The organism is Pseudomonas sp. FW507-12TSA (genome assembly GCF_058781435.1).
Genome location: NZ_JBYSWT010000001.1, coordinates 74366 through 131196, shown reverse-complemented (window position 1 = coordinate 131196; position 56831 = coordinate 74366). Strand labels below are relative to the sequence as shown.

Here is a 56831-nt window from a genome sequence, read left to right as displayed (position 1 = left end):
GCCGCCGCTGCCGCCAGTGGCGGCCGTGGCCAGGGCCAGCTGCGCCTGCCTGGCGGCACCCAGCCTTGCGTGATCAAGGCCCTGAGCATCAAGGAAGCGCTGTTGGTGGTGAAGCGCACCGAGAACCTGCCGCAGGTGCTGGATAGCGCAGTACTGGACCTGGAGCAGGGCGAGAACGCCGAAGTGGCGCGGCTCAATGGCTACCTGCATGCGGTAGTGGCGCACGAACCGAAGCCCGACAGCGATTGGCTGCAGCTGACTTTCCGCTTCGTCGACCAGGATGCGCAGAAGCTGGACTACATCTCGCGCCTGATCGCTCGCGGCACCGCGCAGAAGCACTTCGTTCCAGGCGCGGGCTGATCCTCGCCGGCCGCTTCGCTGTAGGAACCGCCAAGCCCGCTCCTACAGCGAAGCGCAAATCTGCTGAAAACACTTTTCCCCGCCGATTTTCTGCCAGCCACCCAGGCCGGCGGCTGCGTTATTCCCCAATCCCGCCAACAATCCGCACCTTCGGCTGCAACCCCCAGGCCACCGGGGCTTGGCCATTCCTCCCGCCACCCTCCGCCGTACGTCTGATTAACTGTCCTGCACTTGATTTATATCTGTTTGGATATAAATTGCCGGAAGCGCTCTACCCGATTCACTCTTTGCAGCCATGCGTTGAAACAAACCCGTGCGGCCAGCCCTGGCAGTCTTGATTAGCCTTGTTCCTGGTCACTGACAGGAGAAGTTCGATGCCCAGGCACAAGGATGTGGTGTTTGTCGGGAGCGCGCTGCGGGATCTCAGGGCATTCCCTGAAGATGCCCGTCGGGCTGCCGGGTTTCAGCTGGATCTGCTGCAGCAGGGCGAACAGCCCTACGATTGCAGGCCGGTGAAAACCATCGGCCCGAGTGTCTTCGAAATCAGGATTCATGAAGATTCAGGGGCGTTTCGGGTGTTTTATGTGGTCAGGCGGCCTGCAGCCATCTATGTGCTGCACGCGGTGCGCAAGACCACCCGCAAGACCGAAGCGCGGGATATCGAACTGGCTCGTGCCAGATTTCAACAAGCAGGTTCACGCCATGACTGACCAACAGATCAACCAGCGCTTTGCCAGTGTCTGGGATGCCCTTGAAGCCACCCCTCAGGAGGCCGCCAACATGCGCCTGCGGGCCAAGCTGATGCTGGAGCTGGGCAAGACCGTGCAGGCCTGGGGGCTGTCGCAGAAGGAGGCGGCCAAGCGTCTCAACATCACCCAGCCCCGGCTCAACGATGTGCTTGGCGGCAGGATCAACAAGTTCTCCCTCGATGCGCTGGTCAACCTCTGCGAGGCCGCGCAACTGGGGGTGGAGATCCGCTTCGACGTGGGCGGCATTGGGCCCCTGGCACCCGCCTGATTCATACAAGCTCCATATCAGGCTGCTAGCATGGTTTTTCCCCTGCCAAGAAACTGCTCAATGTTCGTACGCCTGCTGTTCCTCTGCGGCTTGTCCATGGTCGCCAGCTCGCTGGCGGCGATGACGGTCTACAAGTCCGTCGACGCCGACGGCGTGGTGTCCTACAGCGACCGGCCTTCGCCGGGAGCGCAGGCGTTCGTGTTCCGCGATCGCATGGAGGAACACCTGGAGCGCCAGGTGCGGCTGGATATCCAGAAACACAGGGGCGTGGATGCGCTGTACGTGCGCAACGACCTGCATGGGCCGGTGGAGGTGGAGCTGGGGTTCGCCAGCCTGAGCAACGTCAGCGGCGCGCCGGCGCAGCCGATCCGCCGGGTGCTGCCAGCCCGCAGCAGGCAGCGCCTGGCGCTCTTGACGGCGACCCGGGCCGACCAGCCCTTGAGCTATGCCCCAAGGTTTCGTTACTCCCTGGGCGACCCGGGAGGAGCCGTGCAGGCCTACCGCTACCCCTTGCCCTGGCGGGGCGGGCCGTTTCGCCTGACCCAGGGCGCCAACGGCCAGTACAGCCATTCCAGCCCCAAGAGCCGTTATGCGATGGACATCGCCATGCCGGTGGGTACGCCGATCATCGCGGCCCGAGGTGGGATGGTGCTCAAGACCGAGAACGCCCAGAGCGGTCGGGGCGACAACCCGGCCGGCAATTTCGTCCGGGTGCTGCACGACGACGGCACCATGGGCGTGTACCTGCATCTCAAGCAAGGTTCGGTGAGCGTGCGCGAGGGCCAGCGGGTGGCGGTGGGCAGCCCGCTGGGGCTGTCGGGCAATACCGGCAACAGCAGCGGACCGCACCTGCACTTCGTGGTGCAGCGCAATACCGGGTTGGGGCTGGTGTCGATTCCCTATCAGTTCGACCAGCCCCTGGGGGACTTGCCGAACTTCGCCCTGGGCAATAAATAGGGCGGGGGTGGCCGGCCGGCTCGCACAGGAGCCGACCGGTGTGGGCTCGATCAGTCGAGCATCAGGACCTTGGCCAGGATGATCTTCGGCCCCTTCATCTTCTTGATGATGATGCGCAGGCCTTCGACTTCCAGCACTTCTTCCTCTTCAGGCACCCGTTTCAGGGTCTCGTACACCAGGCCCGCGAGGGTTTCGGCCTCGATATGGTCCAGGTCGATGCCCAGCAGGCGCTCGACCTTGAACAGCGGGGTGTCGCCGCGTACCAGCAGCTTGCCCGGCTGGTAGGCGAGGATGCCGCGCTCGGTCTTGCGGTGTTCGTCCTGGATGTCGCCCACCAGCACTTCCAGCACGTCTTCCATGGTCAGGTAGCCGATCACCTTGCCGTCGGCTTCCTCCACCAGGGCGAAGTGCGAGCCGCCCTTGCGGAACTGCTCCAGCAGCTGGGACAACGGCATGTGCCGCGATACTCGCTCGAGCGGGCGGGTCAGCTCGGCCAGGTTGAACGACGCCGGGATATGGTCCAGCGCCGCCAGCTCCAGCAGCAGGTCCTTGATGTGCAGCAGGCCGACGAACTCGTTGCGCTCGCTGTCGTAGACCGGGTAGCGGCTGAACTTGTGGCGGCGGAACAGCGCCAGGACTTCCTTGAGGGGCGCCGTGGACTCGACGCTGATCAAGTCTTCCCGGGAGTTGGCCCAGTCCACCACTTCCAGCTCGCCCATCTCCACCGCCGAGGCCAGTACCCGCATGCCTTGGTCGCTGGGGTCCTGGCCACGGCTGGAGTGCAGGATCAGCTTGAGCTCTTCACGGCTGTAGTGGTGCTCGTGGTGCGGGCCGGGCTCGCCCTGGCCGGCGATGCGCAGAATGGTGTTGGCGCTGGCGTTGAGCAGGTAGATGGCCGGGTACATCAGCCAGTAGAACAGGTACAGCGGTACCGCCGTCCATAGCGACAGCAGCTCTGGCTTGCGGATCGCCCAGGACTTGGGCGCCAGCTCGCCGACCACGATGTGCAGGTAGGAAATGATGAAGAACGCGGTGAAGAACGATACGCCGCGGATCACTTCCGCAGAGTTGACGCCCACGGCGCCCAGCAGCGGTTCCAGCAGGTGGGCGAAGGCCGGCTCGCCGACCCAGCCCAGGCCCAGGGAGGCCAGGGTGATGCCCAGCTGGCAGGCCGACAGGTAGGCGTCCAGCTGGCTGTGTACGGTGCGCAGGATCTGCCCGCGCCAGCCGTTCTTGTGGGCGATGGCCTCGACCCGGGTCGAGCGCAGCTTGACCATGGCGAACTCCGCCGCCACGAAGAAGCCGTTGAGCAGGACCAGGAGCAGAGCGAAGACAATCATGCCGAAGTCGGCGAACAGAGACGCGAGGGTAAAACCAGGGGAAGGGTCCATGATGGGGTTTTGCGGATTCCATGTATTCGAAAAGAGGGTGACACGGTGCCTGGAGGGCAGGCACAAGCTACGCAATGTAGCGGCTGACAGGGCGGTTGCCTAGGGGGCAGGCCGCTGTCAGCGCTGGTCGGTCAGGCTGGCGATGCGGTTTTTCTTCATCTGGGCCGGGGCGAAATGGCAGGTGAAGGTGCTGCCATGGCCCAGCACGCTGCTGATCTCCAGACGGGCGCGGTGGCGCAGCAGCACATGCTTGACGATGGCCAGGCCCAGACCGGTGCCACCGGTATTGGAGTTGCGGCTGGAGTCGACCCGGTAGAAGCGTTCGGTCAGGCGCGGCAGGTGCTTGCTGTCGATGCCGATCCCGGAATCCTGCACGCTCAGGTGCGCACCCTGTTCGTCGCCCCACCAGCGGATGCGGATATTGCCTTCGGCCGGGGTGTACTTCACAGCGTTGAACACCAGGTTGGAGAAAGCGCTGCGCAGTTCGGCCTCGCTGCCCTTGAGCAGTACCGAGGCATCGGCTTCCAGGGTGATGTGCTGGTTGCGTTCGCCGGACAACGCCTGGGCATCGCTCTTGATCGATTGCAGCAGCGTGTCGATGGGCACCGGATGGTTGTCCGAGGGGTAGTCGGTGGCCTCCAGCTTGGCCAGCAGCAGCAGGTCGTTGAGCAGGGTCTGCATGCGCCCGCCTTGCTGCTGCATCTGCTGCAGGGCGCGGCTCCAGCGCGGGTTCACCTCGTCGACGTTGTCCAGCAGGGTCTCCAGATAGCCGCAGATCACCGTCAGCGGCGTGCGCAGCTCGTGGGACACGTTGGCGATGAAGTCCTTGCGCATCTGCTCCAGCTGGTGGATGCGGGTGACGTCGCGCACCAGCATCAGGTGCTCGTTGTTGCCGTAGCGGGTGATGTACAGCTGGATGCGCACGCGGTCGTTGGCCGGGGAGGGGATCTCCAGCGGCTCGGCGTAGTTGTCCTGCTCGAAGTATTCCTTGAAGCGTGGATGACGCACCAGGTTGGTCACCGGCTGGCCGCTGTCCTGGGGCGTCTTGAGGCCCAGCAGGGTCTCGGCGGCACGGTTCCACCATTCCAGGTTGCCGTCGCTGTCGAGCATGATCACCGCATCCTTGAGCGCCGCGGTGGACTCCTGGACGCGGTCGATCACCGCTTGCAGGCGCCCACGGACCCGCTGGTCGCGGCGTTGCAGGTGGTAGATGCTGTCGAACACCTCGCCCCACAGGCCATAGCCGTCGGGTGGTGCTTCGTCGGGCTGGTGCAGGCGCAGCCATTCGTGCAGGCGCAACAGCTGCTTGAGGGTCCAGGCCAGGTAGATCCCCAGGCCGGCGGCCAGGCTCCAGCCGTAGTAGCCGCTGAGCAGCCCCACCAGCAGGCAGCCGGTGAGCAACAGCAACATGTGGCGAATCAGGGTGCCATGCCAGTTTTGATTCACAATCGGTCCTTCGGACGGTGAAAAGTTTCAAGCTGCAAGCTGCAAATCAAAGCAGACGGGTTCCTACTTGCCGCTTGTAGCTGGCAGCTTGCAACTGCTTTCAACCTTTGGTTGAAAACCGATACCCGGTGCCGCGCACGGTTTGTACCAGATTTTCGTAGGCATCCCCCAGTGCCTTGCGCAGCCGGCGGATATGCACGTCCACGGTGCGCTCCTCGACGTACACATTGCCGCCCCAGACCTGGTCCAGCAGTTGGCCACGGGTGTAGGCGCGCTCCTGATGGGTCATGAAGAACTGCAGCAGGCGGTATTCGGTGGGGCCCATTTCCGCCGGCTTGCCGTCGATGGTCACCCGGTGGCTGATGGGGTCCAGCAGCAAGCCGCCGACTTCGATGGGAGCCTCGCCGTCGGACGGGCCAGCGCGGCGCAGCACGGCCTTGAGCCGGGCCACCAGCTCGCGGGGGGAGAACGGCTTGGTGATGTAGTCGTCTGCGCCGACCTCCAGGCCCTGGATCTTGTTGTCCTCTTCGCCCTTGGCGGTGAGCATGATGATCGGGATGTCGCCGGTCAGCTCGTCACGCTTGAGGCGGCGCGCCAGCTCGATGCCCGAGGTTCCCGGGAGCATCCAGTCCAGCAGGATCAGGTCCGGCTTGCGGTCGACGATGATGGCATGCGCCTGCTGGGAGTTCTCTGCCTCCATGCAGTCATAGCCGGCCATTTCCAACGCAACGGCGATCATCTCGCGAATGGGCGCTTCGTCGTCAACGATCAGAATGCTTCTGCCAACCATGCTTGAACCTCTTGTCATTCAACTGTCTTGCGCCGCATTAGATAACGGAATTATTGCAGTCGTGTGACAGTATTTCAGGTCGCGGGGCGTGGCGCAGCTTCCTCGACTAAGCTTGGGGTCCGATTCCTGACAACCACAAAAGAAGGTTTCCATGACTCTGTTCAAGCAATCCCTGAAAGTCCTGCTGGTGGGTGCCGCCCTGGCCCTGCCGACCCTGGCCCTGGCCGCCGAGCCGGCGATGAGCAAGGACGGCATGCTGGTGGATCACAAGGGCATGACCCTCTACACCTTCGCCAAGGATGCCGATGGCAAGTCCATGTGCAACGACAAGTGCGCCGCCAACTGGCCGCCGCTGATGGCCGAGGCCGGCGACAAGGCCGAAGGCAAGTGGACGGTGATCAAGCGCGACGACGGCAAGATGCAGTGGGCCTATGACGGCAAGCCGCTGTATGGCTTCGTGATGGACAAGAAGGCCGGCGACATGACCGGCGAAGGCAAGATGGACGGCGCCTGGAAGGTCGCCAAGCAGTAATCCCACCTGTGGCGGCTACAGGTCCTGTAGCCGCTGCTGGACCCGCCAAGCTGCGCAAAAGGCCCGTGGGGCCTTGCCTGGCGCTCCCGGCGAACCTCTGGCGGCCTCTCAAGTGCGCTGTGTCCCTCCAGGCCCAGGCCCGAACGCGGCACGAGCCTTCGACAGCGGCTATACGGCCCTAGCGCAGGGCGTAGTCCAGGACCACGCCGATGAAGATCGCCATGCCCGCCCAGTGGTTGTGCAGGAAGGCCTTGAAGCATTTCATCCGGTCGCGATCCCGGGTGTACCAGAACTCCCAGGCGAAGCACGCCGCCGCCACTACCAGGCCCATGTGGAACCAGATCCCCAGGTCGAACCGCGCGCCCGCCAGCAGCAGGCAGGCCAGGGACAGGCCCTGCAGGGTAAGGATGATCACCCGATCGGCCTCGGCGAACAGGATCGCCGTGGATTTCACGCCGATCTTCAGGTCGTCGTCGCGGTCGGTCATGGCGTAGTAGGTGTCGTAGCCCACCGTCCACAGCAGGTTGGCGATGTACAGCAGCCACGCCGTAGCCGGCAGTTGGCCGTCCTGGGCGGTGAACGTCATCAGGATGCCCCAGGAGTAAGCCGCCCCCAGCACCACCTGCGGGTAATAGGTGTAGCGCTTCATGAAGGGGTAGCAGGCGGCCAGGGCCAGGGCGCCGAACGACAACCAGACGGTGGTGGCGTTGGTGCACAGCACCAGCAGGAAGGCCGTACCCATGAGCACCGCGAACAACACCAGGGCCTCCTTGGCGCTGACCTTGCCGGTGGCCAGCGGACGCTGGTCGGTGCGCTTGACCTGGCCGTCGACCTTGCGGTCGGCGAAGTCGTTGATCGCGCAACCGCCGGCCCGGGTCAGGACCACGCCGAGGCCGAAGATCAGTACATGGCCCAGGGATGGCGCGCCCTTGGCCGCGATCCACAGGGCGCTCAGGGTCGGCCACAGCAGCAGGTAGATGCCGATGGGCTTGTCCATGCGGGTCAGTTGCAGGAAATCCCAGGTCCGCGGGTGCAAGCGGTTCAGGGACTGGAGCAGGCGCAGGTACATCAGCAAGCCTCCGATTGGGTCTCTATGGCGTGCCACAGCCCGGGCAGGAAGACCTCGGCCACCAATAGGCTAAGAGGCCCGCGATCAAAGCGCGAGCGCCGGCCCCACAGGTCGCTGGCAGCGACCTGGGCGGGCAGCCACGGCTGGGGATAGCGGCAGACTTCGATGGGCTGGCGAGTGAAGGCTTCGTCGCAGAACAGCAACTCGCCCAGGGACCGGCTACCCAGTTCGTCGATGTTCAGCCCGCCGTCTTCGAGGGCACTGCGGGCGGCCACGCTGCGGGCGAATACCCAGGCCTCGCCATGCCCGCGCAAGTACACCTCGCGGACCCAGCCCTGGCTGTGCTCGGGCAGGCCCAGGGCGGCGCACTCGTCGCTGCGCAAGGTTTGCCATTGTTCCACCAGCGGCGTGACGCTGAAGCCATTGTTGGACAGGCGGGTCAGGCGTCGGGTCAGCGATCCTTCGTCGAACAGCCAGTTGGCGACCAGTGCGCCGGGAACAGGGGACAGACGGCTTTGCACCAGCCAGGTCGGGGCCGGCGCGGGGGGCATTGAGTGCGGCACGGTGGTTCGTTATTGGCAGCAAATGAGGCGGCGAGCTTAGCACGGCCACCGGTGGTTTTGATTGACCGGGGACGCCAGGCGGCACGAACGTGCTTGCATCTGCCGGTAGCGACCAGTAAAAAACCCCAGTGCCGGAAGCTGATCAGCGTGGGGACCTTCCAGAGTCGACCCATCGACCGCCCCGCCGGCAAAGCCTGAATGCTCGAGGATATGCATCGATGAAGAAGTGGCAGTGTGTGGTCTGTGGCTTGATCTACAACGAAGCGGAAGGTTGGCCGGACGACGGTATCGCGCCGGGCACCCGTTGGGAGGACGTGCCTGAAGACTGGCTCTGCCCGGATTGTGGCGTGAGCAAGACCGACTTCGAAATGATCGAGATCGCTTGATCGACTTTTGCAGACAATGACCAATAACAAGGAGCAGGGAATGAGCGCACCGGTAGTGATCGTAGGGACGGGCCTGGCGGGGTACAACCTGGCCCGGGAATTTCGCAAGCTCGACGGCGACACGCCGCTGCTGCTGATCACCGCCGATGACGGTCGTTCCTACTCCAAGCCGATGCTCTCCACCGGCTTCGGCAAGAACAAGGACGCCGATGGCCTGAGCATGGCCGAGCCCGGCGCCATGGCCGAGCAGCTCAAGGCCGAGGTACGTACCCATACCCGGATCAGCGGCATCGACCCGGGCCACAAGCGCCTGTGGATCGGCGAGGAAGCGGTGGTCTATCGCGACCTGGTCCTGGCCTGGGGCGCCGAGACCGTGCGGGTGCCGGTGCAGGGCGATGCATCGGACCTGATCTTCCCGATCAACGACCTGGAAGACTATGCGCGCTTTCGGGCCGCCGCAGCCGGCAAGCGCCGGGTGCTGCTGCTGGGAGCCGGCCTGATCGGCTGCGAGTTCGCCAACGACCTGATCCTCGGTGGCTACGAGGTGGACCTGGTGGCGCCTTGCGAGCAGATCATGCCGACCCTGTTGCCTGCGGCGGCAGCGGCGGCGGTCCAGGCCGGCCTGGAAAGCCTGGGCGCGCGCTTCCACCTGGGCCCGGTGCTCAACCGCCTGCAACGCAATGCCGACGGCCTGGAGGCCCATCTGTCCGATGGCCAGGTGATCATCTGCGACCTGGTGGTCTCGGCCATCGGCCTGCGCCCGCGCATCGACCTGGCCGCCGCTGCCGGGCTGATGGTCAATCGCGGCGTCGTGGTGGACCGCGAGCTCAAGACTTCCCACTCCAATATCTACGCCCTGGGCGACTGCGCCGAGGTCGATGGCCTGAACCTGCTGTATGTGCTGCCGCTGATGAGCTGCGCCCGGGCCCTGGCGCAGACCCTGGCCGACAACCCGACTGCGGTCAGCTATGGCCCGATGCCGATCACCGTCAAGACCCCGGTCTGCCCGCTGGTGGTGTCGCCGCCGCCACGGGGCATGGAAGGCGTCTGGACCGCCGAAGGGCAGGGCGCCGACGTTCGGGCCCTGTGCCGCGACGCCAGTGGCCAGCTGCTGGGCTACGCCCTGACCGGGGCCGCGGTGATGGAAAAACTGGCCCTGAACAAGGAGCTTCCGGCGCTGCTGGCCTGAATACCGGTCGTTCTGTCGGAATAACCGGGTTTTTGCCTTCACAAAGCTCGCCCGGAGACTGGCGCCACTCTCCAGCGCGTGCCATCCTCACTCCCGTCTGCCGCAGTGTAGAGCCTGCGGCGCCTTGGGCGCTGTTCCCGTGAACAGCACGGACATAACAACAAAAAACCGTCAAAGAGGCTTCACACTATGCGTAAACCAGAACTCGCCGCAGCCATTGCTGAAAAAGCAGACCTGACCAAAGAGCAAGCCAACCGCGTGCTCAACGCCATCCTCGAGGAAATCACCGGGGCCCTGCATCGCAAGGACAGCGTCACCCTGGTCGGTTTTGGCACCTTCCTGCAACGTCATCGTGGCGCCCGTACCGGCAAGAACCCGCAGACCGGCGAGCCGGTGAAGATCAAGGCCAGCAACACCGTGGCATTCAAGCCTGGCAAATCGCTGAAAGACAGCGTCAATCCATAAGCATTGAGTGCTCTCCCGCCAGCGGGGGCGCACAGGGGGAAATAGGCACGCCGAGCGCATCGGGTGCCTATTTTTTTGCCTGCCGCAAACCAAAGGCTTGGCTTGCGAAGGCCTGTGGGCGTGGCTAGGATGCCCGCCTGTTTGCGTCGCGACCCAAGGCCAAGGATGACCCGCTCGATCAACAACTCCCCGCTATCGACCGACCTGCTGCGCCGTCTGTTCGTCCCGGCCTGCGTCGCCGGTTTCCTGGCCCTGGGCCTGCCGTCGGCTCTGGCCGGCAATCAGCCGCGCCTGGAACAGATTGGCTATCGCGAGGCCCTCAGCTGGTTCCACAGCCAGAAGTACGACGACACCGGCTCCTGGATCTGCGGTTACTCCCTGGCTCGCGAAGACTACAGCGTGGCGCCCAAGGCCCCGCGCTTGTTGGTGGAGGTGGCGCAGCGTTTTCTCTACCTCAAGACCGGCGGCCAGTTGCTGGAGCTCACGGGCGCGGTGCAAAGCCCGGAGCGTAGCGAGTACCAGAATCTGGGCGCGGGTATCCGGATCACCCTGGACATTCTCAAGCGCAACAATTTCAGCGAGTACCAGGAGTCCCACGATCGCCAGGTGCTGGCACGCATCGAAATCAACGATCAGGTCCAGACCCTGACCCTCAAGGGGCAATCATGCGGCACCTGAACCTGGCCGGCCTTGGCCTGCTGATCGCTTGCAGCGTTTTTTCCGTCCAGGCCGATGAGTCGGCTCCGGGCCAGGGCTGCTACGGCTACCTCACCGAGATGGTGCGTAGCAGTGATTATCCCTACCGTGACTTCACCACCCCGGACAAGCTCAAGCTGCTGGTCGATCGGGATGATGGCCAGCAGTTGAGCCTGCAGCTGTTCTATGAAACCTCCGGTAGCGGGATCATCGGCTGGGTCCGTTATGACGTGGCGCGACAAGCCTTGTGGAACGTCACCATCGATCCCGAGGAACCTCAAGCCCTGACGTTCGATCGGCGCTTGGCCAAGGCCTATGCATCCTGCCTGGATGCGCGCTGAGCCCTGGCCGTGCATCAGCACGGACGATGCTGTGTTAGTTCAAAGTTGCCGACGGATTCCTTGATTGTTACCGGGCATTGCTTGAAGATTTGCCGCAGAACGACCCTCCCTTTTCAGCATGGAACGCCAGCCCTTGTCCTCTTACCGTCTCCAAGAAGCCGATCTCGACATTCCTGACTCCTGGCAGGACCAGAGCATCAACATCTTCAAGCTGCCCGCGGTCGGCGGTGCCCAGGAAGCCAGTTTCGTCATCAGCCGCGACCCGAGCCAGGGCGACGCCTCCTTCAGCGACTACGTAGCCCGGCAACTGAGCAGCGCCGAGCAGCAACTGCCAGGCTTCAGCCTGATCAAGCGCTGGGACTTCGACATGCACGGCCACGCCGCCGTGTTGCTGGACTACAGCTGGAAGCGCGAAGGCCGCGAGCTGATGTTGCGCCAGGTGTTCGTCGAACGTAAGCCGGCGGTACTGATCACCACCCTGACCACCACGGTCAACGACCTGCCCCATCACGAGCCAGCCTGGAAGCAGGCCATGCAGAGCCTCAAGCCGCAGCCGTCGGTGGCCTGACTGCAAAGGTTGCGGAGTACGCGCTGAATAGCCTGGCAGCCACGCTCCCGCGGAGGGAGTCGGCCAGGCTCCAGTGAGTGGCCAGCGAGGCCTTGACCGGCGCCAGAGCTCTTGAGTTCGACTTGAATGGGACGATTTTCAGCTTCCAGGGAGCAATATGAAGTTCAGCGCTCTGTTCGTCAGCCGTGAGGAGCTGTTCTCGATGGGCGTCGAAGAAATTTCCGGTCAGTACTACCTCTCCTTCCCGGTCAGCAGCGGCGTGGTCGATTACGAGGAGTACTACGCCATCGACCGGGCGACTTTCGAGTTGTTCGAGAGGGATATGCAGGCTGCGCTGGAGTTCGTCACCCGCGCCCGGAAGCAGGAGCTGGACCAGTTGCTGATCATCAAGCCGGGCAAGAGGCGCGGTACGGCGATCTGACCCGGCCAGCCTTGTCCTCTGTCAGCTGCCGCGCTGCCAATGCAGGTGCTCACCGATCGTGACCGTCGACAGGGTCTGATCCGGGTCATAGCCGAGGTCATAGTCGAGCTGTTTGAACCAACTGGTGGCGAAGGTCGATGCTCTGGCGACGCGTCCAGCTTGCAACTGGTCGACGCGGACGTACCAGTTGTTGGGCGGCGTGACGGACAGGTAGTAACTCAGGTCATCGGCGCTAAAGGTCCAGCACAATGACATCAGACGCGACTCCGCTGGCCGTGCCTCGTGAATGTGCGCATTGACGATCAGCGACTTGCCATCGAACAGATGGCGATAGCGAACGTTTTCACCATAGGTGGGCACGTCCTTGTCAAAGCGGCTGATGCTCAGGATCAGTTGCCCGTCGGCATCGAAGCCATAGGTCTGCAGATTCTTCGATTCACGATTGGCCTTGCTCAGCGATGCCAGGGGTTTTCCCTCCTTGATGACGCTGGGGATCAAGCGTTCAAAGGGGATAAGCTCCAGGGTCGGGCCAAGGGAATACTCCCAGCGGACCACGGTTTGCCTGATCGCCAGATATTGCTGGTGAACTTCCGGCCCATAACGCTTGAACAGCTCGCCGAGGGTGTTGCGCCGGCTTTCAAGCTCCGGGTTGTTCATGACATTCATTGGGTTATTTCCCCCCGCAGGCGTTGAAGGATTTCTTCCACGAGCCGTTTTCCATTCTTCCCGTGATGTTGGCAAGCACGTTTCTCATGTTCAGATTCTTGCGCTTGGCGGATTTGAGGATCTTGTACAGCAACTTGTCGTTTTCCTTGCCGTGAATATGGGTTCCACCGTGATAGTTGCCTGCTGCCTTCGCCGCGTCCTTGCCTGGGTGCCCAGGCTGGGCCAGTTGGTTGGGGTGGGTGCCCCAAAGCCTTGCGCCGTTCTCTGGGATATCCGGGTGCAGTTTGGCGTCCTCGAGTATCTTGCGTGAGTTCTTGGCGTAGATATTGGTCGCATTCTCCTTGACCGCATGGTGCGGGGTCTGTCCCGGTGCCAGCGGTCGCCCTGCATTGGCCATGTTCTTTCCGAGTTCCTCGGCAGTCAGACCCAGGGGATCGATCCAGGTGGCCGTGTTTGGTCCATAGAGGTAAAGGTTGAAGCCACCTTCCAGGCCAATCGGATCAGGTGTGGTAAAGCGGCCTATATCCGGGTCATAGAAACGCAAGGTGTTGTAGTGCAACCCGGTTTCCCGGTCCAGGTACTGTCCCTGGAATCTCAGGTTCTGCTCTTCGAGGAAATGAGCTTCGCGCTGCTCTTCGAGACAGTTACCCCAGACCCGATAGCGAGCCTGCCAAAGTACATGCCCGTCGGCCTCCGTCAACTGTTCGGGCAAGCCGTTGAGATCATTGTGGTAATAGCGGACCTTTTGTTGTGCGCCGATACCGTCGACTCGCGCCAGCACTTCATGGCCCTCGTCGGCATACAGATAGAGGCTGCTCAGGCCGTTTTTCCGTTCCTGCAACAGGCGTAAGCCATTCCAGGTGAAGTGGGTTTCGTTCAGTAGCTGACCCTGAGAGTCGAGTTCGATCTTTTCGGTCCGCCGCCCCAATGGGTCATAGCCCATGCGCACCAGGGTTTCCCGGGCGCCATCCCGGGTGCGTACCTCTACCAGCCGATGTTCCGCGTCATAGCGCAGGTGCTGGATGCGCCGGCTGCCGCTGCGTTTTTCCACTACCCGGCCAAAGGCATCGTAGCGATAGCGTTTGTCCTGGTAGGTCAGCAGCTTGTTGTGGACCACCAGACCGGCCCCGGCTTGCGGGCTGTCCAGCAGGTTGGCCGCAGCATCGTAGGCGAAGGTTTCGCTGGTGCCTTGTGGGCTGTCCTGGCTGGCAATGATCCGGCCAGTGGCATCGTAGTGCAGCAACTGCCGGTGCTCGCCCTGGGGGAGGCGATCGATGCGCCCCACCAGCTGATTGGCGGGGTCGTAGGCGAACTGCCTTTCCCGGGAGGCCGACAACAGTTGCTGCTGGCCCGTGGGACGCCGCATGCGCGAGCGCAAGCGGCCGGTGCGGTCGTATTCGCTGTGGGTGCTGATCCGCCCCTGGGTGCGCAGGACCTCGCGGTGCAGACGATCACGCTCGAAGTCGCTGATGAGCTGGCCGTCGAGGTTGATCTGATGCAGATGACCGCTGCCGTAATACAGCCGGTTGATCCAGCGCCCATCGGCCAGTTGGGTCTGGGTTAAGTTGCCCAGTTCGTCGTAGTGGTGGCGCAACTGACCCGCCGCGCTTTGCTCCTTCAGAAGCTGGCCCAGGGCGTCGTAGGTAAAGCCCAATGAGCGGCTCTGGCCATGCCCGTCGGTAAAGGTGACGCCGAGTAGTTGATTAAGCGGGTCGTACAGGTACTCGCTGCGACCATCGTCGGTGACTTTGGCGAGCATGCGTCCCACCGCGTCGCGTTCGAACAGGTGGACGATAGGAGTACTGGGAGGCGAGGCTGGATCGTCGTCCTGAGGCGCCGGGGCGAACTCCATCCTGACGGCGTTATCCATCGGGTCGTAGGCAAAACGCCTGGCACTGCCGTCGAGGTCGCGCTGCTCCAGCAGTCGATCGGCGGCGTCCCAGGTGAAGCGGTAGCTCTCGGCGTTCTCGTTGGTCAGCGTCTGCAGGCGCCCGTAATTGTCGTAGTTGAAGTGGACACGCCGGCCATGGGCATCGATGCGCAGTTGGAGCTTGCCGCGCCGATCGTATTCGTAGCGGCTGCTATGTCCCGCCGGATCGGTGTAGCAAAGCAATTGACCTGCGGTGTTGCGCTGGTACCGCTCGATGCGGCCGTCGGCCAGTTGAATACTCAGCAGACGCCCCTGAGGGTCGTGCTCGAAGGCCTGGCGTTCACCGAGGGCATCGGTCGCCACCTGAAGATAGCCGTGGCGGTCATAACTGAAACGGGTGGGGTAGCCCGAGCAGTCGACGTATTTGAGCAACTGGCCCAGGTCATTCCAGGTCAACTGCTTTCGCTTGCCACCGGCATCAATGATTTCCACCACCCGACCGTGATTGTCGTAGCGATAGCGGGTTGTATTGCCCAGCGGGTCGGTTTCGCCAATGCAATTACCAGACTTGTCGTACTGGTAGTTCCAGCTGTTCCCGGCGGCATCGGTTTCTGTCAGCGGCAGCGACCAATGCTCAAGCCATAGGGTCGATTCGTTGCGGCCCAGGGGATCGACATGGCTACACAGGTTGCCAGTCTCGTCGTAGCTGTATTGGTACTGGCCGCCCAGCGGGTCCGTGGCGCCGAGTAACTGGCGCTCTTCGTTCCACTGGAACCGCCAGACGTGGCCAAGCTTGTCCTGGTATTCGGTGATCTGGTGCTGAGTGTTCCACTTGCGCAAGCTCTGACGCTGCAGGCCATCGGTGATGCGGGTGATGCCGGCTTGCAGGTCATAGTCGAAATGGTACTCGTCACCAGCGTCGGTCCAATGCCGCACCACACGCCATTCGCGCTCGTCGACCCGGTCCCAGGCGTAAAAACAACGCAAGCCAGTGGGCAACTGGTGCTCCACCATGCGCTGCTGCGGGTCGTAGGCAAAGTGACGGCTGATTTGGCCGCTGGCATCGCGCACCTGCGCGAGATTGCCTTGGGTGTCGTAGTCATAACTGGCCAGGACCTCGCGCTGCTGGTCGGCATGCAACCGCTCGATCCGCGCCAGCCGCCCTGGCCATTGATTGCTGGGAATCAGCTCCACCTGGAGCAGGTCGAAACTGTCCCGCAGGCGGGTGATGCGTCCACTCGGGTCGTAGTCGAGATGGATTCTGTTGTCGTTGCGATCCCCCAGCAGGCCCAGGCGCAGTCGCAGCGGGTTGCCAGGGCTGGGCTCGAACAGCCGATATACGCCATCGCTGCTTTCGATCAGCAAGCGGCCATCGGTATTGCGCCTCACGCTCAGTCCGGTTCCGGGGCTGAACATGGCGCCACCCGGAGCAATCGAGCCCATGTCGATCTGGCGTCCCTGCTCATCGGTGTAAAGCAGCCGTTCGCCTCCCTCGGGATGCGTCTCGATCTGCACGTTGACTTCAAAGGGCACGCTCCAGCCGGTTCCGAACAGGCCGTCCTGGCGTTCATCGCGACTGTTATAGAAGCGCTGCCAGGCGATCGGCAGCATGCCAGGGAGGACGAAGTCCAGGTCATCCTCACCACCCAGCACCTTGGCCCCGGTCGCGGCATGCACCGGATTGGGCGAACCGGCGACAGCCTGGGTCAGCGCATTGGTGGCTTGGCTGACGACAAACGAATTGACCCCGGCCATCAGCATGCACGGCAGGTTGGCCTTGAACTTGCCCTTGCCGCCCTTGAGCATCATCAGCACGGTCACCGCCAGACCCACCCCCGGGGTCTTGCCGCTGCGGATCTCGCGTACGACCACCGAACCGCCGCCGATGGTCACGTCGGGGGAGATGGGGCCGGCCGATACCACCTTGGCGTCGCAGGTGCTGCGGTCACCGCTGCGCACTGCCGGCTGGCCATCGATACTGACCTTCTCCGAGCCTTCGGCCAGGTACTGCAAAGGCATCGGCGGGTGCTTGGTGCAGGTCACCTGGTCCAGGTCCTTGGGCTGGGAGCCGGGTGCCGGGGAGGCCACGGTGGGACGCCACATCTGCGAGAAAAATTCCGTGGCCATGTCGAGAAAGCCCGGGCCTTCCTCCGGGGTGGCCGAAGGCGTGTCGGTGGCTTCGCCTTCTTCGGCGCCGTCGCCGTTGATCTGCGACGGCGGGGCGATACCGGCCGCGCGGGCCGCCGGCTTGTTGTTGGTGAGGACTTTTTTCGAGCCGCTGGCGATGGTGGCCTGGATCGAGGGCGGGAACAGTGCGTTGCCTATGTCCTCGCATAAACTGCTCAAGCCCTTATCGGCGCCGGTCTTGCTCATGACCACGCCGACCACCACACCCACCACCAGCCCTAGCACGCAGGCACCGAGGCCGCCAGTGGCCACGGTGATGCCCGCTGCCGCGGCCACTGCCATGGTTGCCAGGGTGCCGATGGCGACGTTGGCCGCGACCTCCAGTACGCCGCCGAGGATGTCGGCCATCATCGAGGTGTGTTCCAGCCCGTCGCCCAGGCGGGCGGCCCAGAGTGCATCAGACATGCGCGAACCTCAGCCCAGGACCAGGGTGTTCTTGATCTGCTGCCAATGCGCGGCTTCGGCGTCGCCGAGTTTCTGGGCCTTGACGTAGCTCATGGCGAGCATTTGTCGGGTGCCGGGTAGCACCAGCGCCAGCTGGTACTGGAATACGCGTTCCTTGCCCTTGGTGAACTGGCTGCGCAGCTCCATGGCCTGGATGTCCTTGGCTGGTCCCACCAGCACCGGCTTGGGTTCTTGCGCGCGCAGCTCCTGCACCTGCTGCTCCAGGCGTTGCAACTGGCTGGCCAGGCTGTTCTCCAGGGTTTCGCCGTCGCCCAGCAGGCTGCGGCTGACGATCAGCGAAGTGCCCAGGGCCGGGAATTTGAGGATGTTGATCGAGGCGTCCTGCAGTTCGCCGGCTGGCGGCTGGAACTGCAGTTCATTGAGGCGATAGGTCATGACCCATGTGTCCTTTGATTAACCCTTGGGGGCGGGAAAGACCGCGTTAACCTTGGCAGTGATGGCGCCTTGTACGCCCTGGCCCTCGGTGGTGGTGCCCGGGCCGCCGCCATTGTTCAGGTGCAGCACGCCACCGGTATTGATTTCGGCATCGCCCGAGGCATGCACGCTGATATTGACCCCACACAGGTTGATCTGGCCGCTGGCGTTGAGCTCCAGGATGCTGGCGCCGCAGACCAGGCGCAGGCGCTCGCCGACCTCGATCACGTAGCTCTGGCCGATGCTGTCGAGTTTCTTCTCGCCCACCGCCAGTTCATCCACGTGCCGGACGATGCGCACCCGCTTGTTGCCGATGGTCACGAACTCGTCGTGGCCGATGCTCTTGTTGCGGTTGTTGCCCACCGAGTGGCTCTCGTTGACCTCGACCACGATGTCCTGGTTGCGCTCGGCATGGATGTACAGCTGCTCGGCGCCCTTCTTGTCCTCCATGCGGATTTCGTTGAAGTTGGCCGGCGAGCCGCCCTTGCTCGAGCGGCTCTTCATGCCGCTCTGGGTGGCGTTGGCCGGCAGGTCGTAGGGCACGCTCTGCTCGGCGTTGTATACGCGGCCGGTGATGATCGGCCGGTCGGGGTCACCCTCGAGGAAACTGACGATGACTTCCTGGCCGATGCGCGGGATCTGCATCGAGCCCCAGTTCTTGCCGGCCCAGGCCTGGGACACGCGGATCCAGCAGGAGCTGTTTTCGTTGGACTGGTCATGGCGATCCCAGTGGAAGTGCACCTTGACCCGGCCGTACTGGTCGGTCCAGATCTCCTCGCCGGAAGGGCCCACCACCCGTGCGGTCTGCGGGCCCTGAACCAGCGGTTTGTGGGTGCTGGAAAGGGGCCGGAAGCTCTGCTGGGAGTCGATGCAGGTCAGGTGGCTTTCGAACTGCGCGCCACCGCCGCCGCCACCGCTTTCCAGGCTTTCCTGGACCACGTAGTAGCGGATGCCGACGATCAAGTACTCGCGGTTCTGGTCCTGGCGGCTGAAGCCGGTGAGGCTGAACAGGTTGCCCACTCCCAGGCCACGGGCGTTGCCGCTGAGCTCGATGCGCTCGTGCAGGCTTTGCAGGGCCTCGATGCGGGTCTGCGCATAGTGCTCGCCGTCGCTGCTCTGCACGTAGGTGCCGGGATAGTCGTACAGCGGGTAGTCGCCGGCGGTGTGCGGACGCGGCATGGCCGAGCGTACATCGATTCGCGCGCTGGGCCGCTGGAAGTCGTAGTCGTTGAGCTCCAGGGAGCCGGGCTGGACTTCCTGGGCCAGGTGCCAGTCGAAGATATGGTCGCGCTCGCGCTGCTGTTCATCACGCGGGTAGTAGGGCACCGAGGCGTAGCCGGGCACGCTGCCGTGGGCACCGTAGGCGTCGGCGAGCACCAGCACATGGCGGTCCTTCTCGTGGCGGAAGAAGTAGTAGATGCCTTCCTGCTCCATCAACCGGCTGACGAAATCGAAGCTGGTCTCGCGGTACTGCACGCAGTATTCCCACTCGCGGTAGGGACGGCTCAGGGCGTCTTCGAAATCCGAGAAACCCAGGTCGCGGAACACCTGCTTGATGATCTGCGGAATGCTCAGGTTCTGGAAAATCCGGCAGTCGGAGGTGCGGCTGAGCAACCACAGCCAGGGCCGCAGCGTCACCTGGTAGCTGGCGAACTGGCCGGTGTCGACGTTCTGGCTGCAACGCGCCACGATGCCGTGGAAATGCCGCTGGCCGCCGCCGTCCAGTTGCACGCTCAAGCCCATGGGCTTGCCCAGAAGCTGGTTGAGGTCGATGGCCGCGTCGCTGGAAGTCAGCTGCAGCTGGTAGTCGAACAGGCGCCCCAGCTCCTCGCCGCCGCCCATGCTCTTGAGCAGCAGGACATCCGGGCCCAGGGGGCAGTTGACCTGCGCCAGTCGTGTGGATTGCTGAAATAGCATCGTCAGTCTCGTTGAGGGGGAAAGCAGCGGCAAGCTGCAAGTTGCTGGCTACAAGCCTGCCGCTGATGCTTAGTTTGGCTCGCTGAAGTCGTAGTGCAGTTCGTTGTCCCGCTGGCTGATGCGCACTCCGGCCAGGGCCTTGCCTTCGAGCATGCGCGTGAGGAACTCGCGGCTCATGTCCGGCAGCAGGCTGTTGGTCAGGATGGCGTCGATCATGCGGCCACCGCTTTCGGTCTCGGTGCAGCGCGAGACAATCAGATCGATGACGGCATCGTCGAAGTCGAAGCCCACCTTGTGGGTGCTCTCCACGCGCTTCTTGATCCGTCCCAGTTGCAGGCGGGTGATGGCCTTGAGCATCTCGTCGCTCAGCGGGTAATAGGGGATGGTCACCAGGCGGCCCAGCAGCGCCGGCGGGAAGATCTCCAGCAGCGGCTGGCGCAGGGCCTTGGCGATCTCTTCCGGCTCCGGCACGGCCTGCGGGTTCTTGCAGACATCGGCGATCAGCTCGGTACCCGCGTTGGTGGTGAGCAGGATCAGGGTGTTCTTGAAGTCGATCATGCGGCCTTCGCCGTCTTCCATGACGCCCTTGTCGAACACCTGGAAGAACATCTCGTGCACGTCCGGGTGGGCTTTTTCCACTTCATCCAGCAGCACCACGCTGTAGGGCTTGCGCCGCACCGCTTCGGTCAGCACGCCGCCTTCGCCGTAGCCGACGTAGCCGGGCGGGGCACCCTTGAGGGTGGACACGGTGTGGGCTTCCTGGAACTCGCTCATGTTGATGGTGATGACGTTCTGCTCGCCGCCGTACATGGCTTCGGCCAGGGCCAGGGCGGTCTCGGTCTTGCCCACCCCGGAGGTGCCGGCGAGCATGAACACGCCGATCGGCTTGTTGGGGTTGTCCAGGCCTGCGCGGGAAGTCTGGATGCGCTTGGCGATCATCTGCAGGGCGTGGTCCTGGCCGATGATGCGCTTCTTCAGGTGCTGGTCGAGGTTGAGCACGGTCTCGATTTCGTTGCGGGCCATGCGACCCACCGGAATCCCGGTCCAGTCGGCCACCACCGAGGCCACCGCCTGGTAGTCCACGGTCGGCAGGATCAGCGGGTTCTCGCCCTGCAGGGCGCTGAGGCGTTGTTGCAGGTCCACCAGCTTCTCGCGCAGGCCATGGCCTTCATCGCCCGCATCGCTGTCCACCAGGCCGACGTTCTCGCGCAGTTGGGCACGGGTGGCCAGCAACTCGTCCACCAGGGTCTTTTCTTCGCTCCAGCGGCTTTCCAGCTCGGCCAGGCGCTCACGCTCGGCGGCCAGCAGGTTCTCGCTGTTGACCTGGCGCTGGCCGATGGCGACGCCGATCGCCTGTTCCCGGGCGATGATCTGCAGCTCGGTTTCCAGGGCCTCGATGCGCCGGCGGCTGTCGTCCACCTCGGCCGGCACCGCATGCAGGCTGATGGCGACCCGGGCGCAGGCGGTGTCCAGCAGGCTCACCGATTTGTCCGGCAACTGGCGCGCCGGGATGTAGCGATGGGACAGCTTGACCGCCGCCTCCAGGGCTTCGTCGAGGATCTGCACCTGGTGGTGCTGTTCCATGGTCGAGGCCACGCCGCGCATCATCAACAGCGCCTTGTCTTCCGACGGCTCGGCCACTTGCACCACCTGGAAGCGCCGGGTCAGGGCCGGGTCCTTCTCGATGTGCTTCTTGTATTCGGCCCAGGTGGTGGCGGCCACGGTGCGCAGGGTGCCGCGGGCCAGGGCCGGCTTGAGCAGGTTGGCCGCGTCGCCGGTGCCGGCGGCGCCACCGGCGCCGACCAGGGTGTGGGCTTCGTCGATGAACAGGATGATCGGCTTGGGCGAAGCCTGGACGTCCTCGATGACCTGGCGCAGGCGCTGTTCGAATTCGCCCTTCATGCTGGCGCCAGCCTGCAGCAGGCCGACATCGAGGCTGCGCAGTTCGACGTCCTTGAGCGCCGGTGGCACGTCGCCGGCGACGATGCGCAGAGCGAAACCTTCGACCACGGCGGTCTTGCCCACCCCGGCCTCGCCGGTGAGGATCGGGTTGTTCTGCCGACGGCGCATGAGGATGTCCACCAGCTGGCGGATCTCTTCGTCACGGCCGACGATGGGGTCGAGCTTGCCGCTGCGGGCCTGTTCGGTCAGGTCCACGGTGAAGCGCTTGAGGGCTTCCTGCTTGCCCAGGGCGCTGGGGGCCATGGCGCCGCTGGCTTCGCCGGGCACCGCGCCGGCATTGAAGCCGTCGCTGGCGGCCAGGGCGTTTTCCGGCGAGTCGCCGATGTATTCGTCGAAGCGTTCGGCCAGGCTCTCGACCTTGATCTTGTCGAACTCCTTGGACAGCCCCAGCAGCGCATGGCGCAGGCTTGGGGTCTTGAGGATGCCGATCACCAGGTAGCCGGTGCGTACCTGGCTTTCGCCGAACATCAGGCTGCCGTAGACCCAACCGCGCTCCACCGCTTCCTCGACGTGGGACGACAGGTCGGTGATCGAGGTCGAACCCCGGGGCAGGCGGTCCAGGGCCTCGGTCAGGTCCTTGGCCAGGCGCGCCGGCTCCAGGTTGAACTGGCGGATGATGCGGTGCAGGTCCGAGTCCTGCAGCTGCAGCAACTGGTGGAACCAGTGGGCCAGCTCCACATAGGGGTTGCCCCGCAACTTGCAGAAGACCGTGGCGGCTTCGATGGCTTTGTAGGCAACGCTGTTGAGTTTGCCGAACAGCGCCGCGCGACTGATTTCACCCATGCTCTGTGCTCCTTGGTGTTTGTGAGGTAGTGGCCTGATCGGCGTAGTGCCGGGCCAGAATGAGGTCTTCGGCATCGCTGCCGGGGCGCCCGAGCCAGGTGTTGAAACCCAGGCGCTGGCGGCCGTCGAGTTGCAGTTTGGGGACCTCGTCCTTGCGCAGGACCAGGTTCAGGTCCCAGTCCAGTTCGTGGCCCAGGTATTCGGCGACCCAGGCCACCAGTTCCTTGAACTGCTGGCCGTCGGGGAGCATCCCCAGGTAGTCGTCCAGCTTCAGCGGGCCGAGGCGGATGCGGAATTTGTGCTGGCGATCCCAGACATGGCTGCCCAGGCAGAAGTCCACTCCCAGCTGGTGGGCCTGGACCCCGACCCGGCTGCGCTCGGGCAACTCCAGCCACTGGCCGACGTATTCCTCGATCGCCACCGGCAGGCCGAAATACTCGCCGATGATCGCCCGCAGGCCATCGGGGTAGCGGGTCTGGGCCGAGAGGTGGCCGCTGTAGTGCAGCTTGGCGGTGTCGGCGATCAGCCCCTGCTTGAGCAGGCTTTGCATACCCCGGCCGCTCAAGGCCGCCAGGCGCGCCGACCAGTAGTCGTCGTCCGGGCGGTCGTGGCTGACCGTTGGCCGGGCTTCGGCCCAGGCGCGATAGAACAGGCTCAGCAGGCGATGGTGGAACACGTCCAGGAAGCGCTTGCTGGTGCTGTCGGCGTTGTTGCGCTGGCGCTCGCGCACGTATTCGGTGAAGTGCAGCGGCATCGGCCCGTTGGGCCCGCCCAGGCCGAAGAAGAACTGTTCCAGGCGAGTGCTGGCGCCATCGTTGCCGGGGGTGACCGAAGCCAGGGTCGCCGGGGCGAAGGTGCAATCGGCCTGCTGGCCCAGGCGCAGCGGATCGTCCGCCAGGCGCAGGGAGTGACCGAAGCGCGGCAGTTGCGGCGACAGGCATTCGATACGCCGCAGGGCCTGGAAGAAGTCGTACTCCCAGGGCTCGGCGTGCATCGCCGCCAGCGTATTCAAAGAGTCGGACGACGTCCGGGCTTGGCTTTCCATCGCATGATCTCGCCGCGTTCGGTGGTACGGATCACCGTCTCGGTAAAACTGTTGATCGACACGTAGCGTGCCAGGAAGCGTTCGAACACTGCCCCGAGCAGGAACACCCCGGTGCCGCGAAACGCGTTTTCATCGAATTCCAGGGTGATCTCCAGGCCCCGTCCGAAGACGATCGGCCCGGGCATCGGCAGGCGCCGGGTCACCGCCTTGCTGCTGACTTCGCGCAGGCCTTCGATCTGCAGTTGCAGGGCCGCGTCGTTGCTGTCGCCATACAAGCGCAGCAATTCGCGCAGGGCCGCCGCGCCCTGGCCCTGCTCGGCGAGCGACAGGTAGTTCAGCGACAACTGGCTGATCAGGCGCCAGGCCTTGCCGTCATGGGCGTGGCTGGGACGTGGCCGGCTCGGTCCGGCCAGGCAGCGGATGGCCTGCACCGGGGCGCTGTCGGCCAGGGTGAAGTCGGTCTTGCCGCTGCCCACGTTCATGAACAGCGGCAGGTCGCGGTTGGTGCACAGGGCGCTGACCCCGAGCTGGCGCAGGTCATGGCGATAGGGCGCCTGCTGGCTGTCCACCAGGCTGACGAAGGATTCGCTGCCGATGTAGGTCGAGCGCGGGCCGTTGCGGCGTTGGTCGCTGGACAGCACCCGGGGCTCGCGCCGCAGGATGTAGTAGGCCTGGTCGCGGCCGTAGCGTGACGGGTCGCGCACCGCATAGAACGGCAGGAACGGCTGCTCCGGCCCCGTGCCGTGGCCGCTGAGGGTGCTCAGCGAGTGCACTTCATAGTCCATCGGCCGGGTACGGTCGGCGATCACATGGTGCTCGTTGACCCGGTCGGACAAGTGGATACGGTCCAGGCGCTTGGGAAACAGGTTGATCGCCGGGGTGCAGAAGGGCACGAACTGGCTGCTGCCGACGCTGCCTTCCAGGCTCTGCTCGAAGCGCTCGAACAGCACGATCAGCTCCAGCTCCTGGCCGGCACAGCGCTGGACGGCGCGGCCCAGCTGGGCGAACTCGACGAACAGGAAGCGGTTGGGCAGGGCGAAGTATTCCTGCAGCAGGCGGTAGCCCTGGAACGCCTGGGGCACCACGGGCAGCGCCGCATCGCGATCGTCGAAACCCCGCGAGCGCAGGGCGTCCTGGGGCAGGCGTTCGACCCAGTCGCCGCCCGGAGCCCGGGCGAAGATCGCGCAAGCGTTGCCCAGCAGTTGTTCGTAGAGACGGAACGGCAGCTCGTCGTTGCCGTTCAGGTACAGCGGCAGCTCGTCCAGGGCCAGGCTGCAAAATGGCAGCTCGGCACCGGTGCGCAGGGTCAGGCGCAGCCCGGCCTTGGCCTTGGGCTCGCTGGCGGCCAGGCGCCCGAGCACCGCCGAGGGGTTGCCGAAGTATTCGGCCTGGCTCACCTGCAGCGGCCACAGGGTCACCGGGTGGGCGGTGCGGTATTCGCAGCAGGTCTGGGTGTCGCGACCCAGGGCCGCGCGCAGGCTGGTGCCACGCTCCAGGGTGAAGCCGCTGCCCAGGCTGCCTTCATCGGGATCGGCCTGCAATTGCACCACGGTCATCGACGGGGTCGGCGCCAGGTAGTGCGGGTAGGCGATCTCCAGCAGGTTATGGGTGAAGGTCGGGTATTCGGCATCGAGCTTGAGTTGCACCCGTGCCGCCAGGTAGGCGAAGCCTTCCAGCAGGCGCTCGACATACGGGTCGGCGCAGTCCATGCCCGACAGGGTCAGGCGGCTGGCGATCTTCGGGTATTCCTTGGCGAACTCCGCGGCGCTCTCGCGCACGTGGTGCAGTTCCTGGTTGTACAGGTCCAGCAGGCGCGGGTTCATGAGCGCCTCCGGGAGTCGCCCTGGACCACCCGGACATGTCCGGATTCCAGGTCCATGTCGGTTTGCAGCAACAGGCGCAAGGGCATCGGCTGCGCCCACAGGTCGCCTTCGATCTCGAAACTCAGGGCGTTGTGGTTCATCTCGCCAGGCGCGGTGCGCGCACGGACCCGCAAGGTGTTGCGCAGGATCCGCGGTTCGAAGGTGGCGATGGCCTGGTGGATCAGGTTCTCCAGGGCCGGTATATCGATGCTCGACGCGCTGTACCCGGCCAGGGCCGGCAGGCCGTAGTTGACCACCGAGGTGCCGGCGGGGGTGTGCAGGGTGGCGTCGGCTTCGAGCAATGAGGTGGTGTTGAGCAGCCAGGCGAGATCGCGCAGGACCGAGGCCTTGAGCTGGCTCAGGGACAGGACGCGCTTGTCCGGGCTTTCTTTCAGGTTGCCGGGTTCGTCGTCGGTCAGACGATCCAGCAGGGAAGGTTGCAAGCGATCGCGGGCGGCGATGTCGGTTACCACGGGGTTCGCTCCAGGATCGGATTGCGCAGGCAGGACGTCAGGAAAATGAATGCAGCCTCAAAACGCGCCAACCTGTAGCCGCTGTCGCAGGCCACCAGACCCGGGACGTTGCCCGGGCCGGTTGCCTGCGATGCGGCCGCAGTGGATCAGCGCTTGGTGTTCGAGCGGATGTTCCAGCCGTACTTGATCGGGCCGCCGTCCTTGGTGCCGTCGGCTTTCTGCGGCTGGTACTCGACCGCCACCTGGGCGAAGTTCAAGGTGATGTTTTCGGTCAGGCGATCATCGCTGCCCGAACCGCCGGTGCTCAGGGAAGTGATCAGCACTTCTTCCAGGTCGATGATCATGTACTCGACCTGGCTTTCACCGCCGGCCTTGCGCACGGTCAGGCGCACCTTGTCGATGTGCTTGCCGCTGGAGCAATGCATCATCAGGTTCGGCGAAGCCTTGTCGACGTACTTGGTCAGCGACAGGTCCTGGATGTTGACCTTGCCCGCGCCACCGCCACCGCCTACGTGCATGTTGCCGGACTGGGACATGCCCCAGCTCCAGTTCAGCACGTCGATTTCGTCCTTGTGGGCTTTGTCCATGGACTCGCCCTTGATGTCACCGATCTTGATGAAAATATCAACAGCCATGTTTTCTCCCTGTGTGGCCCTTGCCACGATGTTTGTTCAGCTTGGCGGCCGCTGCCGGCGTTCGGGCAGTGGCCGCTAGTTGGGGTGTCAGGCGCCTTTTGCCGATGGCAGCTTGGAAACCAGGCGCAGCGAAACGGTCAGTCCTTCGAGCTGGTAGTGCGGACGCAGGAAGAACTTGGAGTTGTAGTAGCCCGGGTTGCCTTCGACTTCCTCGACCACCACTTCCGCCGCGGCCAGCGGGTGCTGGGCCTTGGTGGTCTCGGTGGAGTGCGCCGGGTCGCCATCGACGTAGTTGAGGATCCAGTCCTGCAACCAGCGCTGCATCTCGTCCTTCTCTTTGAAGGAGCCGATCTTGTCGCGCACGATGCACTTGAGGTAGTGGGCGAAGCGGCAGGTAGCGAACAGGTACGGCAGGCGCGCGGCCAGGTTGGCGTTGGCGGTGGCGTCCGGATCGTCGTACTCGGCTGGTTTCTGCAGCGACTGGGCGCCGATGAAGGCCGCAAAGTCGGTGTTCTTCTTGTGCAGCAGCGGCATGAAGCCGTTCTTGGCCAGTTCCGCCTCGCGCCGGTCGGAGATGGCGATCTCGGTCGGGCACTTCATGTCCACGCCACCGTCGTCGGTGGGGAAGGTGTGCGCCGGCAGGTTCTCTACCTCGCCGCCGGACTCCACGCCGCGGATCCGCGAGCACCAGCCGAAATGCTTGAACGAACGGTTGATGTTCACCGCCATGGCGTAGGCCGCGTTGGCCCAGGTGTACTTGGAGCTGTCGGCGCCGTCGGTGTTTTCTTCGAAGGCGAAGGCTTCCACCGGGTCGGTCTTGGCGCCGTAAGGCAGGCGTGCCAGGAAGCGCGGCATGGTCAGGCCGATGTAGCGCGAGTCTTCCGATTCACGCAGGGAGCGCCAGCCGGCGTATTCCGGGGTGGTGAAGATCTTGGTCAGGTCCCGTGGGTTGGACAGTTCCTGCCACGAGCCCATGCCCATCACGGTCGGCGAAGCCGCGGAGATGAACGGCGCGTGCATGGCCGCGCAGACCTTGGACAGCTCGCCCAGCAGCTCGACATCCGGTGGCGACTGGTCGAAGTAGTAGTCGCCCACCAGGCAGCCGTAGGGCTCGCCGCCGAACTGGCCGTATTCCTCTTCGTACATCTTCTTGAACATCGGGCTCTGGTCCCAGGCCGTGCCCTTGAATTTCTTCAGGGTCTTGTGCAGCTCCGGCTTGGAGATGTTGAGCACGCGGATCTTCAGTTGCTCGTCGGTCTCGGTGTTGTTGACCAGGTAGTGCAGGCCGCGCCAGGCGCTTTCCAGCTGCTGGAATTCCGGGTGGTGGATCACCTGGTTGACCTGGGCGGTGAGCTTGGCGTCGATGGCCGCGATGATCGACTCGATCGACTTGATCGCGTCGTTGGACACCAGGTCGGTCTGCGCCAGGGCCTGTTCGGCCAGGGTGCGGACCGCGGTTTCCACGGCTTCGCGAGCGCGTTCGGTCTTGGGCTTGAACTCTTGCAGCAGCAGCGAGGCGAATTCGCTGGCCTGTTCGGTGGCGCCGGGTTGGGCCTGATTGTCACGCATCAATTCGGTCATGATCGTTTGTCCTGATTAAGCGTTAGGCTCGGAGTCCACAGGCTTTGGCGCACTCGCCAGGGCCTGGAGCAACGCCGGATCCTTGATGGCTTTCATGATGATTTCTTCGGCGCCGGTCTTGCCGTCCATATAGGTCAGCAGGTTGGCCAGCTGGGTACGGGCTTCCAGCAGCTGGTTCAGCGAGTCGACCTTGCGCGCCACCGCCGCAGGGCTGAAGTCGTCCATGCTCTCGAAGGTGATGTCCAGGCTCAGGTTGCCTTCTCCGGTCAGCTCGTTGGGCACGTGGAACGCCACCCGTGGCTTCATCGCCTTGAGGCGCGAGTCGAAGTTGTCGACGTCGATTTCCAGGAACTTGCGGTCGGCCACGGCGGCCAGGGGCTCGGCCGGCTTGCCCGCCAGATCGGCCATGACACCCATGACGAAGGGCAGCTGGACCTTTTTCTCGGCGCCGTAGAGTTCGACGTCGTATTCGATCTGTACCCGGGGCGCGCGGTTGCGCGCGATGAACTTCTGAGAACTTTGCTTCGCCACGTTGTGCTCCTGGTCGCTGCTGCGACGGTGTTGGCGTCGGTCGGTGATTGCCGTTGACGTTACTGTTCGGTCCGTCCGCGATTAGTCGGATTCGGGACCGCGCAGGTTTTCAAATTGGGACATGCCGTCGGGGATCAGGTTGCGCACGATGGCCGCGAAGTCGGCGTTGACCAGGTTCTTGGCCCGGTTGAGCAAAACCGGCAACGGGCTCGAAGGCTCGTGGCGGCTGTAGTAGGCCAGTAGCCGGTCGAGGCTGCGCAGCACGTCGTCGCGGCTGTTGATCTCCCCCGAAATCCGGGGCTGGGCCGGCGCCGTGGGGGCGCTGGGCTCTTGGGCGGGTGCTGGCTCGACCTCGGCTTCGGCGGGGCTGTCGGCCGCCTGCGCAGCGTGCTGGCCCAGCACCTGCAACGCCAGGCGCAGCGGTTGCTTGAGGGCGCTGAGGTCCACGCCACTGGCGGAGCCGACCTGTTCGCTGACCTGCTTTTCGATGGACTCGACCGCCGAGCGAGCGCTGCTCAAGGCGTGGCGAATGGCATCCAGGTGCTCCGGGTCGCTGTCTTGCAGCGCACCGGCCAGATGGTCGGAGCCCAGGCTCTCGCCGGAAAAATGCTGCAAGCCGGCCGCATTCAGGGCGGCCCGCACGCTGACCGGGCCGAAGGTCCGGGAACGGGTGAGGATGGCGTCGCGCAGCAGGCCGATGGTGGTATCGGAAGCCAGGCCGGCGAGGGCGTTGATACGGACGGTAGGGTCGTTGTCGTCGTCGGCGTCCAGGCGTGGATGCAGTTGCTCCCAGTAGTCGCGCAACAGGCCGTCGATCAGCTCGAGGCTGGTGGCCAGGCCCGGCAGGCCTTCGAGGGCCAGGGTGCTCTGGAGCAGGAAATGGGTGATGCGCAGGTCCTTGCTGCGAGACAGCAAGTCCAGGCTCTGCTGCTGGATGCCGCGCCACTCCGGCGGTTCGGCCGGAAGGATCGAGTCGCCCATGCTGCGCTCGGGCTGGCCCTGGGCGGACCGCTCCAGATGCAAGAAATCCGCGTCGTATTCCAGGTCTTCGCCACAAGGCGAAGTTGCTGAAATCGCAGCGAGCAACATCGGTACATCCACCTGGTTCGATCTCCCTATCGGCCTGCAGGACTGTCAGGCAGTTAATGCACTAGTTAATTGTGAACTCGCGCACATTTCTTGGTTTATATAGACTCTTTGATACTAGTGAGCCATCATCCGTGTTCAAGAAGTTGTGCATTTTTGGTGTAGTACTTGTGCCTTGTCAAGGTAAGCTATTCACCTTGCATGACAGTGATATGTCGCCTTACTTGGCCCCCTGACCGAAGGGTCAAATCGAGGGCGTAAGAAAGGCTTTTGTCATCTGTGTCGGTTAGGTTGAGCGAACGTGCTGTGAACTGTGCGATTTAAGGGATTTTTGCGGGCTTTTCATCTTTTTACGGAACTTTTTACCCAACGCCGGTTCGCACGCGGAAGTACAGCAAGGAGGCGCGATGTCGCTGTGTTTGACTATCACTAGTTATCATAAGATTACCCCCGGTCAATGCCCTGAGAAACTAATGGACCAGGGAATGATGGCAATTGGCCGTAGTTCTGATAACGACTGGGTACTTCCCGATCCCGAGCGCTTAGTCTCTGCGCGACATTGCGTCATCCAATACAAGGATGGTCGCTATTATTTGACCGATAACAGTACTAATGGTGTGGAGTTAGTCCGCGCCGGTATCCGCATGCGTCGAGGCGCCAGCGAGCTACTGGAAGATGGCGAAGTCATTCGGATCGGCGATTACGAGATCAGCGCGCGAATCGATTTCAGCATGAGCCGGTCCCAGGCCGAGGCTTTCGCCGGGGACAACGCCAACAGCTTCGAGGCGCTGATGGGTCGCCAGGCGGCGCCGCCGACGCCGATCGAGCCGATCTCCATGGCGCCGGTGGCGCACTTCCAGGGCGCTTCGGCCCAGGACACCTTTCCCGATCTGTTCGACTTCCTGGCGCCGGGCGCGACCCCGCCGGCGACCCAGCCGGACCATGTCCCTGCCGAGCAGCACGACTTCCGGCCGCCGACGCCTACCGCCATTCCCCAGCCGCTGCCCCAGGTGCCGCCGGTGGCGCCAGCGCCCCAAGGGGTGGGGATGATCCCGGAAGACTGGGATCTGTTCGCCGAGACGCCGTCCAGGCCGGCACCCGCACCGCTGCCCGAGGCCGCCCCGCCAGTGCCGCCGGCGGCGACGCCGTTCCCTGATATCGGCGAGTTCGCCACGCCATTCGAGGAGCCGCAACCGCAACCCGTGGCCGTTGCGCCAGTCGCACCTGTTGCACCTGTTGCACCTGTTGCCGCCCCGGTCGCCCCGGTCGCTTCGCCGGCCACCGCGCCAGCCGGCGAGCCGGTGCCGCAAACCGACCTGCTGCAAGCGTTCCTGCGTGGCGCTGGCCTGGAGCATTTGCGTATCGATCCGCAACAGGCCGCGGCGCAGATGGAAAGCCTGGGCCGCAGTTATCGGCTGATGGTCGAGGGGCTGATCGACGTGTTGCGTGCCCGCAGTAGCCTCAAGGGCGAATTTCGCATGCAGCAGACGATGATCCGCCCGGTGGAGAACAATCCGCTGAAGTTCGCGCCGAATGTCGACGAGGCGATGCTTTTGCTGTTGCGTCACAGCAGCCAGGCGTTCATGGCCCCGGACCAGGCGGTGCAGGACAGCTTCGACGATTTGCGCGCCCACCAACTGGCGGTCATGGCCGGCGTGGAAGCGGCCATCAAGCACCTGCTCGGGCGTTTCGAGCCCAGCGAACTGGAAGCCCGCATGAGCAAGCCCGGCGGCCTGGGCAACCTCTTCGGCGGTTCGCGCCAGGCGCAGAACTGGCAGCAGTTCACCGCGCTCTACAAGCAGATTTCCCAGGAGGCCCAGGATGATTTCCAGGACCTCTTCGGTCGCGAGTTCAGTCGCGCCTACGAAGAACACACCCACCGGTTGCGCCGCTCCTGAGCGCCCCTGGAAACCCCCAGACACGGATACACGGACAGCTGACACGTCATTGAGGACGCAGGATGATTCAACGATTACTGACATTGGTCGCCATGCTGGTACTGGCGGCTTGTGCCAAGGACACCCCGCCACCAGCGGCCGATCCGGCCAAGGACGGTCCCGGCGCCACTTCGGTGGAGCTGCATTTCCAGGCCACGCCCGGGCTCAATCCCAGCCCTGACGGCAGCAGCACGCCGGTGCGGGTACGGATCTTCGAACTGAAGAACCCGGCGGCCTTCATGCGTGCCGATTACTTCGCCCTGGCGGAACGCGCCCCGGCGACCCTCGGCCCCGACCTGATCGACCAGGATGAAGTGCTGGTGCAGCCGGGCGATCAGTTCACCCTCAAGCGCACCCTGGACCCGGCCACCCGCCAGGTCGGCTTGCTGGTGGGCTTTCGCGAGATCGACCGGGCCCAGTGGCGGGTCAGCGTCAATACCGCGGCACACCTGAACAACGCATATCAGATCAGCCTCGACCTGCGCGCGGTCAGCGCCGAACTCGCGGCGTCCCCATCCAGCCCCGCCCAATAGGCAATCGGAGCAACCATGTCCTGGAACAATCGAGTGGTCTGGTCGGAAGGCATGTTCATTGGAACCCAGCACTTCCAGCAGCACGACCGTTACCTGGAGAACCTCATCGACGCTCGCAGCCGTCCGCTGGCGACCGGCGCCTGGGGGTTTTCCGAGCTGCGTATCGACCAGGGCCTGCTGGCCCAGGGCAAGCTGGCGATCATCAGCGCCCGTGGCCTGTTGCCCGACGGCACGCCGTTCAACATTCCCCATGACGACCTGGCGCCCAGCCCGCTGAGCATCGACGACAACCTGCGCGATGGCCTGGTGTACCTGGCCCTGCCGCTCAAGCGCGCGGGCGCCCGGGACACCGTGGACGAAGGCGAGGAGCTGGGCGGGGCGCGCTACCTGAGCCAGGTGCGCGAGGTGCGTGACGATAACGCCGCCTTCGAAAACCGCGCACCGGTGGCCGTGGGGTCACGGGCCCTGCGCCTGCTCACGGCCCAGGACGGCTTGAGTGACTACGCCGCCGTCGGCGTGGTGCGGATCAAGGAAAAGCGTGCCGACCGCGCCCTGGTGCTGGACGACAGCTACATCCCGCCGTTGCTGGATGTGGCGGCTTCCAAGCCGTTGAGCGCCTTTCGCAGCGAACTGCTGGGGCTGCTGCACCAGCGTGGCGAGGCCCTGGCCGGACGCGTGGTGGCCTCGGGGGCCGGTGGCGCTTCGGAAATCGCCGACTTCATGCTGCTGCAACTGGTCAACCGCGCACAGCCGTTGATCAGCCACCTGAACCAGATCAGCCCGCTGCATCCGGAGCGCTTTTATAGCGAACTGGTGGGTCTGGCCGGCGAGTTCTCGACCTTCTCCAACAGCAGCCGGCGTCCGGCGGAGTACCCGCAGTACCAGCATGACGAGCTGGCGCTGAGCTACGCCCCGGTCATGCAGGCGCTGCGCGAGGCCCTGTCGATGCTGATCGACAGCAAGGCCACGCCGATCCCGATCGTCGAGAAGGCCTACGGTGTGCACGTGGCGATGCTGGCCGACCGGACCTTGCTGGACAACGCCAGCTTCATCCTGGTGGTGCGCGCCGACGTGCCCGGCGAGACCCTGCGCGGGCGTTTCGCCCAGCAGAGCAAGGTCGGTTCGGTGGAGCACATCCGCGACCTGGTCAACCTGCAACTGCCGGGCATCGGCCTGCTGCCGCTGCCGGTGGCGCCACGCCAGTTGCCGTATCACGCGGGTTCGACCTACTACGAACTCGACCGTGGTAGCGAGCACTGGAAGCAGCTGGCCCATTCCGGTGGTTTCGCCTTCCACGTCGCTGGGGAATTCCCGGGGTTGAACCTGGCCTTCTGGGCCATTCGAGGATAAGTCGCGATGCATCCGTTCGACGATTCGGCAGGGCAGCCGTCCCCGGCCAACGACCGCACCCAATTCATGCCGCGCCCCGGTGGTCGCGCGCCCGAGCCCGGGCGCCCGGCAGCCGCTCCGGCGCCCTCGCTGGCGATGCCGGCGGCGCCGCTGGCTTGCGGCCAGGCCCAGGGCCTGAACCCCCTGGAGAGCGCTGCTGGCCCGTTGCTGGCATTGCTCACCCGCCTGCGCAGCACCCTGGCGCATCCGGCGCCGGCCAGCCTGCGGGCGCAACTGCTGGCCTACCTGCGCCAGTTCGAGGAGCGCGCCGAGGCCGCTGGCGTACCGCGCAACGATGTGTTGCTGGCCCGCTATGCGCTGTGTACCGCCCTGGACGAGGCGGTGCTGAGCACGCCTTGGGGCAGCACCAGCGACTGGGGCAAGCAGAGCCTGTTGATCACCGTGCACAACGAGGCCTGGGGCGGCGAGAAGGTGTTCCAGCTGTTGGAGCACTGCCTGCAGAGCCCGCGCGAGCGTTTGTACCTGCTGGAGCTTTTGTACCTGTGCATGTGCCTGGGTTTCGAAGGCCGCTATCGGGTGATGATCGACGGTCGCAGCCAGCTCGAGGCCCTGCGCGAGCGTACTGCGGCGACCATTCGCAGCGCCCGTGGCGAACATGAGCGCGAGCTGTCGCACCACTGGCGCGGAGTGACCGTGGCCCGGGACCGCCTGGCCCAGTTCATGCCGCCCTGGGTCGGCATCGCCATCGGTGTGGCGTTGCTGCTGGCCCTGCTGTTCGGCCTGCGCCTGAAGCTGGCGGCGGATGCCGAGCCGGTGTTCAAGAACATCCATGCCCTGGGCGAGATCCCGGTGCAGACCCTGGACCGTCCGGTGATCCAGCCCAAGGTGGTGGAGCGTCCGCGCCTTTCCGGGTTCCTGGCCGACGATATCCGTGCCGGGCGCGTGGCGGTGGAAGACACCGCCGACCGCTCGGTGGTGACCATCCGTGGCGACGAGCTGTTCGCTTCCGCCAGCGCCAGCATCCGCGACGAGTACCAGCCGTTGATGCTGCGCATCGCCGATGCCGTGCGCAAGGTCAAGGGCCAGGTACGGATCACCGGCCATAGCGACAATCGGCCGATCGCCACCCTGCGCTTCCCCTCCAACTGGAAGCTGTCCCAGGCCCGCGCCGAATCGGTGCAGGAGATCCTCGTGGCGAAGACCGGGCAACCGGCACGCTTCAGCGCCGAAGGCCGCAGCGATACCGAACCGCTGGCCACCAATGCCACTGCCGAAGGGCGGGCGCGTAATCGTCGGGTAGAAATCAGCGTATTGGCGGAGGGGGTCGAGTGAAGGCGTTTTTCAGTTTTGTGATTCGCTGGGTGATCCCGCTGCTGGGCCTGATCGCCCTGAGCCTGATCATCTGGTTCATCGGCCCGCTGCTGGAGTTCCTGGTGCCGGAAGGCCGGCGCTGGGCGCTGATCATCTTCATTTTCGCGGTGTGGATCGCCTACCGGGTGTTTCGCATCATCCAGGCCCGCCGGCATGCGGCCAAGGTCTTGCAGAGCCTGGCGGCCGACACGCCACCGGACCCGGACAGCCTGGCCACCGCCGAGGAGCTGGCGGCCCTGCGCCAGCGCATGGACGAGGCCCTGGTGCTGCTGAAGAAGGCCAAGCTCGGCGGTGACGAGAGGCGCAACCTCTACGAACTGCCGTGGTACGTGATCATCGGTCCGCCCGGCTCGGGCAAGACCACCGCGCTGGTCAACTCCGGCCTGCATTTCCCCCTGGCGGCACAATTGGGTGCCGGCGCCGTGCGTGGTGTCGGCGGGACGCGCAATTGCGACTGGTGGTTCACCGACCAGGCCGTGCTGCTGGACACCGCCGGCCGCTACACCACCCAGGACAGCCATGCCAACGTCGACAAGGCGGCCTGGCTGGGCTTTCTCGACCTGCTCAAGACCCAGCGCTCGCGGCGGCCGATCGATGGCGCCTTCGTGGCCATCAGCCTGTCCGACCTGCTGCTGGGCAGTGAAGCCGAGCGAGCGGCCCATGCGGCGGCGATCCGCCTGCGGATCCAGGAGCTGTACACCCAGCTGGGCGTGCGCTTCCCGATCTACCTGATGCTGACCAAGCTCGACCTGGTGCCGGGCTTCATGGAGTTCTTCGACTCCCTGAGCAAGGAAGAGCGAGCCCAGGTCTGGGGCATGACCTTCGCCCTGGATGACGGCAAGGGCAGCGACAGCCCCCTGGCGCACCTGCCGGCGGAGTTGGCGGCCCTGGAGCAGCGCCTCAACGAGCGCCTGGTGGAGCGCCTGCAACAGGAGCGCGACCCGGCGCGGCGCGACCTGATCTACGGCTTCCCGCAGCAGTTCGCCGCGCTCAAGGAGTCCTTGCAGGGCTTCCTCGAAGGCGTGTTCAAGCCCAATGCCTTCGAAGAGCGGGTGCTGCTGCGCGGGGTGTACTTCACCAGTGGCACCCAGGAAGGCAGCCCCATCGACCGCCTGATCGGCGCCATGGCCCAGAGCATGAACCTGGACCGCCAGCACCTGGCGCGCCAGACCGGCACCGGCCGCAGCTACTTCATCGAGAAGCTGTTCAGTGCCGTGGCTTTCGCCGAGCGCGGGCTGGTGGGGGTCAACCCCAAGGTCGAGCGTCGGCGCAAATGGATCGCCCGTGGCGCCCTGGCCGCCAGCGTGGCCCTGGTGCTGGTGGTCGGCACCCTGTGGATCGTCAGCTACCGGGCCAACCAGAGCTATATCGCCCAGGTCGACCAGCGCGTGGCGCCGGTGCGCCAGGGCGTGCAGAACCTCAGCCCGGCCCAGCGCGATGTGCTGGCGGTGCTGCCGCTGCTCAACGCGACCCGCAACCTGGCCGGCGATGCCCCGGGCTGGGCCGAGGGTCTTGGCCTGTACCAGGGCGATATGCTCGAGGCCGAGTCCGCCAGCGTCTATCGCAAGCTGCTGGTGGCGGTGTTCGCCCCACGGTTGATGACCCGCATCGAAGAACAACTGCACAGCGGCGGCAACTCGGACTTCCTCTACGAGGGGCTCAAGGCCTACCTGATGCTGGCTGACAACGAGCATTACGATGCCGACTTCATCAAGGCCTGGATCACCCTGGACTGGGACCAGACCCTGTCCCGCGAGCTGCCGCCCGACCAGCGCCAGGCCCTGACCGGGCACTTGCAGGCGTTGTTCGAGAAGCATCCGCCCAATGCCCGCCTGGACCAGCGCCTGATCGACGACCTGCGCCGCCAGTTGCAGCAGTTGCCGGTGGCCCAGCGGGTCTACGACCGGGTCAAGCGCGCCAAGCTGCCGGCCGGCGTGCCGGACTTTCGCCTGAGCGAAGCCGGTGGCCGCGATGCGGCGCTGGTGTTCACGCGCAAGAGCGGCAAGCCATTGAGCGAACCCCTGAGCGGGCTGTTCACCGCCAAGGGTTATCGCGAGGGCTTCCTGCTGGCCAGCGTCAACCAGGCCGGCACCCTGGCCGAGGAGCAGTGGGTGCTGGGCCGCGACCAGGCCGAGCAACAGAACGTCGCCAGCCTGGCCGCCGATGTGCGCCGCTTGTATTTCCAGGACTACCTGCGCCAGTGGGACGCGCTGCTGGCCGACATCGACTTCGTGCCGATCACCAGCGTGGCCCAGGCCGCCGACGTGCTGCGGATCATCTCCGGTCCCACCTCGCCGTTGAAAAAACTGCTGGTGGCGGTATCCAGGGAAACCGACCTGCAACAGGAAGAACGCCTGCTGGCGGCCCAGGGCCAGAAGGTCGAGGGCGGGGTCGACCAGCTCAAGCAGCGCCTGGGTTCGCTCCTGGGCCAGGAGCAGGCAGCGGGTCCGGCGGCCGTGGCCAGCGAAGACCCGGTGAGCCTGCACTTCGCCGACCTGATCAGCCTGGTGAGCAAGGGCGAGGGTGAGCCGGCGGCCATCGATGGCCTGCTGGCGGACATGAACGCCCTGTACGTGCAGGTCAGCGCCATGGTCGGCGCCAGCGGCGATGCGCTGCTGGGCGAAGCCAAGAACCAGGCCAGCGCCGCCGCGGCCCGGGTCAGCCTGACCGCCGCGCGCCAGCCGCCAGTGGTCCAGGGATTGGTCAAGTCGGTGGTCGGTTCCACCACCAACACCATGATGGGCGGGGTGCGCAACCAGTTGAACGCGGCCTGGGTCAGCGAGGTGGTGAATGTCTACCGCCAATCCCTGAGCGGGCGCTACCCGATGTCGCCGGGCAGTTCGCGGGATGCGACCCTGGAGGACTTCGGCCAGTTCTTCGGTGCGGGCGGGGTGATGGACAGCTACTTCCGCAAGTACCTGCAGCCCTACGTCAACACCTCCACTGCTACCTGGAGCTGGCAGCCGGGAGCGGCGCAGAAACTGGGGATTTCCCCCGGGGTGTTGCAGACGTTCCAGCGTGCTTCGAACATCCGCGATGCGTTCTTCCGCTCCAGCGGCGGCACCCAGCCGGCCGTGCGCTTCGAGCTCAAGCCGGTGGAGATGGACGCCAATATCAGCCAGTTCCTGCTCGACCTGGATGGCCAGCAACTGAGCTACGACCACGGCCCGAGCCGGCCGGTGGCCATGCAATGGCCGAACCCGGGAAGCATCGGCGTGGTGCGCCTGTCGATCATGCCGCCGTCGGCCAGCGGGCGTTCGGGGATCACCCTGGACGGCCCCTGGGCCTGGTTCCGCCTGCTGGAGCAATCGGACCTTTCCGCCACCAACTCGCCGGACCGCTTCAACCTGCGGTTGCGGGTCGATGGCGCGAGCATTTCCTATGAGCTGCGTGCCAGCAGCGCCTTCAACCCCTTCAAGAGCCGGGTGCTCAGCGGCTTCAGCCTGCCGGAGCGGCTATGACGGCGCCCGGCCTGTACGGCAAGCTGGCCAGCCGTGGCGATTTCGTCAGCCGTGGCCTGCCGCAGAGCTTCATCGGCCCCTGGGACAGCTGGCTGGCGGCGGGTTTGCTGGCCAGCCAGAACGCCATGGGCGAGCACTGGCTCAACGCCTACCTGGTCAGCCCGTTGTGGCGTTTCGCCCTGGCCCCGGGCCTGTGCGGGCCCCAGGCGGCGGTCGGGGTGGTGATGCCGAGCATCGACCGGGTCGGGCGCTATTTCCCCCTGACGGTCGCCGCGCTGCTGGAGCCCGGCGAAGACCTGGCCTCGCTGGTGAGCGGCCCGGACCAGTGGTTCGAACAGGTGGAGGAGCTGTTGCTGGCAACCCTCGACGAGGGCGCCAGTTTCGAGGCTCTGGAAGAAGGCTTGCAGGGCCTGGGGGCGCCGCTGGCGACAGCGCGTGCCGAAGGCAGCCATTACGCCGGCCTGCAACGCTTCTACGTGAATGACCCACAGGCCCGGAGCGCGGTTCTCGCCGCCCTGGCCCTGGACGGGTCGAGTGTCTGGTGGGGACGTGGCTCGCAGTACATCAGTCCGATGCTGCTGCGTTGCCAGGGGCTGCCGCCAGCCAGTGATTTTGGGCAATTTCTGCTCGGGCAAGAGGGTGCCGTCTAAATGCGTTCAGCGCCACAACTGTCCTACCAGTCCGCCAGCTACAGCCATGTCGGCATGGTGCGGAAAATCAATGAAGACGCCTGGCTCGAAGCCCCGGAAACCGGCCTCTGGCTGGTGGCCGACGGCATGGGCGGGCACGCCGCCGGCGACTACGTCAGCAGCCTGATCGTCGACAGCCTGCGCGCGGTGCCGGGCGGCGACAGCCTGGAGCACTACGTCGCGGCGTTGCGCAATGCCCTGGCGGCGGTGAATGCCGCAGTGCGCGAGGAAACCGCCAACCGTGGCGTGACCATGATGGGCAGCACCGTGGTGCTGCTGGCGGTACGCGGCGACCAGGCGGTGTGCCTGTGGGCTGGCGACAGCCGCCTGTACCGGCTGCGCGACGAGCAACTGGAGGGCATCTCCCGGGATCACAGCTACGTCCAGGACCTGCAGGACAGCGGCCTGCTCAGCGAGGCCGAGGCGCGGGTCCATCCGCGGGCCAACATCGTCACCCGTGCCATTGGTGTCGAGGCCCAGCTGGAGCTGTCCCAGGTCGACCTCCAAGTGCAGGCCGGCGATACCTTCCTGCTGTGCAGCGATGGCCTGAACAAGACCGCCGAGGACTTCGAGCTGCGCGACGTGCTCAGTCACAACGAGCCCAACGATGTGGTGCGCAGCCTGATCCACCTGGGCCTGACCCGGGGTGCGCCGGACAATATCACCGCGATCGTGATCAAGGCCGCAGGACACTGACCATGGACATTCTGATTCCCGGCTTCGATATCCAGGGCGAGATTGGCGAAGGCGCCATGGCCAGCGTGTACCTGGCGACCCAGCGCTCCCTGGAGCGCAAGGTGGCGCTCAAGGTCATGGCTGCCTCGCTGGCCGCCGACCCGAGCTTCTGCGAGCGCTTCCTGCGCGAGGGCAAGACCCTGGCGCGGCTGTCCCACCCGCACACCGTGACCATCCACGACATCGGCAATGTCGGCGAGCTGTACTACATGGCCATGGAGTACCTGCCCAACGGCACGCTCAAGGAGCGCATCGCCGCCGGGCTGACCCCGGAGCAAGGCCTGACCTACATCCGCCAGATCGCCTCGGCCCTGGGTTATGCCCACGCCCAGGGGCTGGTACACCGTGACGTCAAGCCGGCCAACATCCTGTTCCGCGCCGATGGCACGGCGGTACTCTCGGACTTCGGCATCGCCAAGTCCCTGGATGATCGCACCCAGTTCACCCAGGCCGGCTTCGCCGTCGGCACTCCAAGCTACATGAGCCCCGAGCAGGCCCGTGGCCAGGACATCGACGGCCGCGCCGACCTCTATGCCCTGGGCGTGGTGCTGTACGAAATCCTCGTCGGCAAGCTGCCGTACAACGGCACCGATGCCTTGTCCACGGCCCTGGCCCACCTCACCGAACCATTGCCCGAGCTACCGGTGCACCATGGCCGCTACCAGCACATCCTGGGCAAGCTGCTGGCCAAGGACCCGGCGGAGCGCTACCCGGATGCCGCAGCCTTGCTGGCGGCCCTGGACAACCTGCCGGCGGCGGCCCCGGAGGTCGAGGCGACGCTGATCCAGCCGTTGCCCTTGCCGCCCCTGGAGGTGCCCGCGGGCAACGACCTGGCCGGGTTGACCCCGGTCTCCATCGAGATTCCCCGGCAGGCCCCGCAACCGGCCCCGCGCCAGGAGCCGCGTGCGGAACCTGTGGCGCAGCCCCAGCGCGTCTCCAGCCTGCCGCCCCAGGGCGCCGAGCCGGCCGGGCAGCGGCGTGGCCCGGTGCTGGCCCTGGCCGGCGTGGCCGTGGCGGTAGCCCTGGCCGTGGCTGGTGGTGGCTATTGGTGGTTGTCCGGGGACAGCCCGCAGCCAGCGCCCAAGACCGTGGCCGGCACCCCGGCCTCCGGTAGCGCCAGCACGCCCAGCGTGGCGCCGCCGGTGAACCAGCCCGTGGCGAGCGATGCCGATGGCGGCCAGCGGCCGTTGCTGATGGCGGGCAAGAAGACCCTGTTCCAGCGAGTGCTGAGCAAGCCTGGGGCGAGTTTCTCCAGCGAGCCCGGAGCTGCCCCGGGCGCGGCGGTGCCGGCGTTCTCGGTGCTGTACGTGTACCAGCGCAAGAGCCTCGACGGCCGCACCTGGTTGCGCCTGGGCGCGGCCAGCGATGGTCGCAGCGCCGGTTGGCTGCCTGAGGACCAGGTCAGCGACTGGAAGCAGAGCCTGGTGCTCAAGTTCACCGAGCGCTCCGGGCGAGCGCCGGTGATGTTCGTGCGCCAGGCCAGCCAGTTGGAACGCCTGCTGGCCGATCCTGCGGCGGCCAAGAACCTGCTGCTCAATGCGCAGAAGAATCCCCAGGATGACCAGCAGGTGCTGGCCCTGGAACCCAATGCCAGCGCGGTGCCCCAGGACCAGTTCTACCTGCTGCCGATCTTCGACGCCAAGGAGAGCTTCGACGAGAACGGCCAGCCGGTGCAGTTGCTCAATGTCGCTTCCATCGACCCGGGCAACAGCCCGCAGAGCATCAGCGACAGCGCCGGCAAGCGCCTGCCGGTGAATACCGCGCCAGCCGCCGGTGACGCGTTCCGCACCGCCGTGGTGCTGGTGGTGGATACCTCGGTGTCGATGCAGCCCTACATCGACCGGGTCCGCGATGTGGTGCATGAGCTGCAAGGCAAGCTGGCCGCGCGCGGCGATCTGGACAGCGTCAGCTTCGGCCTGGTGGGCTTTCGCAACAACATCAAGAAGACCCCGGGCCTTGAGTATGTCGCCAAGACCCTGGTGACCCTGGACCAGGGCCGCGATCCCCAGCGGTTCCAGGAGCTGGTGAGCCAGGTCAAGGCCACCAGCGTGTCCAGCCACTCGTTCAACGAAGATGCTTTCGCCGGGATCATGCAGGCAGTGGAGGGCATGGACTGGAAGGGCTACGGCGGCCGCCTGATCCTGCTGGTCAGCGATGCCGGCGCCCTGCGCAAGAACGACCCCTACAGCCGGACCCAGATGAACGAGGCCGAAGTGCGCCAGGCGGCCCTGGGCAAGCAGATCAAGATCTATGCCCTGCACCTGCGCTCCGATGCCGGCAAGAAGAACCACGCCCAGGCCGAGACCCAATACCGGGTGCTGACCGCCGACGCCAACCCGAAGATCGGCGACCTGTACATCCCGGTACCCGGTGGCGACGTGGGCAAGTTCGGCGAGCGGGTCGACGAGATCGGCACGGTGTTCGCCGACCTGGTGCACCAGGTGCGCAGCAACCAGGAGCAGGCCGTCCCGCTGCTGGCGGCGAGCCCGAGCATCGCCGAGAAGTCGGCGGCCATCGGCTACGCCATGCACATGGATTTCCTCGGGCACAAATCCGCCAGCCAGGCGCCGCAACTGGTCAGTGCCTGGACCGCCGACCGCGACCTGACCAACCCGGCGCTGCCGGCGTTCCAGGTCTGCGTGATGCTCACCAAGCTGCAGCTCAACGACTTGCAGCAGTCGCTGAAATTGATCGTCGACGCGGCGCGCAAGACCCAGACCTCGCCCAAGGATTTCTTCCAGGAAATCGCCAGCGCCAGTGCCTACATGAGCCGCGACCCGGCAGCCCTGCGCAAGGGCGGCAACCTTGCCGACGGCGGCGTGCTGGGGGAATACCTGGAAGGCCTGCCGTATCGCAGCAAGTCGCTGAACATGACCCAGGACCTGTGGTTGTCGTTGAGCGTGGCCGAACAGGAAGACTTCATCGACGAACTGGATTCGAAGATCCGTCTCTACGAGACCTTCCACAACGACCTGGCCAACTGGGTGCGCTTCGGCGATGCCGAGCCGGGTGATGCCCTGTACCGCGTTCCGTTGTCGACCCTGCCCTGATGCTGAACCTTCTGGATGTGCGCAAGAGCCGCGGCGAGGGACGCCAACGCTACAGCCTGGTGATCCCCAGGCTGCAATTGCGCGCGGGCGACCAGTTGGCGGTGGTGGGCCCCAGCGGCTGCGGCAAGAGCACCTTGCTCGACCTGCTGGCGCTGGTGCTGGCCCCGGATTCGAGCCGGCGCTTCGATTTCGCCCCGGACCGGGAAACCCTCGATATCGCCGGGATCTGGAAGCAGGCCGGGCACAGCGCCCTGGCCGAGCTGCGCAGCCGGCACCTGGGTTATGTGCTGCAGACCGGCGGCTTGCTGGGGTTTCTCGATGTGCGGGGCAACATCAGCCTGCCGCGCAAGATGCTGGGCCTGGCCGACGAGGGCATTCCCCGGCGCCTGGCCGAGCGCCTGGAGATCGTCGACCAGCTCCACAAGAAACCCGCCGATCTGTCGGTGGGCCAGCGCCAGCGGGTCAGTTGCGCCCGGGCCCTGGCCCATGGACCGCAGGTGCTGCTGGCGGACGAACCGACCGCGGCCCTGGACCCGTTGAATGCCCAGCGGGTGATGCAACTGCTGGTGCAACAGGTGCGGGACCAGCAGCTGTGCTGCGTGGTCGCCACCCACGATGAACCGCTGGCGCGGGCCAATGGCTTGCAGATCCGGCGTATCGCCTGCCAGCGCGATGTCGATGGCGGCGTGACCGCGACCCTCGGGGAGGCGTGCTGATGCGTGCAGCCCTGATCGCGGCGCTGGCCTGGCAGGACTACCGGGCCGATACCTGGCTTTCGGCCTGCTCGGTGCTGGCCTTGGTGGCGGTGATCGCGCCGTTGCTGGTGCTGTTCGGACTCAAGTTCGGCCTGGTCGGCAGCCTGACCGAGCGCCTGGAGAAGGACCCGGCGGTGCGCGAGATCATCCCCCTGGGCGGCGGGCGCTTCAGTGCCGCGTTCATTGCCGAACTGCGTCAGCGCCCGGACGTGGCGTTCGCCTTGCCCAGGACCCGGCAGATCGCCGCCACGGCGGAGTTGGCGCGAGGCGAGGGGGATGTTGGCCTGACCGTGGAAATGCTGCCTACCGCGCCTACCGATCCCTTGCTGGGGTCGTTGCCGGCATTGCAAGGCATGAACGGGGTGGTGCTCAGCCGTACCGCCGCCGAAAAACTCGGGGCCCGGCCTGGGGATTGGCTGCAGGCCAGTTTCGGCCGCCAGGTGGCCGGGCGAAGCGAGGTGCAGCGGACCCGGGTCCAGGTCGAGGGCGTGTTGCCCCTGGAGGCATTTGCCCGCGATGCCTTGCTGGCGCCGCTGGAGTTGCTGGAGGCTGCCGAGGACTATCGCGACGGCCGTGCGGTGCTGGCCATGGGCTGGGCCGGTGGCGCCCCGACCCAGGCCGGGCAGCGGGTGTACCCGGCGTTTCGCCTGTATGCACGCAGCCTCGACGATGTCGAGCCGCTGCGCCGCTATTTCGCCGAGCGCGGCCTGCTGGTGTCGACCCAGGCCCAGGCCATCGCCCAGGTGCAGTCGTTGAGCCGCAACTTGTCGATCGTGTTCTGGATCATCGCCGGGCTGGCCCTGGCCGGGGCCTTCGCGGCGATCTTCGCGGGCGCCCTGGCGGCGGTGGAGCGCAAGCGCCGGGAGCTGTCGGTGCTGCGCCTGCTGGGTTTTTCCACCGGGGCTCTGCTGCTGTTCGTGGTGGCCCAGGCGCTGTACAGCGCCGCTTTCGCCGCCGTGCTGAGTGGCGTGTTGTATGCCCTGGCCCAGGCCGGGCTGAATCATTTGTTCATGCAGGTGCCGGGCGAGTACGCCAGCCATCTGCTGCCGGGCCACTTCGGCCTGGCCCTGTTGGCGACGCTGGGCGTCAGCACCCTGGCCGCCGCGCTGGGCGGCTGGCGGGTGGCGCGCATTGAAGCCTGTGAAGGAATTCGCGATGTATAAGTTGATCAGCGCCGTGCTGGCCATGACTCTGGCCGGCGCCGTGTGGGCCGAAGAGCCCGACAACAAGATGGACAACCCCAAGCCCCTGGCCGGCGATGTCAGCCTGCCGTTGCCATGCGATGGCGAGATGGTGTTCCGCTACGTCTACGTGCTGGCCCAGGGCACCCTGGATGACCGCGAGATCAACCTCGGCTATCCCTTCGCCGAGGGCGAGAGCGGCTACCAGCAGTCGTTCATTTCCGGCTATCGGCGGGACTACATCAACGGCCAGTTCACCCTCAAGGACTTGCCGGGCCCCTGGGCCAAGACCATCGGCCCGCTGCTGCCCAAGGCCGGCACCGGGGTGCCGCTCAAGCCGATGATGTACTTCATCGGCAAGTACGAGGTCACGGCTCGCCAGTACGCCCAGGTGATGGCGCAGGCCCAGTCCCTGGCCAGTGGCGAGCCGGCTCCGGCCTGCGAGGCGCCGGAGGGCATGCAGGGGCGCCTGCCCAAGGTCAAGCTGTCGCGCTTCGAGGCCGAGCGCTTCGCCGCGGTGTACAGCGCCTGGCTGATGAAGAACCATCGCGACCTGCTGCCGGTCAGCGGGCGTGGCGGTTCTGCCGACGACGGCGGCCTGGGCTTCGTGCGCCTGCCCACCGAAGTGGAGTGGGAATACGCTGCCCGTGGTGGCCAGGCGGTGAGCCGCCAGGAGCTGGAAGGCCGGCTATTCCCACGGCGTGTGGAGGGCAGCGAGAGTGATGGCCCGCTGGGCGATTGGGCGGTGTTCAACCAGGTGGCTGGCGGTACCGGCCAGGCGGCACGACTGATGCCCATCGGCACCAAGTTGCCCAACCCCATCGGTTTGTTCGACGTGATCGGCAACGCCGCGGAGATGGTCCAGGAGTCCTTCCAGCTGGTGCACGCTGGCCGGCGCCAGGGCACCTATGGTGGTTTCGTGGTCAAGGGCGGCAACTACCTGGAAGGCGAGGGCACGCTGTTCACCGGCATGCGCCGCGAATACCCGCTGTTCGCCGCCGATGGCACCGAGCAGAGCAACGAGACCACCGGCTTCCGGGTGGCCATTGGGGCGCTGTCGGCGCCGCGCTCGCGCTACAAGGAACTGTTCGCCCAGTGGCAGAAGGAAGGGCGCCTGGCGTCCCTGACCGACGCCATCGACGACGCCCAGGACCCGACCAAGCGCCTGGACAGCATCATCGCCGCCAGCGTCGACCCACGGCTACAGGCCGAGCTGGGGCTGGTGAACGAAGAGCTCAAGCGCAACGTTTCGCTGATCGCCCAACAGCGCGAGGAAGCGGCGGGCAACCTGATCCAGTCCTCGGCACTGGTGGCCGAGACGATCAACAACTACAACATTCGCCTGACCAACCTGAAAAAGAGCCAGCAGCAAGCCCTCGATGCCAAGGATGAACCCAGCGCCAAGCTGTTCGCCGAAGCCATCGACAACGGCCGCAGCGCCCTGGACGGGGCGGTGGCGATCTATATCGATAACCTGGCCACGGGCACCCGTTACACCGACGCGGTGATCCAGGCGCAATTTCAACGGATCAAGGAAGAGCTCAATCGCAAGCCGGTGCTCGGCAAGAGCCTGGTGACGCGCGCTACGTTATTCGTTCGCCATGTCGGGGACTACCGCCAGAAACAGCGGGCCGACCCGGCGACGATTTTGAAGGAACTGCTCGCATCGACCGGTCAGAAGTCGTGACCGGCCGCTGTCTGTCGAGCCTGGAGGATCTCGGACGACCTTGAGTCGCGCCGAGTTGGTCAAACTTAATCGAGATCACGAACATGCTTTTTTCCCGCAACCCATTTGCTTCAACGTCCAAGCGTCACCTGCTGTTGGTTGCCGCCGGGTTCAGCACCGTATTGACCGGTTGCGCGACCTCTCCGGTATCCAAGGTGGCCTCCACCACCAAGGTCGAGTACTACCCGAGCTGCTACGAGCCGGTGCAGCACCTGCGTGCCACTGATTCGGACATGACCAAGTCGGTCGTCACCGGTGCCGCCCTGGGTGCTGCTGGCGGCGCCTTGCTCGGTGCCCTGACCGGTGACGGCGACCACCGTGGTCGCAACGCGGCCATCGGCGCTGCTGGTGGTGCCCTGGCTGGCGGTGCTGCCGGCTACTACACCGAGCGCCAGAAGCAGATTGCCGATGACAACCAGCGCATCGCTTCCTACGCTACCGACGTCAACAAGAGCGTGGCCGACATCGACCGCAGCACCGCTTATGCCCGTGCTTCGCAGACGTGCTACCAGCGCGCTTTCGACAGCCTGATCAGCGCGCGCAAGGCCAACAGCATCAACGATGTCGAAGGTCGCAAGCGCCTGGCGGAAATCGTCAGCGGCCTGAAGGAATCCAACGACCTGATCACCGCGGTGAACGGTCGGGCCAGCGAGGACCTGAGCAAGTACAACCAGGCCTATGAGCAAGACCTGCAGCAGGTGGGCGTGCAGCGCACCGACGTGGTCAAGGTCGCCACCGCCGACACCACTGCAGTGACCAGCACCGGCAAAGGCAAGGGCAAAGGCAAGACCCCTCCGAAGGCGAAGCTGCCAGTGGTGCCCAAGGAAGCGGTGAGCACCGAGAAGTCGATGCAGCAGGCCAAGACCAAGCAGGCCGAGAGCAACAAGGTGGCCACCACCGGCCAGACCCAGGTCAACAGCATGTGCAAGAACCCGGACCTGGGCGACTGGGCACCGGTACCTTGTCCTAACGTCTGAGTCAGTGATTGTCTGACAAGATGTAGCGATAAGCGCTGAACGCCAGGCGATCTTCGAGCAATCGAACGGATCGGCTGGCGCTCGGCGAGTTACAGGTTACACTGCGCCGGCCATCCAATAATTCCACTGAGGCGCCGCGCATGAAATTTCGTTTTCTCCTCTGGGTGCTTGGCCTGTTGATGGGCAAAGCCAGTCGCAACAATCCCGCTTTCCAGCAACAGTTGGGCGACAAGGAGCTGGTTTTCCAGCTGCAGACGCTCGATGGCAAGGTTGCTCGGCATTTCTTCGTCAAGGACCAGCGTGTCACCAGTCGTTCGGGGTTCTATCCCGAGCCGGCGTTCGCCATCGCCTTCAAGGACGCGGCGTACGGCTTTGCCACCATGCAGGCGAAGAACAAGCAACTGGCGTTCATGACCGGGATCCAGGACAAGTCGATCCAGATCAAGGGCAATCCGGCGCTGGTGATCTGGTTCCAGGGGCTGACCAAGTACCTGAAGCCCAAGAAGTCCAAGCCCAAGGCTTGAGGCGTTCGACGCGCCAGTCGGCGGCAGGGCCGCGACCGGTCGCAGGAGATGATCCGGAAGGGACTCTGCAGGCCGCAAGGGCCTGCAGAAAGACTCAGGCCTGGCTGAATTGCGAGGCCAGTTCGCGCAGCAATACCTCGGCTTCAAGCACCTTGCTCACCACATCCTCGGCCTTGTCGCGACTGAGCCCCAGGCGTTCGAACAGGGCCTCGGGAATCTCTTCGCGGGGGCCGGAGCCGATGCCCCGGCTGCGCAGCAGGCGCACTGCCAGGCAGACCAGGTTCGGGTACTCGGCATTGGCGCCGTCGTAGCCTGGGTCGTGCTGGAAGCGCAGGGCGGTGCACAACTCGTCCGGCATGTCCCAGTAGCGCATCAGCCAGGAGCCGATCTGCTCGCGACTGATGCCCAGCAGGTGCTGCTCGATGTAGCTGTGGCACAGGTGCGGGTTGACCTCCAGGTGCCGGCAGATCAGCGAAAAGTGCGGCGGGAACACATGGGCCAGCAGCAGGTAGCCGAAGTTGTGCAGCAGGCCGGCGAGGTAGGTCAGGCCGGCTTCGGGGCGCTGGGCCCGGGGCATGGCGCGGGTCAGGCCCTCGATCACCGCGGCGGTGTAGATCGACTGCTGCCAGTACGGCGTGGCGTGCTGCGGCTGGTCCTTGGGCAGGCTCAGGGTCTTGCCCAGGGCCAGGCCCAGGGCGAGGTTGATCACCAGGTCGAAGCCGAGCACGCGGACGATGGCGTCTTCCACCGAGCGGATCTTGCCCGGCGAGGCGTAGTAGGGCGATGCCGCCCAGCTCACCACCTGCGCGGCCAGTGCCGGGTCGGTTTCCACTACCCCGGTGATGTCGTCGATGGTGGCGTTGGGGTCGACCCGCAGCTTGATGATCTTCTGTGCGGTTTCCGCCAGGGGCGGGATCTCGATGGTGGCTTCCAGGCGCTGCTGGATGCGCCGGGCGGTGAAGGCCTGCATCGCCTGGGAGATTTCCTCGCGGTCATCGTCCGGGCGGTCGAGGTTGGGGCGGATGCTGCTCAGGGACTCGCCGAAGGTACCGGCGCTGGCCTTGCTGAGCATGCCCTTGAAGTCTTCGCGAGTGATTTCCAGCAGCACGCCCGGCTCGCCCGAGTGGATCAGCAGGCTGGGCTCGTGCAGCAGGCTTTCTTCGTACAGGCAGGGCGAGCTGGTCAGGGCCGGCAGGCCAGGCAGCAGGCTCAGGCTGTGCTTGCCGAGCATGCGCTCCAGGCGTTCGGTGGAGACCGAGCGCAAGCGTCGGCCGGTGAGCTCGGCGAGGCGGTTCAGGTCCAGCAACTGGCTCTGTGGGAACAGCACCATCAGGGCGCCGACGGCGTCATCGAGCAACACCGCCTGGACTTTGCGCGAGGCGGGCAGTTCGGGGTGGTCGATGACTTCGTTATAGCCGATGGCCAGCTTGCCGAGCAGCAACCGGATGACAGATGGCGCGTGCGGGGCTGCAGTGGCGAGGGCAACTTCTGTCATGGCGTGGTATCCGTTTTTCTACAATGTGACCATTATAACCAGCTTGGTCATTCCAATGGTTCACTAACTGAGGCTTGGTTCACACTTGACCGTATTGCTGGCCGTGGCGCAACCAGCGCTCCAGCAGCGGACTGACGTGGGTCGGCCAGCGCTCCAGCAGTGCCTGGGCGGCGTCGCGCACGGCGGGCAGCAAGTCGGCATCGCGCATCAGGTCGGCGACCTTGAACTGCAGCAGGCCGGTCTGCCGGGTGCCGAGCATTTCCCCCGGGCCGCGCAATTCCAGATCCTTTTCGGCGATGACGAAGCCGTCGTTGGTTTCACGCATGATGCCCAGGCGTTGACGACCGATTTGTGAAAGCGGCGGATGGTAGAGCAGCACGCAGTGGCTGGCGGCGCTGCCACGGCCGACCCGGCCGCGCAACTGGTGCAGTTGCGCCAGGCCCAGGCGTTCCGGATTCTCGATGATCATCAGGCTGGCATTGGGCACGTCGACCCCGACCTCGATCACCGTGGTGGCCACCAGCAGTTGCAGGTTGCCGGCCTTGAATTCGGCCATGACCGCGGCTTTTTCCGGCGCCTTCATGCGGCCATGGATCAGCCCCACCCGCAGCTCGCCGAGGGCGCTGGAGAGGTCCTCGTAGGTGGTCTCGGCGGCCTGGCAGGTGAGTTCCTCGGATTCTTCGATCAGGGTGCAGACCCAATAGGCCTGGCGTCCTTCGGCGCAGGCGGCGCGCACTCGCTCGATCACCTCGATGCGGCGGCTGTCGGTCACCAGCACGGTGTTCACCGGAGTACGCCCGGGCGGCAGTTCGTCGAGGATCGAGGTGTCCAGGTCGGCATAGGCGCTCATGGCCAGGGTCCGGGGAATGGGCGTGGCGGTCATGATCAACTGGTGCGGGCAAAGTCGGCCGCCCACGCCTTTCTGGCGCAGGGCCAGGCGCTGCTGGACGCCGAAGCGGTGTTGCTCGTCGATGATCACCAGGGCCAGGTTCTTGAATTGCACTTCGTCCTGGAACAGTGCGTGGGTACCCACCACCATGGGCGCGCCGGCGGCGATCTGTTCCAGGGCGGCGCTGCGGCTCTTGCCCTTGAGCTTGCCGGCCAGCCAGGCGACTTCCAGGCCCAGCGGCTCCAGCCAGCGCTTGAAGGTGATGAAGTGCTGTTCGGCGAGGATCTCGGTGGGCGCCATCAGTGCCACCTGGTAGCCGGCCTCCAGCGCTTGCAGGGCCGCCAGGGCGGCGACCACGGTCTTGCCGGCGCCGACGTCACCCTGGATCAGCCTCAGCATGGGTTCGGGCTGGCTCAGGTCGTAGGCGATCTCGTTGCCTACTCGCTGCTGGGCGCCGGTGGGAGCGAAGCCCAGGTTCTTCAGGTAGCGGGCCGGCAGCTTCTTGGCCACTGGCAGCACCGGCGCGCGTTGGGAGCGCTGGCTGTCGCGCAGGCGCTGCTGGGACAACTGGTGGGTCAGCAGCTCTTCGAAGGCCAGGCGGTGCTGGGCCCAGTGATGACCCAGGGCCAGCTCATCGACATCGGCGTCGGCCGGTGGGTGGTGCAGGTAGCGGATCGCGTCGTCCAGGGGCGCCAACTGATAGTCCCGGGCCAGCTCCTCGGGCAGCCAGTCCGGCAGGCTGCGGGGGCCGAGCATGGCCAGGCTCTGCTGGCAGAGCATGCGCAGGCGCTGTTGGGTCAGGCCTTCGGTGAGCGGGTAGATGGGGGTCAGGGTCTGGTCCACCGGCGGTGGTTCGTCGCCGCTGATGGCGCGGTATTCGGGGTGGTAGATCTCCAGCCCCGAGGCGCCCGGGCGGGCCTCGCCGTAGCAACGTACCCGGGTGCCACGCTTGAGGCCTTCCTTCTGGGCGTTGCTGAAGTGGTAGAAGCGCAGGCTCAGGCCGCCGGTACCGTCCTGCAGGCGCACCAGCAGGCTGCGGCGCTTGCCCATGACCACGTCGGCGCCGCTGACGGTACCCTCGACCACCGCATCCTGGCCCGGGCGCAGGGCGCCGATGGGGACCACGCGGGTACGGTCCTGATAGCGCAGGGGCAGGTGGAACAGCACGTCCTGGAGGTTTTCCAGGCCGACCTTGGCCAGCTTCTCGGCCATGGCCTCGCCGACGCCCTTGAGTGCCGTCACCGGCACCTTCGACAACTCGGTCATGGTGGCGGCTTAGCTGGCGACGGGCGGCTTGGCCACGGAGCACAGGCGGATCGAGTCGGCGAGGATCTCGATGGCCTTGGGCCGCGGGAAGCTCGCGCGCCAGGCGATGGCCACGGTGCGAAATGGTGCCGGCGGGGTCAGCGGACGGACCTCGATGACCCCCGGGGCGTAGTGGTGGCTGTCCACCGCCGACAGCGGCAGGATCGAGACGCCCAGGCCCGAGGCGACCATGTGGCGGATGGTTTCCAGCGAGCTGGACTCCACGGTGGTGTGCTTGGCGCCGTCGTTGCCCTTGGTCAGGGTCGGACAGGCTTCCAGGACCTGGTCGCGGAAGCAGTGGCCTTCACCCAGCAGCAACAGGCTCTTGTCGTTGAGCAGGCTGGCGTCGATGGTTTCCTTGCGGGTCCAGGAGTGGTCGCTGGGCATCAGCACATAGAAGGGTTCGTCGTACAGCGGCAGGGTCAGCACATCGGCTTCGTTGAACGGCAGGGCGATGATGATCGCGTCCAGCTCGCCGTTGCGCAGCTTGTCGCGCAGCACGTGGGTGAAGTTCTCCTCGATGTACAGCGGCATCTGCGGGGCGACCCGGTGCAGCTGTGGAATCAGGTGGGGGAACAGGTACGGGCCGACGGTATAGATGGCGCCGACCTTGAGCGGGGCGGTCAGCTGGTTCTTGCCGGCCTGGGCCAGTTCACGGATGCCCTGGGCCTGCTCCAGGACCTTCTGCGCCTGGGCGACGATGGTTTCGCCTACCGGTGTCAGGCGCACGGCGCTCTTGCTGCGCTCGAAGATCAGCACGCCGAGTTCGTCCTCGAGCTTCTTCACGCCGACCGAGAGGGTGGGCTGGCTGACATGGCAACGCTCGGCGGCATGGCCGAAATGCTGCTCCTGGGCAAGGGTAACGATGTAGCGCAGTTCTGTAAGGGTCATAGCGGGCGTCCGTGAGGTTGCGGCCAAGCATAACGGCTGCAATCGATAGACGCACGTTATCAGACTGAGGGAGGAGTGCGACACCCGCCAATGCCTGCGTCGGACGGGTTGAATGCGAAGGGCACCCTGGGGTGCCCTTGCCTTGGATCAGCGGCGGCCGCGGCTGCGGTCGATCTCGTAGTTGTACGAGGCGGTGATTTCCACGCTGCCGTTGTTGAGCATGTCGGCGGGTGGCTTGGGCAGCGGTTGGGCGCGACGGATCATGTCCAGGGTGGCGCGATCCAGGTCGGCATTGCCTGAACGCCCGACCAGCTCGTAGGACAGTACCTTGCCTTCGGCATCCACCACGAAGCGCAGGGAGTTGGTGCCTTCCTTGCCGCGTCGCTGGGCTTCGCTCGGGTAGCGCTTGTACTTGGCCAGGTGCGCCTGCAGCTCGCCCTGCCAGTTGGCCTTGGCGGCCGCCTGGGCTGGCGATGGACCTGGGGTCGCCGGTGCCGGGTTGCTCGACGTTGCCGGTGTCACCGGAGCGTCGCTGGGCTTTTCGTCGGAAGGTTTTTCCTTCGGCGGCTCAGGCTTTTCCACTGGCTTTGGTGGTTGTGGCTTGGGCTTCTGCTTGACCGGCTTGGGCACCGAGATGGTGGGTTTGGGCGCTTCGGCGAGTTTGGGCAGCGGCAGCTCTTCCACCGGCGCCGGTGGTTGTGGCGGGGTCACCACTTTCGGTGGTGCCGGAGGCGGCGGCACAGGGGCAGGCGCCAATTCGACCACCATGGCTTGGGGTGGAATGGGCATCGGCTGTGGCTTGGACCAGTTGAGGGCGAGTGCGATCGCCGCCGCGTGGACGCCCAGCACCACGGCCAGGCTACCGCTGTAACGCGTCAGTCTTTGGCGCGTCGTGATCATTTCTTGGCTGCCGTCTCGAGTCCGACCAGGCCGACTTTCAGGTAGCCGGCCGCACGCAGGTTGTCCATCACGCCCATCAGGTCGCCGTAGTCAACGCCCTTGTCGGCCTGGAAGAAGATCGTGGTGTCCTTCTTGCCCTGGGTCTTGGCGTCGAGGGCGGCGCCCAGGGTCTCGGCCTTGATCTCATCGTCGCCGAGGAACAGGCGCTGGTCGGCCTTGACGCTGAGGAACACCGGTTTCTCAGGGCGCGGCGCCGGCTTGGCGCTGGAGGCGGGGAGGTCGACCTTGATGTCCACGGTGGCCAGGGGAGCGGCCACCATGAAGATGATCAGCAGCACCAGCATCACGTCGATGAACGGCGTGACGTTGATCTCGTGGTTTTCGGCCAGGTCGTCGCCTGCCCCTTCCTTCAAATGCAAGCCCATGGCCGATTACCCCACTTTCACCATGTGCGGTTGTGCGGAACGCTCACCTGGCTGGTGGTCCAGGTCGCGGCTGACCAGCAGCAGGACTTCAGCCGAAGCGTCGGTCACCTGGGCCTTGTAGCCGGTGATCGAGCGGGCGAAGACGTTGTAGATCACCACTGCCGGGATCGCGGCAACCAGGCCCAGGGCGGTGGCCAGCAGGGCTTCGGCGATACCCGGGGCAACCACGGCGAGGTTGGTGGTCTGGGTCTTGGCGATGCCGATGAAGCTGTTCATGATGCCCCACACGGTACCGAACAGGCCGACGAAGGGGGCGGTGGAGCCGATGGTGGCCAGCACGCCGGTGCCGCTGCTCATGTTACGGCCGCAGGCGGCTACCAGGCGCTCCAGGCGGAAGCTCACGCGCTCCTTGATGCCTTCCTTCTCCCGGCTATTGGCCGACAGGCGCATTTCTTCCAGGGCATCGTGGACCAGCAGGTTGGTCAGCGTGCCTTGCTTGGTTGCGCCGGCGCTGGCTTCCTTGAGGTTGGTGGCCTTCTTCAAGGCAGCGATTTCATGGCGCAGGCGGCGCTTGGCGCCCATCAGCTCGAAGCCCTTGGCGATCCAGATGGTCCAGGTGATGATCGAGGCGATGGCCAGGCCGATCATCACCAGCTTCACGATGATATCGGCGTTCTGGTACATGCCCCAGGGCGACAGGTCGTGGGCCATGCCCAGGGTGTTGTCGGCTTCCAGGACTTCGGGAAGATCCTGGGCGGCTAGTGGCTGGCCATCGACCGGAGCTTGTTCGCCGTTTGCCGCAGCTGCGGCGGGAGCCGTGGCAGGTGCTGCCGGATCGGTGGCTGGGTGCTCGGCGACCGGCGCGGAGGCGGCTGGAGCCGGGGCTGGTGCGTGCTGGTCGGCCCAGGCTGCGGTCGGGGCCAGCAGCAGGCTGCACAGCAGCGCGGCGGCTGCGCCCATGGTGCGCAGCGGGCTTGGGCGTGTGGTTGGCGAGACGGAGAATGGGTTGCTTGTCATGCTGGCCGGACCTGAGAGGAGAATAGGGTGAATGTCCTTCTAGGCCTCGCAGGGCCGAGAACAAAATGGGTGGTCATTATTGCAAGTAATTCTTGTTAACAGAAGTAATAGAGTATCTTTTTTTCTTCGATTGCTAGCCGTTCGTCCACTGCGAAAGCTAGGCTTGACCTTTGTGCAAGGAGTTTTCTGATGTCTGCCCCCTCTATTCTGATCGCCGGTTGCGGCGATGTCGGAAGTCGCCTGGCGACTCAACTGTTGGCCGAGCAATGGCGAGTCTATGGCTTGCGTCGTACGGTGTCGCATTTGCCCCAGGGGGTGCTTGGCGTCGCCGGCGATTTGTTCAGCGAGCAGTGCCCGACGGACTGGCCCCGGGAACCCCTGGACTACCTGGTGTATTGCGCCGCGGCCACCGAGCATGATGAGGCCGGGTATCGCGCCGCCTACGTCGAGGGGTTGCAGCACGTGCTGGGCTGGCTCAAGCAGCACGGCCAGCGCCCCAAGCGCCTGTTGTTCGTGTCCAGCAGCAGCGTCTACGAACAGAAGGATGGCGAGTGGATCGATGAAACCTCTCCCGCCGAGGCCAGTGCCTACTCCGGGCGCCTGATGCTGGAGGCGGAGCAAGTGGCCTTGGATAGTGGAATTCCCGCCAGCCGGGTGCGCCTGACCGGCATCTATGGGCCTGGGCGTGAGTGGCTGTTGACCCAGGTGCGTCGGGGCTATCGAGTGGCGGTGGAGCCGCCTTTGTATGGCAACCGTATCCACGCCGACGATGCCGCCGGCCTGCTGGCCTGCCTGCTCAAGGCCAACCACGCGGGGGTAGTGCTGGAGGATTGCTACATTGGCGTGGACGATGCGCCTGCGCCGCTGGCAGAGGTGGTCGGCTGGCTGCGCGAGTACCTGGGAGTGACGGAATGGGCGGCGGACTCCAGCGTCCGGCGCACCGGGAGCAAACGTTGCACCAACGCTCGGGCGAAGGCCCTGGGTTGGGTGCCACGCTATCCCAGCTATCGCGAGGGGTATGCGGCGATTCTTGAAGGACAGGGCTGAGGCAGACCTTCTGACCTGTCGCCTGCGCCAAGGCCGGGGCCGGCTCCCGAGGGGAGCCGCTACCGCTAAAGCGCAAGGCCTTGCGGGCCTTGTCACCGACTGCGGCAGCGGTCACCGGCGAATTACTGCTTCTCCAGCAGCCACTGCTGGTTGCCCGGGGTCAGCGATGGAACCTCGTCCGCCAGGGCGGTATTGACCGCCTGGAAGATCTCCAGTTGCTGATCCTTGCGCACGAAGATCCAGGAGTTGCCACGGCCATTGAGTTGCAGCCAGATGCTGTCGTTGCCGCCGCTCATCGAGGCGCAGTCGCCAGCCAGGCACAGGGCATAGCGGTCCACGCCCGGCAGGCCTTGTACTGCGCCGTCGGCCTGGAATTCCACGCCGTTGCCTAGGCCTGGTCCGTTGACGATCTTCCATTTGCCGCCCAGGTACGCCGAGTACAGGGCGCGCTCGAAGTTGGCGCCCAGGGGTGCGCCCTCGGGAGCTGGCTCCTTGGGGCGGTCGAAGACTTGCTCGGGCTCGTTGTCGTTGGCGACCTGGAGCAGGCGCTTGCCGTTGCGCTTGAGTTCTGTGGGCGCGCTGCCGTAGACCTCGATCTTGGCGGAGTCGGTGCTTTCGCTGGGCAGCTTGCCTTCGACGGTCTCGAACCCATTGGTGTAGCGGGCCTGGCCAGCCTTGGTGTTGATCTCCCACTCCAGGGTCGGGCCATTGGCCTGGAGGGCTTCACGCAAAGGTCCGCCCTTGGAGGCGGCGTCGATCGCTACCTGATTGATCCAGATGCCGCCGACATCGTGTTTGGCGGGGTCGCTGGCACAGCCGCCGAGCATTGCGGCGAGCAGCGAAACAGCTAGCGCTTTGCGCATGATGGAATCCTTTCAGAACGAAAACGGCGCGGCCTGGACGGC

50 protein-coding genes (1 of these 50 cut by a window edge) are annotated in these 56831 nt (G+C 65.3%); 26 read left to right on the top strand and 24 right to left on the bottom strand.

Annotated features, from left to right (window positions below; all coding sequences use genetic code 11):
* From AC3WK8_RS00640 to AC3WK8_RS00625, 4 genes are all read left to right on the top strand, one after another.
* Positions 1–360, top strand: the end of a protein-coding gene (locus AC3WK8_RS00640; protein WP_103326198.1) for a response regulator. Its footprint begins 582 nt before the window's first position; the window shows 360 of its 942 coding nt (coding positions 583–942); the start codon falls outside the window, past its left edge; it ends in the stop codon at positions 358–360.
* A gap of 374 nt (positions 361–734) precedes the next feature.
* Entirely contained in the window at positions 735–1070 is a 336-nt protein-coding gene (locus AC3WK8_RS00635) for a type II toxin-antitoxin system RelE/ParE family toxin (RefSeq protein ID WP_068577578.1), read from the top strand.
* Entirely contained in the window at positions 1063–1377 is a 315-nt protein-coding gene (locus tag AC3WK8_RS00630) for a helix-turn-helix domain-containing protein (protein WP_103326199.1), read from the top strand. Before AC3WK8_RS00635 ends, AC3WK8_RS00630 begins: the two co-directional genes overlap by 8 nt.
* A 60-nt stretch (positions 1378–1437) precedes the next feature.
* On the top strand, positions 1438–2334 hold the full coding sequence (locus AC3WK8_RS00625; protein ID WP_103326200.1) for a peptidoglycan DD-metalloendopeptidase family protein: 897 nt from the start codon (positions 1438–1440) through the stop codon (positions 2332–2334).
* Positions 2335–2384: 50 nt separating this feature from the next.
* Here the strand turns inward: AC3WK8_RS00625 and AC3WK8_RS00620 are convergent, their stop codons facing one another.
* The 3 genes from AC3WK8_RS00620 to phoB form a co-directional block, all read right to left on the bottom strand.
* Positions 2385–3725 carry a hemolysin family protein gene (locus AC3WK8_RS00620; protein WP_022641886.1) on the bottom strand — a complete coding sequence of 447 codons (1341 nt, stop codon included), beginning with the start codon at positions 3723–3725 and terminating at the stop codon, positions 2385–2387.
* A 117-nt stretch (positions 3726–3842) separates the two neighbouring features.
* Positions 3843–5135 (bottom strand): phosphate regulon sensor histidine kinase PhoR, encoded by a 1293-nt coding sequence (phoR, locus tag AC3WK8_RS00615; RefSeq protein ID WP_219738353.1) that lies wholly within the window; start codon positions 5133–5135, stop codon positions 3843–3845.
* Positions 5136–5271: 136 nt separating this feature from the next.
* Positions 5272–5961 (bottom strand): phosphate regulon transcriptional regulator PhoB, encoded by a 690-nt coding sequence (phoB, locus tag AC3WK8_RS00610; protein WP_022641884.1) that lies wholly within the window; start codon positions 5959–5961, stop codon positions 5272–5274.
* 151 nt (positions 5962–6112) lie between these two features.
* Between phoB and AC3WK8_RS00605 the strand changes: the two genes are divergently transcribed.
* The gene (locus tag AC3WK8_RS00605) at positions 6113–6493 is read left to right on the top strand and encodes a COG4315 family predicted lipoprotein (protein WP_085594157.1); all 381 of its coding nucleotides are present in this window, start codon (positions 6113–6115) and stop codon (positions 6491–6493) included.
* A 178-nt stretch (positions 6494–6671) separates the two neighbouring features.
* On the opposite strand, the gene ubiA is transcribed toward AC3WK8_RS00605, so the two are convergent.
* Both ubiA and AC3WK8_RS00595 read right to left on the bottom strand, forming a co-directional pair.
* Entirely contained in the window at positions 6672–7562 is an 891-nt protein-coding gene (gene ubiA, locus AC3WK8_RS00600; RefSeq protein WP_103326201.1) for a 4-hydroxybenzoate octaprenyltransferase, read from the bottom strand.
* Entirely contained in the window at positions 7562–8125 is a 564-nt protein-coding gene (locus AC3WK8_RS00595; protein ID WP_031320717.1) for a chorismate--pyruvate lyase family protein, read from the bottom strand. The genes ubiA and AC3WK8_RS00595 overlap by 1 nt, the downstream gene beginning before the upstream one ends.
* Before the next feature lie 218 nt (positions 8126–8343).
* Between AC3WK8_RS00595 and AC3WK8_RS00590 the strand changes: the two genes are divergently transcribed.
* The 7 genes from AC3WK8_RS00590 to AC3WK8_RS00560 all read left to right on the top strand — a co-directional run bounded on the left by AC3WK8_RS00590 (position 8344) and on the right by AC3WK8_RS00560 (position 12191).
* On the top strand, positions 8344–8511 hold the full coding sequence (locus AC3WK8_RS00590; RefSeq protein WP_022641880.1) for a rubredoxin: 168 nt from the start codon (positions 8344–8346) through the stop codon (positions 8509–8511).
* Between the two features lie 40 nt (positions 8512–8551).
* Positions 8552–9700, top strand: coding sequence for an FAD-dependent oxidoreductase (locus AC3WK8_RS00585; RefSeq protein WP_103326202.1), 1149 nt, complete (start codon positions 8552–8554; stop codon positions 9698–9700).
* Between the two features lie 189 nt (positions 9701–9889).
* Entirely contained in the window at positions 9890–10165 is a 276-nt protein-coding gene (locus AC3WK8_RS00580) for an HU family DNA-binding protein (protein ID WP_011064269.1), read from the top strand.
* 165 nt (positions 10166–10330) lie between these two features.
* The gene (locus tag AC3WK8_RS00575; protein ID WP_085594161.1) at positions 10331–10843 is read left to right on the top strand and encodes a hypothetical protein; all 513 of its coding nucleotides are present in this window, start codon (positions 10331–10333) and stop codon (positions 10841–10843) included.
* Positions 10831–11202, top strand: coding sequence for a hypothetical protein (locus AC3WK8_RS00570; protein ID WP_103326203.1), 372 nt, complete (start codon positions 10831–10833; stop codon positions 11200–11202). The genes AC3WK8_RS00575 and AC3WK8_RS00570 overlap by 13 nt, the downstream gene beginning before the upstream one ends.
* Positions 11203–11335: 133 nt before the next feature.
* Positions 11336–11770, top strand: coding sequence for a DcrB-related protein (locus tag AC3WK8_RS00565; protein WP_053134095.1), 435 nt, complete (start codon positions 11336–11338; stop codon positions 11768–11770).
* Between the two features lie 157 nt (positions 11771–11927).
* Positions 11928–12191, top strand: a complete 264-nt coding sequence (locus tag AC3WK8_RS00560) for a hypothetical protein (RefSeq protein ID WP_103326204.1) — start codon at positions 11928–11930, stop codon at positions 12189–12191.
* Positions 12192–12212: 21 nt separating this feature from the next.
* Here the strand turns inward: AC3WK8_RS00560 and AC3WK8_RS00555 are convergent, their stop codons facing one another.
* The 12 genes from AC3WK8_RS00555 to tssA form a co-directional block, all read right to left on the bottom strand.
* Positions 12213–12857, bottom strand: coding sequence for a hypothetical protein (locus AC3WK8_RS00555; RefSeq protein WP_146043293.1), 645 nt, complete (start codon positions 12855–12857; stop codon positions 12213–12215).
* Between the two features lie 4 nt (positions 12858–12861).
* Positions 12862–17319 (bottom strand): RHS repeat-associated core domain-containing protein, encoded by a 4458-nt coding sequence (locus AC3WK8_RS00550; RefSeq protein ID WP_103326206.1) that lies wholly within the window; start codon positions 17317–17319, stop codon positions 12862–12864.
* Between the two features lie 9 nt (positions 17320–17328).
* On the bottom strand, positions 17329–17754 hold the full coding sequence (locus AC3WK8_RS00545) for a DcrB-related protein (protein WP_022641876.1): 426 nt from the start codon (positions 17752–17754) through the stop codon (positions 17329–17331).
* An 18-nt stretch (positions 17755–17772) separates the two neighbouring features.
* Complete coding sequence (locus AC3WK8_RS00540) at positions 17773–19710, bottom strand: type VI secretion system Vgr family protein (RefSeq protein WP_053133590.1); 1938 nt, start codon at positions 19708–19710, stop codon at positions 17773–17775.
* A gap of 69 nt (positions 19711–19779) precedes the next feature.
* The gene (gene tssH / locus AC3WK8_RS00535; RefSeq protein ID WP_103326207.1) at positions 19780–22455 is read right to left on the bottom strand and encodes a type VI secretion system ATPase TssH; all 2676 of its coding nucleotides are present in this window, start codon (positions 22453–22455) and stop codon (positions 19780–19782) included.
* Positions 22448–23500, bottom strand: coding sequence for a type VI secretion system baseplate subunit TssG (tssG, locus tag AC3WK8_RS00530; protein WP_085594175.1), 1053 nt, complete (start codon positions 23498–23500; stop codon positions 22448–22450). The genes tssH and tssG overlap by 8 nt, the downstream gene beginning before the upstream one ends.
* Positions 23464–25323 (bottom strand): type VI secretion system baseplate subunit TssF, encoded by a 1860-nt coding sequence (gene tssF, locus AC3WK8_RS00525; RefSeq protein WP_085594177.1) that lies wholly within the window; start codon positions 25321–25323, stop codon positions 23464–23466. The genes tssG and tssF overlap by 37 nt, the downstream gene beginning before the upstream one ends.
* Positions 25320–25835, bottom strand: coding sequence for a type VI secretion system baseplate subunit TssE (gene tssE / locus AC3WK8_RS00520; protein WP_022641871.1), 516 nt, complete (start codon positions 25833–25835; stop codon positions 25320–25322). The genes tssF and tssE overlap by 4 nt, the downstream gene beginning before the upstream one ends.
* 146 nt (positions 25836–25981) lie before the next feature.
* Entirely contained in the window at positions 25982–26470 is a 489-nt protein-coding gene (locus tag AC3WK8_RS00515; protein WP_022641870.1) for an Hcp family type VI secretion system effector, read from the bottom strand.
* A gap of 87 nt (positions 26471–26557) precedes the next feature.
* Positions 26558–28051: a type VI secretion system contractile sheath large subunit gene (gene tssC / locus AC3WK8_RS00510; protein ID WP_022641869.1), complete on the bottom strand. Its 1494-nt coding sequence runs from the start codon at positions 28049–28051 to the stop codon at positions 26558–26560.
* Between the two features lie 15 nt (positions 28052–28066).
* Positions 28067–28582: a type VI secretion system contractile sheath small subunit gene (gene tssB, locus AC3WK8_RS00505; RefSeq protein ID WP_022641868.1), complete on the bottom strand. Its 516-nt coding sequence runs from the start codon at positions 28580–28582 to the stop codon at positions 28067–28069.
* Between the two features lie 81 nt (positions 28583–28663).
* A complete protein-coding gene (gene tssA, locus AC3WK8_RS00500; RefSeq protein ID WP_103326208.1) occupies positions 28664–29683 on the bottom strand; it encodes a type VI secretion system protein TssA in 1020 nt (339 codons plus the stop codon).
* Between the two features lie 392 nt (positions 29684–30075).
* Between tssA and tagH the strand changes: the two genes are divergently transcribed.
* The 13 genes from tagH to AC3WK8_RS00435 all read left to right on the top strand — a co-directional run bounded on the left by tagH (position 30076) and on the right by AC3WK8_RS00435 (position 47957).
* The gene (gene tagH / locus AC3WK8_RS00495; RefSeq protein WP_103326209.1) at positions 30076–31566 is read left to right on the top strand and encodes a type VI secretion system-associated FHA domain protein TagH; all 1491 of its coding nucleotides are present in this window, start codon (positions 30076–30078) and stop codon (positions 31564–31566) included.
* A gap of 62 nt (positions 31567–31628) precedes the next feature.
* A complete protein-coding gene (gene tssJ / locus AC3WK8_RS00490) occupies positions 31629–32138 on the top strand; it encodes a type VI secretion system lipoprotein TssJ (protein ID WP_031320709.1) in 510 nt (169 codons plus the stop codon).
* A gap of 15 nt (positions 32139–32153) precedes the next feature.
* Positions 32154–33488: a type VI secretion system baseplate subunit TssK gene (gene tssK / locus AC3WK8_RS00485; RefSeq protein WP_085594185.1), complete on the top strand. Its 1335-nt coding sequence runs from the start codon at positions 32154–32156 to the stop codon at positions 33486–33488.
* 6 nt (positions 33489–33494) lie between these two features.
* Complete coding sequence (locus AC3WK8_RS00480) at positions 33495–34820, top strand: DotU family type VI secretion system protein (protein ID WP_103326210.1); 1326 nt, start codon at positions 33495–33497, stop codon at positions 34818–34820.
* Complete coding sequence (gene tssM, locus AC3WK8_RS00475) at positions 34817–38320, top strand: type VI secretion system membrane subunit TssM (protein ID WP_053133605.1); 3504 nt, start codon at positions 34817–34819, stop codon at positions 38318–38320. The genes AC3WK8_RS00480 and tssM overlap by 4 nt, the downstream gene beginning before the upstream one ends.
* Positions 38317–38970 carry a type VI secretion system-associated protein TagF gene (gene tagF, locus AC3WK8_RS00470; RefSeq protein ID WP_103326211.1) on the top strand — a complete coding sequence of 218 codons (654 nt, stop codon included), beginning with the start codon at positions 38317–38319 and terminating at the stop codon, positions 38968–38970. Before tssM ends, tagF begins: the two co-directional genes overlap by 4 nt.
* Positions 38971–39705, top strand: a complete 735-nt coding sequence (locus tag AC3WK8_RS00465) for a PP2C family protein-serine/threonine phosphatase (protein WP_022641861.1) — start codon at positions 38971–38973, stop codon at positions 39703–39705.
* A 2-nt stretch (positions 39706–39707) separates the two neighbouring features.
* A complete protein-coding gene (locus tag AC3WK8_RS00460; RefSeq protein ID WP_103326212.1) occupies positions 39708–42794 on the top strand; it encodes a serine/threonine-protein kinase in 3087 nt (1028 codons plus the stop codon).
* Positions 42794–43510 carry an ABC transporter ATP-binding protein gene (locus AC3WK8_RS00455; protein WP_103326213.1) on the top strand — a complete coding sequence of 239 codons (717 nt, stop codon included), beginning with the start codon at positions 42794–42796 and terminating at the stop codon, positions 43508–43510. Before AC3WK8_RS00460 ends, AC3WK8_RS00455 begins: the two co-directional genes overlap by 1 nt.
* Positions 43510–44712: an ABC transporter permease gene (locus AC3WK8_RS00450; RefSeq protein ID WP_085594195.1), complete on the top strand. Its 1203-nt coding sequence runs from the start codon at positions 43510–43512 to the stop codon at positions 44710–44712. The genes AC3WK8_RS00455 and AC3WK8_RS00450 overlap by 1 nt, the downstream gene beginning before the upstream one ends.
* Before the next feature lie 22 nt (positions 44713–44734).
* Entirely contained in the window at positions 44735–46417 is a 1683-nt protein-coding gene (locus AC3WK8_RS00445) for a formylglycine-generating enzyme family protein (protein ID WP_256592376.1), read from the top strand.
* Between the two features lie 83 nt (positions 46418–46500).
* Complete coding sequence (tagQ, locus tag AC3WK8_RS00440; RefSeq protein WP_085594200.1) at positions 46501–47433, top strand: type VI secretion system-associated lipoprotein TagQ; 933 nt, start codon at positions 46501–46503, stop codon at positions 47431–47433.
* Between the two features lie 140 nt (positions 47434–47573).
* Entirely contained in the window at positions 47574–47957 is a 384-nt protein-coding gene (locus AC3WK8_RS00435; RefSeq protein WP_022641855.1) for a hypothetical protein, read from the top strand.
* A 94-nt stretch (positions 47958–48051) separates the two neighbouring features.
* Here the strand turns inward: AC3WK8_RS00435 and AC3WK8_RS00430 are convergent, their stop codons facing one another.
* The 6 genes from AC3WK8_RS00430 to exbB form a co-directional block, all read right to left on the bottom strand.
* Complete coding sequence (locus tag AC3WK8_RS00430) at positions 48052–49452, bottom strand: aminoacyl-tRNA deacylase and HDOD domain-containing protein (RefSeq protein ID WP_085594202.1); 1401 nt, start codon at positions 49450–49452, stop codon at positions 48052–48054.
* Positions 49453–49531: 79 nt separating this feature from the next.
* The gene (gene recG, locus AC3WK8_RS00425; RefSeq protein WP_022641854.1) at positions 49532–51607 is read right to left on the bottom strand and encodes an ATP-dependent DNA helicase RecG; all 2076 of its coding nucleotides are present in this window, start codon (positions 51605–51607) and stop codon (positions 49532–49534) included.
* Between the two features lie 9 nt (positions 51608–51616).
* Positions 51617–52537: a hydrogen peroxide-inducible genes activator gene (locus AC3WK8_RS00420; protein ID WP_022641853.1), complete on the bottom strand. Its 921-nt coding sequence runs from the start codon at positions 52535–52537 to the stop codon at positions 51617–51619.
* Positions 52538–52684: 147 nt separating this feature from the next.
* Entirely contained in the window at positions 52685–53437 is a 753-nt protein-coding gene (locus tag AC3WK8_RS00415; protein ID WP_085594204.1) for an energy transducer TonB family protein, read from the bottom strand.
* Positions 53434–53862, bottom strand: a complete 429-nt coding sequence (gene exbD / locus AC3WK8_RS00410) for a TonB system transport protein ExbD (protein WP_085594206.1) — start codon at positions 53860–53862, stop codon at positions 53434–53436. The genes AC3WK8_RS00415 and exbD overlap by 4 nt, the downstream gene beginning before the upstream one ends.
* A gap of 6 nt (positions 53863–53868) precedes the next feature.
* Positions 53869–54879 (bottom strand): tonB-system energizer ExbB, encoded by a 1011-nt coding sequence (exbB, locus tag AC3WK8_RS00405; RefSeq protein ID WP_103326215.1) that lies wholly within the window; start codon positions 54877–54879, stop codon positions 53869–53871.
* 189 nt (positions 54880–55068) lie between these two features.
* Between exbB and AC3WK8_RS00400 the strand changes: the two genes are divergently transcribed.
* Entirely contained in the window at positions 55069–55926 is an 858-nt protein-coding gene (locus AC3WK8_RS00400; protein WP_103326216.1) for an NAD-dependent epimerase/dehydratase family protein, read from the top strand.
* 122 nt (positions 55927–56048) lie between these two features.
* Here AC3WK8_RS00400 and AC3WK8_RS00395 read toward each other — a convergent pair whose 3' ends face one another.
* Positions 56049–56789 carry a hypothetical protein gene (locus AC3WK8_RS00395; RefSeq protein WP_103326217.1) on the bottom strand — a complete coding sequence of 247 codons (741 nt, stop codon included), beginning with the start codon at positions 56787–56789 and terminating at the stop codon, positions 56049–56051.
* Between the last annotated feature and the right edge of the window lie 42 nt (positions 56790–56831).

Excerpts from the sequence above, each read along its gene's own strand:
- AC3WK8_RS00585 (WP_103326202.1), top strand. The coding sequence starts at position 8,552 with ATGAGCGCACCGGTAGTGATCGTAGGGACGGGCCTGGCGGGGTACAAC.
- AC3WK8_RS00550 (WP_103326206.1), bottom strand. The coding sequence starts at position 17,319 with ATGTCTGATGCACTCTGGGCCGCCCGCCTGGGCGACGGGCTGGAACAC.
- AC3WK8_RS00620 (WP_022641886.1), bottom strand. The coding sequence starts at position 3,725 with ATGGACCCTTCCCCTGGTTTTACCCTCGCGTCTCTGTTCGCCGACTTC.
- AC3WK8_RS00560 (WP_103326204.1), top strand. The coding sequence starts at position 11,928 with ATGAAGTTCAGCGCTCTGTTCGTCAGCCGTGAGGAGCTGTTCTCGATG.
- AC3WK8_RS00580 (WP_011064269.1), top strand. The coding sequence starts at position 9,890 with ATGCGTAAACCAGAACTCGCCGCAGCCATTGCTGAAAAAGCAGACCTG.
- tssG (WP_085594175.1), bottom strand. The coding sequence starts at position 23,500 with ATGGAAAGCCAAGCCCGGACGTCGTCCGACTCTTTGAATACGCTGGCG.
- AC3WK8_RS00435 (WP_022641855.1), top strand. The coding sequence starts at position 47,574 with ATGAAATTTCGTTTTCTCCTCTGGGTGCTTGGCCTGTTGATGGGCAAA.
- tssJ (WP_031320709.1), top strand. The coding sequence starts at position 31,629 with ATGATTCAACGATTACTGACATTGGTCGCCATGCTGGTACTGGCGGCT.
- AC3WK8_RS00465 (WP_022641861.1), top strand. The coding sequence starts at position 38,971 with ATGCGTTCAGCGCCACAACTGTCCTACCAGTCCGCCAGCTACAGCCAT.
- ubiA (WP_103326201.1), bottom strand. The coding sequence starts at position 7,562 with ATGTACCTGCGCCTGCTCCAGTCCCTGAACCGCTTGCACCCGCGGACC.
- AC3WK8_RS00590 (WP_022641880.1), top strand. The coding sequence starts at position 8,344 with ATGAAGAAGTGGCAGTGTGTGGTCTGTGGCTTGATCTACAACGAAGCG.
- phoB (WP_022641884.1), bottom strand. The coding sequence starts at position 5,961 with ATGGTTGGCAGAAGCATTCTGATCGTTGACGACGAAGCGCCCATTCGC.
- tssC (WP_022641869.1), bottom strand. The coding sequence starts at position 28,051 with ATGACCGAATTGATGCGTGACAATCAGGCCCAACCCGGCGCCACCGAA.
- AC3WK8_RS00575 (WP_085594161.1), top strand. The coding sequence starts at position 10,331 with ATGACCCGCTCGATCAACAACTCCCCGCTATCGACCGACCTGCTGCGC.
- AC3WK8_RS00420 (WP_022641853.1), bottom strand. The coding sequence starts at position 52,537 with ATGACCCTTACAGAACTGCGCTACATCGTTACCCTTGCCCAGGAGCAG.
- AC3WK8_RS00480 (WP_103326210.1), top strand. The coding sequence starts at position 33,495 with ATGCATCCGTTCGACGATTCGGCAGGGCAGCCGTCCCCGGCCAACGAC.
- AC3WK8_RS00570 (WP_103326203.1), top strand. The coding sequence starts at position 10,831 with ATGCGGCACCTGAACCTGGCCGGCCTTGGCCTGCTGATCGCTTGCAGC.
- AC3WK8_RS00545 (WP_022641876.1), bottom strand. The coding sequence starts at position 17,754 with ATGACCTATCGCCTCAATGAACTGCAGTTCCAGCCGCCAGCCGGCGAA.
- AC3WK8_RS00445 (WP_256592376.1), top strand. The coding sequence starts at position 44,735 with ATGACTCTGGCCGGCGCCGTGTGGGCCGAAGAGCCCGACAACAAGATG.
- tssF (WP_085594177.1), bottom strand. The coding sequence starts at position 25,323 with ATGAACCCGCGCCTGCTGGACCTGTACAACCAGGAACTGCACCACGTG.
- tagF (WP_103326211.1), top strand. The coding sequence starts at position 38,317 with ATGACGGCGCCCGGCCTGTACGGCAAGCTGGCCAGCCGTGGCGATTTC.
- AC3WK8_RS00555 (WP_146043293.1), bottom strand. The coding sequence starts at position 12,857 with ATGAATGTCATGAACAACCCGGAGCTTGAAAGCCGGCGCAACACCCTC.
- AC3WK8_RS00460 (WP_103326212.1), top strand. The coding sequence starts at position 39,708 with ATGGACATTCTGATTCCCGGCTTCGATATCCAGGGCGAGATTGGCGAA.
- AC3WK8_RS00605 (WP_085594157.1), top strand. The coding sequence starts at position 6,113 with ATGACTCTGTTCAAGCAATCCCTGAAAGTCCTGCTGGTGGGTGCCGCC.
- AC3WK8_RS00540 (WP_053133590.1), bottom strand. The coding sequence starts at position 19,710 with ATGCTATTTCAGCAATCCACACGACTGGCGCAGGTCAACTGCCCCCTG.
- AC3WK8_RS00395 (WP_103326217.1), bottom strand. The coding sequence starts at position 56,789 with ATGCGCAAAGCGCTAGCTGTTTCGCTGCTCGCCGCAATGCTCGGCGGC.
- exbB (WP_103326215.1), bottom strand. The coding sequence starts at position 54,879 with ATGACAAGCAACCCATTCTCCGTCTCGCCAACCACACGCCCAAGCCCG.
- tssK (WP_085594185.1), top strand. The coding sequence starts at position 32,154 with ATGTCCTGGAACAATCGAGTGGTCTGGTCGGAAGGCATGTTCATTGGA.
- AC3WK8_RS00430 (WP_085594202.1), bottom strand. The coding sequence starts at position 49,452 with ATGACAGAAGTTGCCCTCGCCACTGCAGCCCCGCACGCGCCATCTGTC.
- AC3WK8_RS00635 (WP_068577578.1), top strand. The coding sequence starts at position 735 with ATGCCCAGGCACAAGGATGTGGTGTTTGTCGGGAGCGCGCTGCGGGAT.
- exbD (WP_085594206.1), bottom strand. The coding sequence starts at position 53,862 with ATGGGCTTGCATTTGAAGGAAGGGGCAGGCGACGACCTGGCCGAAAAC.
- tssH (WP_103326207.1), bottom strand. The coding sequence starts at position 22,455 with ATGGGTGAAATCAGTCGCGCGGCGCTGTTCGGCAAACTCAACAGCGTT.
- AC3WK8_RS00455 (WP_103326213.1), top strand. The coding sequence starts at position 42,794 with ATGCTGAACCTTCTGGATGTGCGCAAGAGCCGCGGCGAGGGACGCCAA.
- AC3WK8_RS00625 (WP_103326200.1), top strand. The coding sequence starts at position 1,438 with ATGTTCGTACGCCTGCTGTTCCTCTGCGGCTTGTCCATGGTCGCCAGC.
- phoR (WP_219738353.1), bottom strand. The coding sequence starts at position 5,135 with ATGTTGCTGTTGCTCACCGGCTGCCTGCTGGTGGGGCTGCTCAGCGGC.
- AC3WK8_RS00515 (WP_022641870.1), bottom strand. The coding sequence starts at position 26,470 with ATGGCTGTTGATATTTTCATCAAGATCGGTGACATCAAGGGCGAGTCC.
- AC3WK8_RS00415 (WP_085594204.1), bottom strand. The coding sequence starts at position 53,437 with ATGATCACGACGCGCCAAAGACTGACGCGTTACAGCGGTAGCCTGGCC.
- recG (WP_022641854.1), bottom strand. The coding sequence starts at position 51,607 with ATGACCGAGTTGTCGAAGGTGCCGGTGACGGCACTCAAGGGCGTCGGC.
- AC3WK8_RS00400 (WP_103326216.1), top strand. The coding sequence starts at position 55,069 with ATGTCTGCCCCCTCTATTCTGATCGCCGGTTGCGGCGATGTCGGAAGT.
- AC3WK8_RS00630 (WP_103326199.1), top strand. The coding sequence starts at position 1,063 with ATGACTGACCAACAGATCAACCAGCGCTTTGCCAGTGTCTGGGATGCC.
- tagH (WP_103326209.1), top strand. The coding sequence starts at position 30,076 with ATGTCGCTGTGTTTGACTATCACTAGTTATCATAAGATTACCCCCGGT.
- AC3WK8_RS00450 (WP_085594195.1), top strand. The coding sequence starts at position 43,510 with ATGCGTGCAGCCCTGATCGCGGCGCTGGCCTGGCAGGACTACCGGGCC.
- tagQ (WP_085594200.1), top strand. The coding sequence starts at position 46,501 with ATGCTTTTTTCCCGCAACCCATTTGCTTCAACGTCCAAGCGTCACCTG.